We start from the raw sequence: 56,827 nt of genomic DNA on the forward strand, positions 1-56,827 counted from the left end.
GATACTAGTTGCCTAGCAGAAGTAAAACAGGCACTTCCTCAATGTGAAAAGCCAAAGAACATTTTGTCTAAATATGGATATAGACCTGATAAAGCTACAGCTGAAGACTCATTTGTAGATCTTTTTTGCGGGGCTGGTGGGTTCACAATTGGTTTTACAAGAGCAGGCTGGTCACCTGCAATATGTGTAGACTTTAATAAAAATGTAGCTCTAACTCATGAGCAAAATTATGTAGGCACCCCGTTTATTCAAGGTGATTTGTCAGATGCAGCTTTAATGGAAGATATTTGTTCGAGATTTGAACGTTCTTCAGTTGGAATCGTTGTTGGTGGGCCACCTTGCCAAGGTTTTTCGATTTTTGGAAAAAGACGGTTTGTAAACACTAAAGGTTATGACCCTCATATTGATCCTAGAAATAAACTTGTTTATTCATACGTAGATGCAATCAAAAGGTTGAATCCTAGATGGTTCGTTATGGAAAACGTTGCGGGCTTGCTTACTTTAGATAATGGATTCTTTATCGATTCATTGATGGATGAATTTAAAGCACTAGGGTATACCAACGTTGAATATAAAGTCCTAAATGCCGCTGATTACGGAGTTCCACAGTTAAGGAAACGTTTGATAATAATAGGTAATAGAACTGGGCATGTAATACCTTGGCCTAAGAAAAAGTTCTTTAAAGAGCCGAAAGATTGGCAGAAACCTTATCGAACTACTGGTGAGGTTATCAATGATCTAGCTGAAGATGAGTCATATGCAGCCCAGTTTAATCATGTGCCAATGAAACATAAGCCACTTTTGGTGGAACGTTATAGTTATATTGAGGAAGGAGAGAAGCTAAATGTTGATAAGCTGCCTGAGCATCTTAAATCAGGTTATAGAACAGATAAGGTAAAGAATTATAGCCATATATTTAAGAGGATTCACAGACAAAAACCTGCACCAACTATGGTACCTGGTCATAATGCGTTCCCAATTCATCCTCATCTAAATAGAGCGTTAACTGTTAGAGAGGCGGCAAGAATTCAAACTTTCCCTGATGATATTGAATTTAAAGGAAGTCGACAGGAGCAATGTATACAAGTTGGAAACGCATTTCCTCCATTGTTAGCCGAATTGATAGCAGGGAACATTAAAAAGGCGGAGACAAACCAATGGTATCCTGATAACCTACCAAAATCAGCTAGTTATGCTTTGGTAGATGTCACTTCTGCAGAAGAAAAGGACGAGAAGGAGGCTGTACCGGAGCTCTAAACTTTGATTAAGGAAATCAATGAGCCACGACTTATATGCTTCTTGGGTAACTGCGGAATTATCTTCAATATTTAAAAGTGATACTGAGATTTTATTTAGAGATCAAAGTATCACTTATTCTAAAATAACTTCATTTGCAAACAGGGAGTCAGGCAGAGTGTGGCCTATACCTGATGGGAGGGTTTCCTTAAGTGTTGACTCGAATGAAATCGAAGTTGCTCTTGAGTTAAAAAGAACAAATGAAGGGTTGCATGGTGTATTGACTGCTACAGGTCAATCTCAAGCATATCTGAAAAAGGGTTATGATATATCTGTAATAGCCGTACCTGATCAATATGATTCATATGAAAATCCTGGCCTGTATCTGACAGAATTATTGGACTCCGTAGATCCTAATTCTAATATTGTTGTTATAACCTATTCTCCGCCTGATGAAACTAAACCTTCTCCTTTTAAAGGGAAGCTTACGATTCATAGAAATATATCTTTTGATAGTAATAGTGTTGATTCTTCAAGGGTTAGAGAGTTCAACTCTACTAAGGCTAGCACACAGTGGGCCCATCTGCGTGAAGGTAGTAGCGATGCTCATTGTTTTTTTAAATATTTACAAGTTGCAAAGAGCGTAAGCGCGACAGAGAGCTACTCTGAGGCAATGTATGTAGCACCTGAACTAGAAGCTGCCTGTAACACCATAAATTCAAATATTAGTGCAATCAAATTTTTATCAAATGCTACAGGGGAAACTCTACACGATGATATTTGGCGAAAATATTGGTTTGATTATGTAGTTACCCCAGAAATGCAAGTTATATGGGACACCAATCCTTCAGGTCAAAAGGAGCCCGTTAACTTTGAATCTAAATTAAAATCTGATGTACATACTTATAAGAAGTTTTTCGGTGGAAGAATTGATTCAACAAAAAATAAGTTGGTAAACGCACTGAACTCTTGTACTACTAGTATAGATGTATTTAATGCAGGAAATGGTAAAACTAAGGAGAAAGTTAGGCAGCTAGTTAGAGATAATAAAATTGATTTGTCTACTATTGGCTTTGAAGAGTTGGCATGGATAATCTTTGCTATAAATATTCACCACAGAGCCCATAGCTTTAGAGAAGATATTGATTCAGGGCTAAGCCACATTGGAATGTTGGAAGATGATGGAAGACCTTCTGATTCTGGATATCGCTTCGTAGACATATCCGAAAGAACAAATGATTGCTATTCTGGTAAGGCATTTCAACTTTATGGTAAGGCTATATTAACAGAAGGGCAATTAGCGTCCTTTCTTCATTATATTCATCGTATATCTGATGAAATTTTTGCTAATGATCCTCTCTTCTCATCTGAACGAGTCATTGAAAATGACACAATTAAGTTCAATCATGAAGAGTATCTTTTAGCGGTGAAAGGAGTTATGGCTGATGAATTATGTGTTATTAATTTAGCTGCCGAGCGAGGTGGAACGAGTAGAAAACCTTTTCAAGCTGAATTAGCTATCCTTCAAAAGCTTGGAATAACCTCATCAGCTGGCCGAAAAAGGTTTAGGTTGGGAGGTGGGTTAATGATCAATTGGCCGAAACTATCAGAGTTTCTAGAGAGTTAACTTATGTGTCAGGTTTGATTATGAAAGTTTTTTTCAGCCGATTACCTTTATGGACTTATATTTATACCGCCCATAAAGGTAAAGGGAAAGGACTATTTACAGGGTATGATGGAGCATCATTCTTACTTTTCTCTTGTTGTAAACAGATTAGGCTATCAATAGGTTTAGTCTTATTAATTTTTAAATATGGAGGAAGCTTTTTGAACCTCTCGATTATTGATTTTTCTTCTAAAGTTGCCCAGTTCTTCATCATCTGGTTAGCTGATAAACTAGCTTGATCAGGTGTTGTCTCCCTTGTGATAGTCTTTAAGAAGTCATCAGTAGTGACCTTTTGTAGTGAATCTATAAGGCAACGGTGATCATTTTTATAAAACAAAGTGTTGTGGATAAAGAATGTTGATATTTTATAAAAATCTTTAGAGGATAGATTACCTCTAAAGCGACTTTCGATATTGAAAGAACCAATGTCTAGGTCACAAAATCCTAGTCTATACCTAATATCGAATTCGAGTATCGATGCTATTAACTTAGGACATTGCTCGATTTTTTTTATTATCTCTGCCTTAGTTGCAGAGTACCAACTACATAGAGCTTCAAGTGACATACAATTATATTTAACCTCGGAAACTTCAGCTTGTTTCCTTGTTGTTTTCTGCTCAAGTAAAACCTCCTTTAATGAAGACATAATACTATCAAGCTGCCCAAGCCCTATTAGTTTATCCAGTTGTTGCTTATTTAGACTTAGGGTGAGTTTTTCCCCTACTACCGATCGGCTTTCTACTAGGGATAAGTTTTTTTCTTTTTGGGATGAATGCTGTAGCTGAGAATAAGCATTATTTACTTTTTCACTTACTTTTTTAAGTAGCTCGCTATTTAAATAGTGAGAGAATTTGGTTTTATCGAATGATTTTACGCCCTTTTCTATATCAGAAATTATTTCATTTACATTTCTTTTATACTTCCAGTTGTAAGATAGTTCGTCCTTATCCTTAGGTAAAAACCTAAGTTCACGCGGATGTTCATCTCTTAAGTAGTCCATTAACTTTAATTTAATCTTCTCTTCTATATCAAGATTAGGAATCTCTAATAAAGACTGAAATATACTTAAAGGATCATTGAGTATTTTATACAAACCAAAGTATGTATAACGAAATTTTTTTTTCGTGCTTTTAAAGGCAATGTTCTTATTTTCAATTATTTGTAACAACCTTGTGCTGTTGCAGTTTATAGTTTCTGGAACTATAGATTCAAAAAGAATTTTTATTATTTCATTACTGCCACAACCTGCCTCTATTTTGTCTAAAATTTCCGTTGTAAGTAAGTCATCTTTATTAGCTGAATGAATTAATTTTATTCTTTGGTGGAAGCCTTCTTTTTCCCTTTCAGTATCAGATAGGTATAGATATTGTTGGCGAGCATAAATTGCAATAAGCAATACTTGCTCCCAACCTATCTTAATTAAACTAAGGTAGGAGTTACTCAATTCCTTAGTATTTATTCCTAATTTATCACTATATATTTGATTATTTTTCATAAAATTATTTCCGCTTAACTATATAAAGTCTCTCAAATTAAACAGGTAGTATCAACACTTCTATCCCTATAGGTTTTAATTTTTTGCAATAAAAGTATTAAATAACAAAGTATAAATCACTAAGGGGTTGGTATTTATTAAAGTTATGATTATATCATCCCTATTTGTTTTTGTTTTCATTGTTGTTATTGGTATTGTGGTTATTTGACTATCCCCTTTTGTTGGTGGTAGCTTGTAATGGTGGTTGCGGTGAAGAACTCGTAACTCACTTAGATTTAGAAATCATGTATCAATTTAAAAGGTATTAATTATGTCAAAAGATATTAAAAATTCATCTATCGCAGCTTCCGTAGGTACAGCAGCAACTGTTGGCTCCGCAGCAACAACAGCATCTTCTGTAGTTGGAGGGTCTGCTGCGACAATTATGTCTGCTACCGCAGGAACAACAGGGGCAAGTTTAGCAAGTTTAGCTGGAGCTTCTGGTACCGCCGGTGGCGCTGCCATTTCATCAGGTATGGCAACGATTGGAGCTGGATCTATGGCGACTGGAGCCGTGATTTCTGCAGCAGCACCAGTTGCAGTAGTTGCAGCCATTGGTTATGGCCTTTTTAAGTTGTTCGAAGATTAGTTTTGATTGATTAAGTAAGTTTTTATAAAAGGTGATGTATCAAAGATATTAATTTCAACTTAGTTCGTGAATTCCTAGAGAAAATGATTCAAGAACATCCTGAAAACAAAGAATTTTTATTAACCTATCAGCAGCTTATTGAGTCAAAATTTGAATTCGATAAGGAGGAGGTAGAAAGGTCATGATTAGCTGTTTTTTAAACTTACTATATCGACGTTGATTTAATATTGAGGTAGTTGTGTGTATGAGGAGCTCGATTCATTAACAAAGCTCGAGAATTAATCTGTAAAGTAACTGCACTTAAGTCGGATTGTAACGGTATGTAAAAGGTTTACTTGATTCAGACGGGGAGGAGAGTAATAAAATGAATTAAGCACGATGATTGGGAGTATACGGAAGCTTTGACTAACCTGCCACCTATTAAAAGAGGCTTGATGTAGATATGCGTTTATCAGTACTTAGCAAAAACACCTTAGATGATTTGAAAGAGAAACTACAAGAAGGAGGAATTATTCCGTTAAACAAAGCAGAGCTAATAAACACAGCAAATAGTATGGAGTCATTTGCTTATCATCAAGTTAATGGAAACAATATTGCAGAGCTCGTCGAGCAACTAAAGAAGGTTATAACTCAAATTAGCGCAATCTATCGGGATGAGCTTTCGAGTGAAGCGATACTTTATCAGCTTACAGCATCTGAACACTTGTTGTTTGGTGAATATCAACAGGTAAAAGAAGAGTTTTATGCGCTTAGTCAGTTACATCAAATTTGGATGACAGAGGGCTTAGTTTTAGATAATAAAAGAGCTAAAAATGAGATTCTCCTTTCGATTTTCTATTTGCAAGGAGTCATTGATATTACTAATAGCAATGAAAAAGCACAATTGGATTTGGCTGATTTAGACATACCTAGCTTTTTAATTCCAAAGAAAAATTAATTTACCGAATAAAGTCAAAATTTTAGGATAAAAAATGAAAACAAAAGATGTTCCATACATAAAAGATATTGTTACCGAGGTTGCTGATATTCAAGCTCCTCAAAATATCGACCCTTATAATTTAGACTTGAACGGGCCAGAGATTAGCCCACTATTAACTCCCAGTGATAATAATGCTATCGAAAATCTAAAGGACATCATAAATAACACTCGAATGACAGGTACGGGGGACATTCATCAGCAAGACAAAAACACTTGTAGATCTGCGGGGCTAGATCTAAAAGTAACTCTAAATCCTGATAAGTCAGATTTCGTTTCTGTAACTGCGAACATCCAAACAACTGAAGATAAAAGTATGCCAGATAACTATGGTACTCACACAATTACTGTAGAGAGATATATCGAAAGCTACACATAAGGTATTCAATAGTGGGCGAGATTTGGTCTTTCTAAATAACCGCCCGATTAATTAAACTGCTACAACATTGCTTATTACTAACTTATGTGTCGGGTTTTGCAGAGTTTGGTTGTAATTTAAATACAGCCACGTTTCTTGTATTCGGCTTCCCAGCTTTTGAAGCGATTTTCAATTATTTCCAAGGCCTTTTCAGTCATAGGCTTTTCTTTTTTAGGCTGCTTTTTAAACTTAACACCTGACAGCTCTTCCTCAAACATTGAAGGTACAACATGACTGTAATGTTGTTCAATCATGGCAACACTGGTGCCACACTGTTTAGCTAAAATGTCTAAACGTAAATCACGGCGAAGTAATTGCCAAGTGATGTATGAGTGCCTAAGTGAGTAGAGTGTTCGAGGTCCATCAGATGAATCTTTTAAATTGCATTCTTCCAATGCTTTACGGAAGGCCACACCTAATTCATTGGTACTTTCGCCGTCCTCAAGGCGAAATAACTTATCATTTGGTCTACGATCTGGAAAGCGTTGACGTAACTCTTCTAGGCAATCCCATATTTGATCACGAGCTATAACTGTTCTAGTGCCTGTATGTTTAGTTGTTTTACCTTTACGGACTTTAACTTTAAAGCGAACATTATGATCTTGGCGTGTCATTTCAATATCACCCCAAGTTATTCCTTCCATTTCAGTACCGGGACGAATGCCAGTATTAACACAAAATTCCATATAGCTAAGGAGTAACTCACGTATTTGCTTTGTTTTTTCTTTACGGCTGTTTTCAACTAAGTCGAGAATAGTGTCATAAACTTTATCGTAATCTTCTTGACTGAAAGCAGCACGCCTTTTACCGCTTTCACCTTTGGTATGTAATACAGGCACTTGTGCCGCAATCATCCATTTATGTTCAATCGCTTCTTTAAAGACTAAATTCATTGCGGAGTTATGAGTAAGTAACGTTGATTTAGCTGGTATGCGATTAAATTTTTCAATACGCCATTTGTTAAAAGCATTGATACTTTCTTGGTCGATACTAGTTATATAGGTACGGTCAAAGTAGGGGATATGGTATTTATTCAATGCTTGAATATAGTCGCGGTAAGTAACTTTACCACCGCCGTTATCAAGTTCATTTTGAAGATTCTTAATGACTCGGTCAGCAACATCTTTGAAGCGTTTGCTATCAACCAATAGATTGTTTTCAGCTTTGACTTTGTACTCCATCAAAATTAGATGGGCACGAGCAACAGCGTTACCTAGCTCTTTTTCTTTGGTGGCTTTACTGTACCATTTACCATAGAGTACAAAGCGAGAGTACCAACGTTCGCTGTTATTTTGTTTGTAAACGTACAATCCGTCTTGGATGTCGTGGCGTTCTATTTGAGTCGTCATGAATGCTAGTATTCATTAAAACGTGATAATTTGCAAAGAATTTGCAAAGTGTTTAAATTTTATTTTAAGTTGTTGATTTTTAATATTAGTTTTAGGCGTGTTACATTCAAAATCCGTTGCTTTCGAGCGTGACGGTTCAAGTCCGTCCTCCGGTACCATTTAAAGCCTTGTTCATACAAGGTTTTTTTATGCCTGAAATAAACTAGCTCTACTTTTAAATTACTCTACAAAGTCAGTAGTTCCTACGCAAAATACCATTCATAGCTTATTAATTGTTCTTGTTCCTAGCGTGGTTGTTATCCTCTTTATTAATTATTTGTTCAATATTTTGTAAGGAGAATTCTAAATGCCATTAATGCTTTATTGGAAGTACAAAACAACAATAAAATATTTTTTGCAGGGATGAATTACTCATGTATGCTTGACATTGCTTGGAGCAAATTTGTCGTCAATTAACGTTGTAATTAGCTTCAGATTTAATGCATTGCGATTTTAAGGAAATGAAATGAGTTGGATGAAAGATAACTGGTATTTAGTATTTCTCTCTATTGCTATACTTTACATGATGAACGAAAAGTATAAATGGTTTGATATTAATAAAAATACTATTAAAAAGTATGGGCTGGAATATAGTTCTCCGAAAAAACCAACATTACAAAAAGTTCAACTTATGAACAAAACTGTTCGTGTTAAAGATACGGAGTGGCAATCTAAGTGCTTTCATACTCATAAGCTTGAATATACAAATTTGTTGATGGATGTAAAATCTATTAATGGAACACCCGTTGATATTTTCCTCTCTCAACGAGAAGACTTTAATATAGTATTACATAAAAGACCTGGGTATTTTAATAAAGCCCTTTATTCACAAAGAGAAATTATTTCAATATCTGACACAAAGCGTTTAGCTCCAAATCAAACTTTATGTTTTGGTATTCACCATGCAGATGGACCGGTTAATAAGGTTCAAAGTTTATTTGTCGCAGAAAAGCCGGCTGCTGCTATACAGGTTAAGTTAGAAGTTTACTAAAGATATTTAATTTCAAAGATTTAAGTTTGTTGCTTTCTTTTTTACTAAACGCCAATTCACATAGATTTCATGATAGTAGACTGAGCAAATAACAATTTGTTCAGTCCATTAAGCCGTTTATATCAGATGCTAAATATAGGTAACGGAAAGTGTTATTCAAGTAAGTTTATGTGTTTGATTAAACCGTTATTTATTTAAAGTGAATTTAGACGGTAAGTGTTGTTCTTGCCATTTTTGTTCAAACTTAATAGCTTCCTCTTCTTTATGTTGCATGCATTTAGCGAATACTTGGGTGCTTTTAGGTGAATGGCAATATTCAGGTCGTTGATAAAATTTTAACCATTGATTCTGTTTCTCTCCTTCAAAGTAACCTTTAATCGTTATCGCTTTGTTGCCGACCAATTGTCTGTTTATTCTTTTGTTTAAGATATGAGAAGGTCTCTTATTAGGGGATTGCACTGTCGAATTTTTTGTTATTTTTGTTGTTTTTGTTTTACTGTTATTAGCATTTTTATTCTTTCGACAGTTTTGGTAATCGGTATGTTTTTCATGTTCTTGCTTTCTTAAAAATTCAGTGCTTTTATGCCTTAATTGCGTTTGAACTGATTTAAGGGCTTGCCATTGGTTTTCACATTTTGATGCTGAAAATGAATCTGTTGAAAACAAAATAAAGGTAAACAGAGAAATAATCTTGATCATAAATATCCTTATTTATTCTAAAAATGTTTGTATTGAACGTGCCTAAAATGTGTTGCTTTTAAAGCGACTAAAACTTGTGAAGTATAATAATACGGTTACTATTAATTTACCCTTTTATTTGAAAATATTATTTAAAATGAGAGAGAATTGCGCAAGTTGTCAAGAAAGCTATTTAACTGAACATATTCACCATTGTGAATGCGGACGTTATTTGTGCTTTAAATGTATTCAAGTGCACAAACAAGTAGATTGTGTCAAAAACGCCAATGAAATAGTTTATCCAACGAATTCATTACCAGGCACTTTTAGCAAACAATTTCTTCAAAAGTTAGATAGTCATACAGAGTCTACTTATGAAATTGTTTATGTTTGGAGTAAAGCAACCGCCGACTTTATTAAAACGGAAGTGTCTTTTAAGTATGGCTTAGCCATTGGTGAAAATTTTTCAATTAGCCTAGAAAGTGATGAGTTTAAAAAGCTTCATCAGGTTCATAATGGCGATAGTCAAGCAGTTAAAAATGCTTATATAGACAAAGTAAAAACTACGGTTGAAAAAAATCTTAAGAGGCTTGATCAAAATAAATTAGTTAAAAGCCATTCTGCAACTAATGCCAATACATACTCTTTTGGTTATACACCTGAAATTGCAAATGATATGTCGAGATTTTTTGATGGATTATCAAACGACGAGCAAACATTAGTTAAAATCGCTTACCAAAAAAATAATATAAGAACCATTAATGGTTTTATTGAGTATATAAAGCAAAACAAAGTTAAATAATGAAGTGTTTTTTGGTAAATTAATTATTCGTATAAAAAAACGTCAGCATTTTTGAAAATATAAATATTAATTAAAGGTTTATTGTTAACTAAAAGGGAAAAAATATGTGGTTAATTATTATAGGAGTTCTAATTGTTATTGGTATTTTTTCGGTAGCAAGTGAAAAAAATGAAGCAAATGAAGTTGAGATGAAAAAATATGCTTTTAAGGAAATAAAAGAGCATGTTAATAAGCGAGTTTCTGCTTATGCTGATTATTTACGGAGAACCTCATCTGACAGAGTTGGTGCAATGACTGATAATGAATTACATGATTTAATTGAAAGAGCAATGGCAGGCTACGAAAAAGATGTAGCTAAGTCAAAATGGCTTTCTAACATCTCATTTGCTCTTGGTGGACTTTGCTTTATCGCCTTTATTTCGGGAGATAAATCTGCAGAAGCATTTGGCCCAATTTTCATAGCGGGTGGATTTGTATTTAGATCATGGAAAAAAGCACGAGTTGATAAAAAATATATCGCGAATGGTTGGGAGCCTGAACGATTGAAGATAGATTAAATCTATTGGTAATAAAAAGTCGAGCAAAGTTATAATTATGTATATATCAATAGCAAAGTCTTTATTATGTTATTTGTTTATTTTGAGTGTTCTACTTTGCTCAAATGAAGCATTTTCTCGCCCTAATGACAGAACTTGCACTGCTGATATTAATCAGTATGGTTTCCCTTCTAATTGTAGCTGTCCACAGTTTCAACGCTATGATTTTCATACGGGAAAATGTCTATTGATTAGCTCTTCTGACATGTTATTAGACTTACAGTTTTTATTAACTAATGCCGAATCTGAAATAACTACCTTACAGTCGTTAGGTGGAAAAGAGAGTAAAAAAGTGGCAATAGAAAAATTACCGCAATATTTTTCTGGTATTGCTCAATATGTGGAGCATTTAGCAGATGCTTATCAGTTTTCTTATCAACTCATCCGAAAAGCTCGACAGGCAACAGATTTGGTTACATTAGATATAGAGTTTTGCTCAAATGATATGGCTAGTGAATGTACTGAAATACTTGAACAGCTGAAACTTACCATTGTAGAGATTAATAATGTGTTGACTGCTAAAGGTTTAGATAATGTAAATTATATTGATTCAGTAAACGTAAATGAAGACAGTCTGGCACAGTAGAATGGTTAAGTATTTTAGATATATAAGTATGCAAAATTTATCTAATAATAATTAAGTTAACTTTACTTCTAATCGAAAAGGTAAAGCGCTGCAAATATCTTTGCTTGTTATTAAAACGACTTTACCTGTTGGAAAAATTTCCATTTCTACAATACTTATACGGCAATCAAAATACATTGTCGCTTGATAAATAGATGAGTTTTTACCTCTGCTTATAACTTTTGGAGTTTTATACTTCTCTAATAGTTTTAGCGATTGGTTGTTATGGATAAATTGCTCATCCCAAATGACAGGGGGAATAATTGAGTCGTTAACTTTTGGTATTATATAAAAAGATCCACCCTCCGATTGGATGAAAAAACAAAAAAAGCAAAGATAATCTATAACATTATGTGTGGTCAGTTCGATAGGAATAAGAGTATTACAATCATGAATAGGCGCACTTAAACCATTTAAAGTGTAATAGTTATAGCGATTCGGTATATCTGTTTGAACTTCGATAAAATATAGCCATTTTTGCTGATTATTAAAATCCGATTGATGAAAGCTAATCAACTTACTTCGTTTGTAAAAGTTAAGTTCAACACTATAAAATTTTAATGCTAAATGGTTGTCAATTTTATCTACGAAATGATGCAATGAATTAGCCAGTTCAGATGCTTTACCTTGTTCTACAACCTGCCAGTTTGAATTTGGCAGTGTAAATAGCGGTAGCTGGTATGCTTGCTCTTGATGGTTTTTCGTGACAATTAATTGCTGTATTTTGACTATTTCTGTTTGTAATAATTGCTCAATATTATTCTGCTTTTCTTTAGTTGAAACTCGTTTAGCTGAATCTTGTTTAGTGGCGAGTTGTTCAGCGCTAATCATAAACTCATAGCGTCTCCAGTCTGGTTGTAAGAATACATAACCAAGATAATCACCATCCCTTATTTTGCTCGTATAATTAGCGACAAAAGGTAAAGCCGTGATGGCTTTAGTAAATAATGTATCAACTTCTATATTCATTGTGACTCACGGCTATTTTTTTCTTCTGGTGTATTTACTCGTTGTTTGAGTTTACTCGAGTATTTGTCGTATAAATTAGCAAGGCCGCCATTGTTTTTAGTAATAGCAAGTACCTTCTCTGTACCTTCGATATGACTTTTGAGCAGCTCTAACGCTTGTGGAAATGTATACTTGCTTTGTTTTATTTGATTATTAAGCTGATGCACAAGATCATTCAATAATTTTGCATTTTCACGGTCAATTTTGTGCAAAGCACCAAAAAGACTTTCACCGCATAACTGACAAAAGTTAAATTTAGCATCATTAGGTTGATGACAATGACGACATTTAACGCGCTGAAATTTAAACATTTTCATTGATTGTGCTGCCATGTCGATCACTATTGGTACTAGCGTCAATAACACTACCGCTGGAGTGAAAAGTGCTCCTTGTGTCGTACTAAAATCGTCGGCAGTAAACGTTTGGTTATAGGCAGTTATGGCAAAAAAAGTGATCAAGGTTAAACATTGCAATATAATGCGGTTGAACTGTTTCGTTGACCACGCCGCGAGAATATAAACTATTTGTATTAATATCAAAAAGGCATAAAACACGCCTTCAAATTGAGTAAGTAATACCTCATTTGATACCCAAGTATTTAATGCGATATAAAAATTAGGGAAAAATCCATTAGAAAAATAAGCGGACTCTAAATACCACTGGGTTATGGAACAAAAAATAAAAAATGATAGTTGAAAAAATAAAGTCCAAATAATGAGTGCCCAGAATAAATAGTGGAACATAATTTTGAGCATTAAGAAGTATTTAATACCTTCAAGTGAAGACACGTAACGACTAAACCTAAGGCAAATAGGAAAGAATGCTAATAATAGCCAACCTACCGTTAATTCTCTGATATCAATATAATTAGACAAGGCAAAGAGCAATGGTGAGCAAAGTATGGCGATAAAGAGTTGCTGCTCAATGATATAACCAAAGAAGTGCTCAAGGTCGAATAGTGCTAGGCGTGATGAAGGCTCACCATTTGACGTTAGCTTATACTCAGTGGCTAAACGTTGGACTAAGCGCCATATTACCTTATAGAAAAAATGAGCCGATGCGGTAATCGCCATGACAATAAATATTGCAATGACACTGAGAGGGAACGAGAGAAAAAAGTGAAAAAAACTTTGATTTGAAACGCCTAGGCTCAATTCAAACAAATAGGTTAGATATAAAAAAATTACTAATATAAAAATACTTAAAGCAAAAGACACCGCACCAGAAAGTTTTGCAGGTATCAGTCTATTGATATTTCTTACAAGCGCCAAGCTGACAATTATAGCTAAAATAAAATACACGCCTTCTATCAATAGCTCATTATTACTTATATAAATTACATAATAAATGCCTGCGATCGCCAATGATAAAGAAAAACTATCTCTATTGAATTGAAAGTATTGAGATAAGGTTTCATGAGAAAAATCATTGTCGTTGTTATTTATGTCATGCTGGTTGGCCTTGTTTTTGATCCTAAATACAATAAACACCAGATAAGCGATTGCTGGAATCAAGACCATGATATTGACTATTTCTGAATGAGTAAATTGAGTCGTTTCAGCCAATAAAACGCTATATTTTACACCTGAAGCAATTAAACATAGGGTGAAAAAATACCCCACCCATATCATAATGTTTTTACTTTTCATTTTTTTTACTCTGCTTAGCCAACCGAGCATCTTCAATTTGTTTTACTTGTTTAGATAAACCAAGCGATAAAATTGTTTTCAGTATACCGAATCGTTTATATGTTGTTATCGGTATATCATGGTCATTATGAGCGGCTTTATCGCTAATCTTCTGTTCATCAATATATGCGTCTAATAAACGATGCTTCATTGGTTTTGAAATGACTAAATAACTACCACAACAGGGACAGTATTTGGAAAATTTAGGTGCTCTAAATTGGCATGCGTGGCATTTACGGTTAATCCGATATGGGCCAACCACTGAATTAATAATAAAGTGTATTAGTAAAGGAAAGGCAGTAAATATAAATATTTCAGGGGGTAAAATCCAAGGAACAATTTCTGTCACTTTTTCAGGAGTAACTTGGTTATCGTAGTAAACAGTTACGCTAAAAACCAACACAGTAAAAGCGAACCAAAATAATCTATAACGCTCTTTGCGAATAAAAATGGCGTACAACCAAACAATAATGATTAAGCATAATACGCCATAAATAACACCTTCTACATATGACAAAAGGAAGCTTAACGACAGCGTATTATTGACAAAATAAAATAAAAAACCTGGAAATAAACTTAATGATGTTGCCGGATCGCTGGTGTTTATCCAAGAACTCATATGATTTAGTAACAAATAAACCACTAAATAAACAGCATGAGAACAGATTATTGAGGCGGCAATTGTCGACAAAACACTCTTGAACAGGATAAAGAAGTACTCGATAGTTAAGTGCTCTAAAAATTTTGCGATTTTGATCAAAAAAGGCAGGTTTAATGCAACGATAATAAATAGCAATGTTGACTGCGTATTAAAGGTATAAAGACTGTAAAAATAAAGCGGAATGAAAAATAAATTTATCAGATAATTCGAGTTGGCAAACATCATAAGTAAATATTGCAGCCCTTTCACTATATTGGCATTTCGTTGACCTGTGGCATTGATATGCAGTACATCGGCATTGCGATTAAGCAGCCTATCGATAAAGTGCCAAATACTGACAGAACCAATCATGTAGGCAATATAAAAAATAGCTAAGGTCAACAACATGACTAAAGGGTCTAAAGCGACATTAATTGCCTGAGGCTTTAACGAAATTTCTAACCAAAATTCGAGTAACTCTAATGAAGCGAAATAGCCAAAAATGTTGATTAAGAGGATAAAACCAATCAAACGTTTGTAATTTGGTTGTATGCTTTTTATTAACTTGGTACTTAATAAAATAAATGGTGCCAATAATATCAACGACAACAAGAAAAATATTGCCGCGTCTTGTATTGAAATATGAGTGTTAATTAACGCAAAAAGTGAATAAGTAAATAGGAGCGAGAGACACCAAGTAATAACTGATTGTCGCCCTAGATATTGGAAAAGCACCTGGTACGTGTCTTTGTTTAGTATGTTTTCAGTTTGAATAGCTTCTCTAAAAGGAATGACTTTTTCATGAGAATTGAACAAGGATGTCACTAGGTAATAAAGTGAAAAAATAAGAGTGCAGCAGCCAAAATAAGCATCGTGAGAAAGTGGGAAAATTCGTTCAACAAAAAAAGGATAACTAATAATACAAACAATTATGTAAGCAAATAGTGAAAGTGTCGTTATCGCCATTCCCAGCGATTGCTTCAATGTAGTAAATGACATAATAGCGTTCATCCTTTTTACCTCAGTTATCAACACCTATGGAGCAAATAACTCGACGTAATAAACTATTGCCTAAGATGCTAATTTGTACCAAATATTTTACTTTTTTGCAAAACTTCCGGCTTTGTCTTTTTTAAAACTAAACAGCATTATTAGTGAATTTAGTCTAATTGAATGTTACTTAAATCGATATGGAAGGGGGTTCAGGGAGAATGGTTTATGTTTAATGCAGTTAGTTATTTAGTTAGTTGTCCAGAACAAATCTATCAGTATCTTTAGTTGAAGTACTAATAGGTTTATTCTGGACAAAGTCTAAACAGAAAGTGTTTGAGGAGTTAACCGGTATTTCTCATCCCGGTTGCTATTCCAGCCATCGAAATCATTAATAATTGTTCATTATCAGGATGTTCAGGTTGTTGACGCAAACGTTTTAATGCCTCGATTTGGATTAAATGCAATGGCGCTAAATATTCACGACGTAATTCAAAAGAATTAAAATTCCACTGATCATTTTTTAGTAAGCTGTCTTGCGCTAATAAGTTGAGCAAGGTTTTTTTATCTTTTGCTAACTGGTCACGTAACTCTTCACCCATATATTTTAAATCATCATCGACTAATGCTTCATCATATAAAGCAGCAATCTGATCATCTGATTTGGTATACACCATTTCAGTTAATGAAATACGAGATTTGAAATAAGGCCAAGTTGCTAACATATCATGCATCAATGCTTGATTTTCTTGATAGGCTTGCTCTATTGCGCTACCTAAACCTAACCAACTAGGCACTACTAATCTGTTTTGGCTCCAAGCAAATATCCAAGGTATGGCTCGAAGTGATTCAATACCACCATCTGATTTTCGTTTGCTTGGACGAGAGCCTAATGGTAACGATGCTAGCTCTTGTTCTGGCGTTGCTTGGCGAAAATACTTAACAAAATTTTCATTGGTTTGCACATATGAGCGGTACAGTGCACAACTTGATTCTGCCATTTCATCCATCAGCTTGCGCCATTGTGCTTTTGGTGCCGGAGGCGGCGTCACTAAACACTCTAAAATAGCGGAAGCATATAAATGCAAGCTGCGGGTGGCAAGATTTGGTAAGCCAAATTTATAACGAATAGTTTCACCTTGTTCCGTCACTCGAAGGCCGCCGTCTAATGTGCCCGGTGGTTGTGAAGCAATCGCGTTATGTGCTGGACCGCCACCTCGACCAATTGTACCGCCTCGTCCATGAAATAATTTTAAAACAATATCTTGCTCTTTAAACACTTCCACTAATTGTTCTTGGCATTGATATTGTCCCCAAGTTGCTGCTAAAACGCCGGCATCTTTCGACGAATCACTATAACCAATCATTACATGGTGTTGTTTATCGCAATACGTTTTGTAGCTGTCAATTTCTAGCAGTTGTTTCATTACCTCTGGGGCATTGTTTAAGTCGTCTAACGTTTCAAAAAGCGGTGCGATAGGCATTTTCCAGCTGACACCGGCGGCTTTCAGTAATAAGTTTACCGTCAGAATGTCGCTAACTTTACTTGCCATAGAGATAATATAAATGCCAAATAACTCAGCTGGTTGCTTGGCAATTAAAGCATAAGTATCAAGTACTTCTTGTGTGTCCGCGCTCCATGTTCTATTGGGTAATAATGGTCGTGGGTTTTGTAATTCTTTAATAAGAAACTGTTGGCGGGTTGATTCGTCCCAACTTGCAAAATCACCCATGTTAAGTGCTTGAGTAATTTCTGTTAGGGCTCCTTCATGACGTTCACTGTGCTGACGAATATCTAATTTAACTAAAGAGATACCAAAGCAGTTTACTTTGCGGATCATATCTAACACTAATGAATTGGCAATTTTATCTAAACCAACGGCTAGAAGGCTGTCGCGACAGGCAATTAGTGGTGCTCTTAGTTGCTCCGAATGGTTTAACACACCTTTGGTTTCGCCATCTTTTAATTGCTCGATACTATATTTTAATAATTTTATGGTTGCTTGAAGCTGACAACGATATGGCCCAATGTTATCGGTATCTGCTTCTAGTAAAGCATCAGTGGCTTTGTGCATTGATAGCTCTAAAAACAGTTGTTCAAAATCAACTAAGTAGAGTTTTGCTGCCATTAAGCGCGCATTGATTAGCGCTTGCTCGCTGAGCTTTGCGGTAACAAACGGATTACCGTCTCTATCGCCCGCCATCCAGCTTGCCATTGTTATCGGGTTATAATCGACAGGTAAATCGCTATTGGTCATTTTTTGCGACAACTCATTTAGCTCTTTTAAAAACTTTGGAACCGCAAACCAAAAGCTATCAGCAATGGTGTTTAATCCCCAGTATGACTCGTTTAGTGGCGTTGGGCGTTGTTGGCGAATTTCGTCAGTGTGCCATGCTTGTTGCACTAATTCATTGATGCGAGGGTTTGAAGCATCATTGGTTTGGTCGAGGGTCTGTGCTATTTGATTATATTTGTGAATAAAAGTACGACGGTTCACTTCCGTTGGATGAGCCGTTAATACCAATTCAATATGCAGTTTATTCAAAGCCTGTTGAAATTTTTCTGGAGAAACATGGCTTAACTTTTCACTCAAATCTTCTAAAGGATGAGGTAGATCTAATTCATCCAGTCCTTGAGGGCTAGTAGTGTATTGCTGCTCAGCGACATTGGCTAAGTTTAAAAACTGGCTAAATGCGCGGGCATAAATTAATAATTCTGCTTCTGTCGAGTTGGCAATTTTATCTTGTAATTGCTTAATAATTTCAGGGTTATTTGGTGAGATCTCTCTACTTGAAAGACGCATTTCTTCAATGTTATCAATCCATTTAGCACCCTGTTCGTCGGCAATGGTTTGACCCAATAAGGTACCTAATTCACGTACGTTCTGTTGAATATTCTCTAGCATATGAATAACTTTACGCCGTTTCTGGCGCTAATATTGATTAATGGTGACAAGATAGTAATAAACTGCTTTAATAATTAAAAATATATATATTTAATAGTTTGTATAGATAAATTTATATAGGTTGTTGTCTTCATTGTTTCTAGTGATGAAAGTTAAGTGGAATAATAAAATAAACGATGAAAGGTTAATTGATGGCAAAACGCTTACCGACATTGCGGCAAATGCAAATATTACTTGCACTTGCCGAGCATAAAAACATCTCTCGCGTTGCTGAAATCTTACATATTTCACAACCTTCAGTATCTATTCAATTAAAAAATCTTACTGAGGTTTTTGATAGTCCGCTTTACCATGTTAATGGTCGTAGCCTTGAATTTACTGAAGCGGGTATTGCTGCAGTTAATACCGCGCAAGAAATGTTTTTTTCTTTAGATAAGTTACATATAGAATTAGAAGATCTAAAAGGGGCAAAATCTGGTGTGTTAAAATTGGCTGTTGTTTCCACAGCAAAATATTTTTTACCCATTTTACTTGGCCCGTTTTGTAAGCGTTATCCTTTGATTGATGTACAACTAGATATTGGCAATCGTGAGCAAATTATTCAACGCTTTAACCAAAACAAAGATGATTACTATATTTTCAGTCAGTACCCCAAAGCCGATAATTTAGTTGCAGAGCCTTTTTTAGAAAATCCATTAGTAGTAGTTGCCCCCGTCAATCATGAGCTGACTAAAAAAATGCCTATCAGCTTGAATCGCCTCTCTCATTATCCATTCCTTTTACGAGAGCATGGTTCAGGTACTCGACACTCTATTGAAGGTTTTTGTCAGCAGCATAATGTTTCATTTAAAGCAAAAATGACTATCGAAAGCAATCAAGCAATCAAGCATTCGGTCGCAGCGGGATTAGGCTTAGCTATTTTAAGTAGCCATACTTTAGACTACATGCAAGATGATAATTTAGTAAAGTTGGATGTTGAACATTTCCCCATCCAAAGTCAGTGGTATTTAGTGCGTAATAAAAAGCGACATCAAACTATTTTAGCGGAATTGTTTTATCAATATCTGCAAGAAGAAGGCTTAGCCAAACTGAAAAATATCGCGAAAAATCAGCGTAACCTATAAAAGCATTTAGCGGCAACTGAATTCATAGTGAGCATAACGTCATGCAAGGTTAGTGTTTCAATTGTTGTGGTAATTTTTCAGGCTAATGACAGCCTAACGATTTACTTTAAGCGTCCTCGATTACCGCGTTGTTCATTTTTTGCCATTTTAAGTAATAGCGCTTTTTCCATATCAATGCCTTGCCAATGTGCTAGATCAAGTACTCTCAGAACGATATCAGCTAATTCTTCAGAAAAATGTTCACTAGGCGTTTCGTGTCGACATTCGTTAATGGCTTCACCTACTTCTGAAGCCACAAGAGCAAGTGCTTCAAGCGGCGTTTTATTATGCCAGCCCATTTTCTCTACCCATAAATAGTTTTGCTCGGCTATTTCATTAATTGTCATGTTTATTCACTCATCATTAAGTTGAGAATACGGTAACACAAAAAAGTAGATGGCGAGTGCCAATCAAGCTGCTCATATTTAATTATCTATTGAGCGTAAAGCGACAACCTACACAATATTAGCAGTAAATAAAATTGAATTAGTAAGCTTAATTAGCAAGATGTTTAAGGTATTTACTGGGTAATTTAATTTAGTTAAAAAAGTAATAAACTCAGCATTGCAAATGATAATTATTTTTATTAGTATTGCGTTTTTATTTTTCCCCTCTACCTTTATCGGAGTACTAATGTTTAAAACTAAGTTGAGCGTACTTACCCTGTTACTTGCTCAAAGCACACAATTTACCACTTTTGCAAATGATGAAATGTCGTCGATTGACGAAGTAGAACGCATTGTTGTTACTGGGAGTCGTATCGTTGAAAGTATTGATGAAGTTCCAGCTTCAATTACTGTGATCAGTCGTCAACAAATTGAACAACATTTGAAAGTGTCGTCAGAGTTACAAACATTATTGTCAACATTAGTACCAGGCTTAGCGCCAAGTACAGGTACTTCAAGTAATTCAGGGCAAACTTTACGTGGTCGTTCACCGCTAGTGATGATTGACGGCGTACCTCAATCTACCCCATTACGTAATGGCGCATTAGGTATTAGAACCATTGATCCTAATTCACTTGAACGTATTGAAGTGATTAAAGGCGCGACTTCCATTTATGGAAATGGTGCGGCTGGTGGCATTATTAATTACATCACTAAACGTGCTGATGCTAATTCTGCTTTCCAAGGCAAAGTAGGTTTATCGACCCGTTTTAGTACCGTTAAATTAGAGGATAGTGCAGGGCAACGCATTGAAGCAGCTATCAATGGCCAATTAGATAAGTTTAGTTATGTTGTGACCGGCAGTTATGAAGAAAATGGCGTGCAGCGTGATGCCGAAGGTGATGTGTTAGGTTTAAAATATGGTCTTTCAGACGCGACAATGCAAAACTATTTTACCAAATTAGCTTATCAAATAGATGAAGATAAGACGGTGCAGTTTGTTTATAACTATTATGAATCAGAACAAAAAAGTGATCTGATAGATGTGGTAGGCAGCGTTAATACTGGGGTAAAAACTTATGCTATTCAAGCGCCAGAAGGCACCAGTATTTTAGGTAAACCACAAGGCCCTAATAATAGTAATGCAATGTTTAAATATACTGACGAAGCATTATTTTCCAATACTCAATTAGTGATTGATGCTTATGCACAAGAAGTTGAAAACATCTTTTTCTACTCTCCGACTTTAGCAAACCAAAGTGAAGGTTATTCAGGTGGTCAGTCGGTGATCAAATCAGATAAAAAAGGCTTGAGAGTTACCCTAAATAGCCAGTTTGAATGGGATAATGTTGAAGCCACATTTATCTATGGGATAGACGCGTTAAATGATATTACTTCGCAACCGCTTGTTGATGGTCGCCTGTGGGTGCCTGAAATGGACATGGAAAATTTAGCAGGTTTTGTACAAAGTAAATGGGTTATTAATGATGACTTGATTATAAAAGCCGGTATTAGACGTGAAGAAATCGATTTAGGAGTGGCTGACTATAGCACCTTAAAGTTATGTAAAACGCCAACCTTATGTTCCATTCCTGTTGATGTGACGGGTGATACTTTAAATTATCGAGCAACCACGTATAACTTTGCTATTCGATATAACCTTAATGAATATTTTCAACCGTTTGCAAGTTACTCACAAGGCGCTGATATTTCAGATATTGGTCGATTGTTACGTACCGCAACCGTCACCGATATTGCCGATATTCAAACAGAAGCGTCAATTATTGATAACTATGAACTTGGTTTTAATTCGAACTTTGACCAACTAAGGTTGGAGTTTTCTGCTTATCGCAGTACATCTGAGCTTGGCACTACCAATAGTTATGATCCAACAACCGGTGTATATATGCCTGTCAGAGCTCCGCAAGAAATTTATGGTTATGAAGCCTTAGCGGTTTATAACGTCAATGATGCCGTAGATTTTAGTGCCTCTTATTCTTGGGTTGAAGGTAAAGATAAAGCAAATGACGCTTACTTAGGTATTAAGCAAATCAGCCCGCCGAAAGCGGTGATTAATATCAATTGGCGACCGCTTGATAACGCTAACCTAGCGTTAACGTATTTATATGTTGCTGAACGAAATAAGTTTACGCCTGAAAATGGAAGTTATGTCGGCGATTTAGGTAATATTGATGCTTACAATGTGATAAATCTAAGTGGAAAATATACCTTCAATAATGACTGGTCAGCATTTTTTGGCATTGAAAACTTATTAAATAAAGATTATTACCCTGCTAAATCGCAAGGTTATACCTACAGTGGTTACAATGTTAAAGGCTTAGGTACTACAGCGAATATTGGTGTTAATTATCATTTTTAGTAGTCAGTGTTTTTAACAAGTATTCGTTTAACGTTTCATAGTTAGAAAAGATAACGTTAAACGATAAAAAATATATAAAAAGCAGAGCAATCTAATCCATGCTTTGCTTTTTTAGCTTATTGATTTGAGTTATTTGTGCTGAGAAGAAATTCGGTTAAATCCGGTAAAAGGAAAGTGTCTTGAAAATTTGGTTTCGCCGAATTCATTTAGTATTAGCATTGTTAAGCGGGTTATTTCTCGTGAGTTTAAGTATCTCTGGCGGATTGTTATTGTATGCTAAAGATATTCAAGCGTGGATAAATCCACAATATTGGCTAGTGGAAACTGAGCCTAACTTGTCAAATCAAGTTTACTTACCGTTAAGTGAACTCGTTGAGAGAATTGAAAACCAAACTCAACAAAAAGTGCATATTATTGAACGTGCAGAGCAAGTTAACCATAGTTGGCAAGTGCGTTTAGCCAATAAAAGCTATTTAAATATTAACCCTTATACTGCGGAAATATTACTAACTCATCGTTTTTACGATACTTTTTATGGTTTTGTTATGTCTTGGCATCGTTGGCTGTTATACACCGACGAACAAGATAAAACCCCGATGAAAGTGTGGATGTCTATTGCGAGCTTGATCTTAGTAATTGAGGTGGCTTTTGGTGTTTATTTATGGCTAAAACCGAAACATCGACTCAAACGTTTAAAGATTAAATGGCGTGCGAACAATAGAATATTGCTTCATCAATTACACGGTACTTTAGGGATTTTACTGGCGGTACCATTAATGTTAATTGCGTTTACTGGCATGACTTTTCAATGGCCAGACCAAACTAAAGCGATTGTACAATGGGTAACGTTGGGTCAAGTTGAGCAGCATGGGTTTAATGAAAAAGTGGATGTACTAAATATTAACTATCAGTTAGATAAAGCCTATATAAAAGCAAAATCTGCTTTAGCTAACGGCAGTGTTTATCGCATCTATTTACCTAAAACAGATGAGCAACCATTGGCTTTGCGAATGAAAATGCCTAATGAAAGTCATGGCTATAGTTGGAGCTGGTCAAACCCATATTCAGGCAAGGCATTAGCGACTTTTAATGCCGGAGAAGCGTCTTATACCACGCAAGTGTGGAACTTTAGATATAAGTTTCATATTGGCGAGTTTATAGGCTGGCCTGTAAAGGTATTATGGTTATTTATCAGTATATTGCCTGTGTTTTTTGTTTTTTCAGGCACCTATTTGTGGCTGAAACGTATTAAGAAAAAGCCAAACAAGCATGTCATCTAAAAAATAATAAAAGGGATACTCTCTCAGCCTTATTACTATACTCGCTGGTGTCGCTTTTATTGAATTTTTATACGCTATTTTATTAAGGTTTAAGCGGAAAATGTCGTGATTATCTCACTGAACATCGGGTATAAAGATGTTAATAAAATAAGCGCCATAATACGGTTAAACCGTTTAACGTAAACGTCATGAGTTAAAATGTTTTGCAGCCATTTTCCGACCATTAACCATGCAAATGAGCACGGAAGTCCAAAGATAAAGTAAAAAACAGAGATGATAAGCACCTGCTCGACAACGTTATTATTCGTGGATGAAAAAGCGACTATCGCACTGACACACATTACCCAAGCTTTAGGGTTTACCCATTGAAAAGCGGCTGCTTGTAAAAAACTAAAAGGCTTTTTATCAGAATTTATTTCATTATTAACGGGCATAGTGGCAATTTTAAAGGCGAGATAAAGTAAGTAGCATATACCAATTATTTGTATCAATTTATGAAGAAAAGGCCATTGTTGGAAGAGCGACATAATGCCTAAACCCACGCAAATTATCATCACCAAAAAACCAATGTTCACTCCAAAAACATGCGGTAGGCTATTGCGAATTCCATGATTAACCCCTGAGGTTAAAATCATAATATTATTGGGCCCGGGAGTTCCTGAGGTAGAAAAAATGAATAAAATAAGTGCAATAAACTCCATGATACTCTCTTATTAATTGGCTTTTGTGAGCGGTTAGATTGATAGCAGCTAGTTTATTGCGTTTATCCACGTTGAAACATAAACAATCATTAAGAAATAAAACCTATACAGTTTGATGAGTCGTCATTGATGCATTGCGAGTGAAAAGCTAGTCGTTGGAAAGTAAAACGCCCTTAATAAGATAACTAATTATTAAGGGCGTTTATGAGCAGGTTTTTTGCTAATTAAAATTAAATGTTAGATGTTTTTCGCAATGTGTTGGTGAAATCTAACTTTTAATTCTTCTTTATCATTTACGTATTCAAGTTTTTCAGCCATTGAACGTAAGGCGCTTTCTACTTGAGATAAAAACTTACCATGGCCATGGCTGGTAATATTTTTATTTGAAGCGATAAAAATTAATTGAGCTGAATCTACTAATTTATCGGCAGACCATTTACAGGTATAACCACAATTTGTTTTTTCAGGGTTGTAACCTAATTTTTGTAACTCGCCGTTAGTGACAACAATTTCGTCTTCACTGGTTCGTACAAAAGGTACTAGACCATTAGCGATAACGGCGCCATTGTTTAAATTATGTTGTTTAGCGGCATGAATAAAGGCATCGGCAATAAAATTGTATAACGCATTGTATGGCTCAGAAGCTGTTTCATCTATTTCAACCAGTTGCTTAATACGTTTGCTAATGGGTAATTCAACCGTAACATAACTTAAGCTGTCAGACTCTGGTGCCACTTCAACGTTTGACGCTTTATAACGAACCGCTATCGGTCTAAGTTTATGGGTTTGCGTTCCTGAGATGCCTTTTTCTTTCGCGAATAAATCGTAGGTTAAGTGTTGGTGATCACATAATCTTACACTGCCTTTAGCTAAACCTGTTTGCTCGATAAATTGTTTGATAGCTTTATTTACTTTTTCGTAAAGTGCTGGTGCGTCAGCGCGAATATCATCACTGTTCGTTAAAAATACTAGGTTGATTTTGCGTGCTTTTTTACTGCCATCAAAATAAGCATTTTGACTATGGTGATAACGCGGGTTATACAGAAAAACAATTTGTTGATCCGTTTGAGCAGTTAATTTTTCAGGTGAATAACGCACACGAGTGAATTTGTCATTGCCGACAAAGTGACAGCTTTCAATATTTAAGTCGTGGCAAATTTTGAAAAATATATCAGAAAGTTTCTGGTAAAAATCTTGATAAGGTTGCTCTGCTTTCTCATCAATTTTACCTGATACTTTTTTAATTAAGTTATCGGTAAGGGTAAACTTTGCCAATAAATATTGGTTTTCTCGCACTGAAGCGGGAATATATACTTTATGTTGCGAACTTCTAATACGTGATATTGACATTATTCTTCCTGTTTGATTAATTTAAATATTACGAGTTAATTCTATGCTATTTTAAGCTGAGGAAAAGTGATATTAATCAATATAATATTCGTTTAAAGACTATAGACAAGGTGATTTATTATTTAAACGTGATAATTTCATTATTAAAGAATAGTTTAGCGATGTTATTGATTGACTTGTCTTTATTGAACTGTAAGCGGGCGCTCACTTCTTTCACAAGTAATATAAAAAAATCTACAAGGGAAATAATATGAAAAAGTTAACCAAAAGATTACTCATTACATCACTAGCGTTTTTGTGTGTGCAAGCTCAGGCGAGCGATATAAAGGCTGAAATAGCAAAAGACTACCAACAGCATTTGGCTCCGTTATGGGATCACTTTCATCGTAATCCCGAATTATCGTTAATGGAATTTAAAACCGCAAAACGCTTGGCAAAAGAAATAAGAGCGGTAGGTTTTGATGTGACTGAAAATGTTGGCGGAACAGGCATTGTCGCTATCATGAAAAACGGTAGTGGTCCCACTGTGATGATGCGTGCTGATATGGATGGATTACCTGTGACTGAACAATCAGGTTTAAAAAACGCTTCAAAAGTGGTGATGAAAGATTGGGATGGCGAAGAAGTTGGGGTTATGCACGCCTGTGGACATGATGTTCATATCACAAGTTTAGTGGGTACTGCTCGCTATATGGCTTCAATTAAAGATCAATGGTCAGGAACCTTAATGTTGATTGGACAACCTGCTGAAGAACGTGGCCCTGGTGCATCCGCTATGATGGATGATAATTTATGGCAGCGTTTCCCGAAACCTGATTATGCGTTTGCGTTTCATGTAAGCTCTGGCGATGTAGCAGGTAAAGTGACAGTTGATGAAGGCTCACCATATGCAGGTGCTGATACCGTCGATATTATTGTTCATGGAGTAGGCTCACACGGTGCGTATCCACATCAAGGTAAAGATCCTATTATGATCGGTAGCCAAATAGTGACCAACCTACAAACGATTGTTAGTCGTGAATTAGCACCAAGAGATGCAGGTGTGATAACCGTGGGGGCGTTTCATTCTGGTACTAAGCACAACATTATTTCTGATAAAGCTCATTTACAATTAACCGTTCGTAGTCTTAATTCTCGAGTACGTGATCAACTACTGACAGCGATAGAACGTGTTGCTATAGGTACGGCTAAAACTGCGGGTATGCCAGACGATAAGCTGCCTGAAGTGATTGTTAGTGAATTTGCTTTTCCTCCTACTCAAAATGATAAAGCTTTAGCACAACGAGTGAAGCAAACTTTAGTGAATAAAATGGGAGCTGATGCCTTAACACCGCCAAATAATTCAGGCATGGGAGCAGAAGACTTTGGTTTCTTTACCACAGCCCCTTATATCCCAAGTGTTTATTTTTCTGTTGGTGGTACACCTAAAGCTGATTTCGACCGTGCTAAAGCAGGGGGCCCACAAGTGGCAAGTCATCATAGCCCGTTATTTAAAATTAGCCCAGAGCCTGCGGTTAAATCTGGTGTTGAAGCGACAGTACATATACTGTTAGACATCATGAAAAAGTAATCATCGTAAATTAGGTGATGAACAACTTAAGAGAAGAAGTAAAATACGCCTATTTTTTAATAAGTCTTAACTTAATCTGTCAGATATGATTTTTAGGTTTTGATCAAATCTGACAGGCAGTAAAGTGCCTAACTCGGGCACTGACTACTTAATTAAATAGGCAACTTTGATATGTTAGCTGCCGTTTCAATCTTCGCAGCCAACATTAGTTGTTCATACAACTCATTGCCGACCTTAATCACTATGAATAAAGTGCTCGTACAAAAATTTCAACCCTCAGGTTGTATAAATAACAGACTACATCTATAGTTAGCCATTGATTAAAATGGATTTAAAATGTTGTACTAGGATGGCTCCTTTCTATTTCTAATCCTCTTTAACTGACGGTAAGGTCGCACAGAGTTAATTTAACATTGACGTTAATGACTGGAGAAAGAAATGTCTAAACCTGTACTTATATTAATGCATGGGGTCGGTGTCCACACATCAGATTCATTCAAAGCCGAAGTCGTTGAAGCAGCTAAAAAAGCGTTAAAACGATACCCATCATATCAACAATTAGACTTTGAAGCTGAATTTGAGGCAATTCATAGTATTAGCTATGACAGCGAATTTGAAGCCATGCGCGAAGCAATATCAAATAGCGCTAGCACCATAGAAAACTACATTAAACAACATTTAGGCGGTGTGGACATCCCCAACTTAGCCAGCCAGCTCATAAATATCGATGCGAGTTTAGGTCAAGACAGGTTTATCAATACTCATGCTTTGGATGTTTTGTTGTATTTGTCGCTCTTTGGAGAAAAAGTTCGAGGTTATGTTAACACCGAGCTATTAACAATATTCAAAAGGTACCCAATAGGCACACCTATACATCTCGTTTGTCATTCGTTAGGAACTTCAGTGGCACATGATGCTCTTAATGAACTGTTTACGTTCGGTGAACCCGATGATACGCAATTACGTGCTCAAGATTATCGCTTACATTCTTATTGGACGTTTGCAAATGTTAGTAACTTAGTTACATCCGTTTCAGGTTTAACTTCTGGATTAAACTCAAAGATTAAGCCGGGTAGCGAGGGGGTCATCAGTGAGTTTTATAATATATACCACGAACTTGACCCAATTTGCTTTGACATATTTAAACGATTCGATCCGCCAAACAATAATTCATGGATTGATAATAATACGTACAGTAGCTCGTACCGAAAAATCGTGAATAAAGACGTTAGTCGAAAAGACACACACTCGATTCAAGGGTACATTGAAGATCCAAATGTCTCCTATCCTTTTTTCTATACGCTTATCGAAAGTTTCGACCCTTCACAAGAGGAACGTGACGAAGCAGATACTAAATTTGTCCACTTAGCTTCATTAGTTCAGGCAATAAAAAATTATCAATCAACTGGTAATTTTTCTAGCGACCTCAAAGGATTTATAAAAGCTATCAAAGCACTAGGAACGTTTACCGAAGGAGATGGTTAATGAATAAATTACTTTTATGTTTAATGCTACTTTTTGTGATTCCTCATACTATGGTTGCTCAAGAGTTTGAATGCGCTGAAGGTACATTACAAAAGCACAGCGTATTTGAAAATATGTATGTTGGCGTTAACAGTTTTGCAAAAAAGCTCTGTGAATCTATGATCGACGGTAGTGACTATGATGAACCTATGAAGTTATTTATTATAGATTGGAAAGAAAAGCTGACTCTAAACCTACAAGCTTTAGATAAACTAAAATTTGATAAAGACCTTGTAGTGAATTCATCTTATCAAGCACTACTAGCATTTAAGCAACCTCTAAACATCCGTGCTACTAACGTAAACAACGGACCAGAAGCCGATTTACAACTTAATGGTTCATCAATTGCTACATTGAAAACAATTGATTGTAAACCTTATAAAAAGAAAAACTGTAAATTGCTGTTCAATGATATAAACCAAGCTATTTTAGCACCTTATGACGCGATTCAGAAAAACACGCTTGCTCGAAAAATTAGTGCTCATGAATTCAAAAACAAGGCATGGACTAATTATTTCAGTAATTCTCGCTCACAAACCTCTTTAGATTTATTTATTAATACTTGGTATTACAAAAAAGATTTGCAAAAGGAGACTTATGTTGGCCCTCCTAATAAACAATACTTTTTTATTCACCCATCGGTGATAATGCATTACAGTGATGATGCTGATAAAGGTGAGCGCATGAAAGAAGCGCTAGCAATCGAATGGTTCGGTGTAAATTATTGGAACCGTTCAACACCATTGGGTTGGTCTGTGATTTCTGCGTATGCTGACCGTGCATCTGTTAAATCGGTTTCGCATGGCTTAATGCTACATGTCAATAACAGCTACTCGTTTGGATTTACTACTAATAGTGATAATGAGCATGGGGTATTTGTAACTTTTGATTTATTAAAACTATTTGAAGATTCAAAATCCAACTATAAAAACTATATTAATTCGGCAAAAGGTTACTTGAACTAAGGTTATCTCCTCGGTATCTATTACCCCACTTAATCGTGGGGTTCATATTGTATGAATAAATATGTCACTACTTGAACAGTAATTAAAAAAGGCTAACAGCACGCAGTAACTATCATTAGTTATGTGTTACCTAATAGGTATTTTAATAAAAAACATGGATTTCTCGTAATTAATATTAAAAGAAAAAGACTTAACTAGAACTGTCAGATTCTATTATTAGTATTCAATTAAACCTGAAAGTCCCAAGTTTGCTATTCAGAGCCGTTCGGCTAATAAACCATTAATATTATTGGTTCGTGAGAGTGGACACTCAGTAACACCTAAAGCACAGGACAGCTTTGCTGCGTTCTATGACATTACTTGTTAGATTCATTGTTCGCTCGCTCTTCAATATTACTCAGTGCATTGGGCACAAGCGTCTCGCTGAACCCTGCAAGAAAGCCAAAAACTAGAATTCCGTAAATACTATTATCAAGATCACTTATAAATCCAAATAGAAGATTCGATCCAATAAGGAAATATACAAAGACTCCGCCAACAATTGAGAAAATGCTTCTTTCAATTCCATATATAAAATATGGTATCTTACCAAGCCCTTTATCAACACTTATTGAGTTGATATTCTTTGAGATAGATATTATTCCGCCAAGAGTTGACATTGCAGCAGTTAAAACAAGCTCATAAAAAATAGTCCTATCTTGTACAATAAATGGTGGCTGGCATAGATAGAGGTACAAACTGAGACTGCAAACTATAAAGGCCAATAAAAATGTACCCGACATATATATTAGCTTCCCTATTACTCTCTCTTTATATGAGTCTTCTATATTTTTGTATATCTCTTGGAGTATTCTTTTTGCCTCTTCAGGGTCGCCATATATAGCAACTGATATAGCATGTGCAGCTCTGGCGGCATATGATGGATCAGTGCACCTATCTGAAACATGCTTTAGTTTATCAAATTCTCCTTTTATAGACTGAAAATTCATAATAGGCTCATCATCATTAGGATCCTTGGTATCTATACGAACCCTAATTCCTTTTATAGTATTTAGGGAGTCAGTAGAGTAGATAGCAAATTCATCTCCCTTTGTATAAACACCATAAACTGTATTGCCATTAGGATCCTTTTTTCCGATAGCAATCATATCGAAATTTTCTTGTCTTTTTGCTTCGATTTCTTCAGGTGTCATAGTTATACTTCCTTATACCGACCTCAGAATCTAACTTTTATTATGTAAACGATTCAACAATGTCGGCTTACGTAGTTAATTTCAAGTTAGCATAAATAACTGTCAGTTCAAGGTGTTTAATAATCAAGCTGTGAAAGTACATCTTCATAGATAGTTTATGTAGAGTTCTACAATTAGGTTTTTACTGTAGTGTTATCTCTTATCTCTGAGGCGTCTTTATGAAGGTCTGCTTTAAATAATTTAAATCTTGGTTTATAAATAAGGTGACCGTCTCAAATTCGCTCATAGTTGTCTATAAGATGAAATCTAAACCTAATAGACAAAAATGTAAGATCAAATATGAGCTACTACAGCCTATTTACTTCTTCTTTTTATTTCTATTTCTAACTCTATTTTTTTACTTATATCACTTGAAATTACAGCTCTGGACGAAATCACTCGTCGTCTTCTTTTTTCTCTTCTCTGAACGATTCTGCCTGTAAATGATGCTTATTTAATAATTTATAAAATTCTGTTCTATTTCTTTGGGCAATCCGAGCCGCTTGTGAAACATTACCGGCGGTAATATCTAAGAGTTTGGCAAGATAATCGCGTTCAAAATGATCACGGGCTTCTTGAAAAGACGGTAATTGCGACGTTTTATCACGTAAAGCGTTTCGAATTAATGCTTCACTAATTAGCGGCTCAGAAGACAGCGCAACACTTTGTTCAATCACATTTTCTAATTGGCGAATATTTCCCGGCCATGGCGCACTAATTAATAACTCCATGGCTTCTTTAGAAAAGCCATTAATTAAATGACCGCTTTTGTCTTTGCATTTTGACAGAAAGTGCTGAGCTAATAAGGGAATATCTTCTCTTCGGTCGGAAAGCGGAGGTAATTCAAGTTCAACGACATTCAAACGATAATATAAATCTTCTCTAAATGACTTGTTAATGATCGCTTTTTGTAAATTTTGATGTGTCGCGGCAATAATTCTAACATCTACTTTTACGGCAACTGTACTGCCTAGCGGACGTACTTCTTTTTCTTGTAAAGCGCGTAAAAGTTTAACTTGAAAGTTCATCGGCATATCACCTATTTCATCGAGAAATAAGGTGCCACCATTTGCAGCTTCAAATAAACCAACATGATTTTTTTCAGCGCCGGTAAACGCACCTTTACGATGACCAAAAAGCTCTGACTCTAACAACTGTTCGGGAATTGCCGCACAGTTAATCGCGATAAAAGGCTTTTTATGTCGATGACTCGCTAAGTGAATGGCTTTGGCTAATAATTCTTTACCTGTGCCGCTCTCACTTTGTATTAACAAACTAAAATCACTTTTTGCCACTTGTTTTGCTTGTTGTAACAAGGTTGACATCACCGCACTGCGACTAATGATTTTTTCTCGCCATAGGTTTTCGTCGGCTTGTTGCTGACCTATTTCATTTTGTGGTTGTAAACGAATAGCTTGTTCAACTGTATCGAGTAACTCTTGGCTTTGAAACGGCTTGGTTAAAAAGCTAAAAACGCCTTGTTTGGTGGCATTTATTGCATCGGGTATCGTGCCATGTGCGGTCATAATAATCACTGGCAGGTTAGGCTGCTGTTGGCGAATTTTTTCAAATAGCGCCATGCCGTCCATGCCGTCCATTTTTAAATCACTGATCACTAATTGGGGTTGAGAGCTTTTTAATAACCCCAATGCTTCTTTAGCATTTTTAGCGGGTAGTACATCATAGCCAGCGGCTGAAAGACGAATACCTAGTAATCGTAATAAGCTTGGGTCGTCATCAACAATGAGTATGGTTTCATTTATCGAAGAGGATTGTGCCGCGTTAATCATGATGATGGCTCTTGATTGTTGATATCAATTTCAATTTTTTTCAATTGATTGATTTGTTGTTTAAGTTTTTGAATTTGTGACATTAATGAAGCTCGTTCAGATACTTTGCTTTGTAATAAACTTTGGTTTTCTTGCGATAGTTGCTCGGTTAATATTAACTTGTTCAAGGTTAATATTTGTTGGTTGAGTTGATCTTTCATCATACTGATAAAGCCAAAGTCGGCCGCTGACATTTGTACTGCTTGCTCAGGGGCAATCGTCAGTTTATTTAACGTGGTTTTTGCTGTATATGGATTGTAAATAGGCGAGTTTGGTAACGCGTAAAGTAAGGCTAAATTTACTTCTGCTTCATAAAATCCGCCGGTGATATTGTGTTTTTGTTTGTCTGTTTCTTTGAGTAGTTCTTGATTAGATAAACTTTTTAACCATAAGTAATAATGACTATATTGCGAATCATTAGTACTTTTTTCGGTAAGTTGACAGCCAGTCAAATGAGCCAAAACTAGTATTGTCAGCGGCACTATTCTTAAGCGTGAAAAGCTAATCATTTTTATAAAATGAGTCATCATCTTTATTTTCCTTGATTATGATAAGGAAAGCGTAAGGTTACTATTAACCCATGCTTCGGGGCGGCTAAAGAGGTTAACTCGATATCACCACTTAATCGCATTAATAATTCTTTTACAATGGTTAAACCCAGACCACTACTTTTTATATTGCTATCGCTAGGGGGCGTCCCTTGATAAAAAGCGTCGAATACTTGTTGTTGAGCTTTTGGGTCTATTCCCGGTCCTTGATCGGTAATTTTCAGTATGATTTCATGGTTTTCTAAATAAGAGTGAATATGAATCTCTCCGCCTTGAGGTGAGTATTTTATCGCGTTCGAGAGAATATTATCTAAAATGACAGACAGCTGTTTTACATTGGTTTGAACATTCAGCGGACTTAAATCAGACTGTACAGATAGTTGCTTACTTTGAATATCTAACTTTCTGTCGTTGATACTTTGCTCAATAATTGGTGTTAACTGTGATTTTTCAGCATCTTGCAAACTCGTTGAGTCTAAAACGATATTAAAATCTAATAAATCTTCAATTAAGTTTTGTAAACGAGAGACACTGATTTTAAGAATATTAGTGATTTCTTGTTGATCATCGTTAAGTGCTCCAACACTGTTGTCATATAGTAATTCGGTACCTTCACGTATCGCCGCTAACGGCGTTTTCAATTCGTGAGAAATATGGCGAATAAAACTCGATTTTTGTAATTCTAAAGCGTGTAGTCTTGCCCGCATTAATTCTAACGCGTCGGCAATTTCTTTAATTTCTTTTGAACCTGAAAAAGTGATTTTTTGCTGGAAATGGCCTTGCTCAAGCCGATAAATTTTAGCCGATAATTGTCTTAATGGACGAATTATCAAGAGAATAAATACCACCGCAATAACAATAGTCAGTGGAATGCTCACCAAACTATTTAACATGGTAGTTCTTAAACTATCAGCAGAGTTTTTCATGTTTTGAGCATGCGAGCTAATTAACTCGTTACTACGAAAATTAATCATTTGACTAACCGACGCTAATGCTTTGAACTCCTCTTGCAGCATGTCTAAAGAATGCTTATTTAGGTTTTCTGAGTTTGGTTGATATAAGTGTAACTGCTTTATTTCTGTTAATAGTTGTTGGCTCAATTGATTGAGCTGTTCGTCTTGGTAAATCACTATGTCTGTTGTAATGATGTCAGTCAGTTTATTTTTTTGCTGGACAAACTGAGCATACAAGCTTTGATCTTCTAAAACGACGTATTGACTGGCAAAACGTTGTAGCTTGTTTATTTCAATACTGAGTTGTCGATTTATTTTTACTAACTCAGCCACGTTGATAATCGCGGAACTTCCTTGTTGTGAAAGTTTATTCACTTGATTTGCACCATATAGCAAGGCAAATGTTAGCGGCAAAACAACTAAACTAAAACCGATAAGAGTGAGTGATTTTATTGAAAATTGGCGAACACTTGAAAATCTTAACGCGTTCTCTAATTCCCATTTTTTTATCGGCTTTTTCAATCGACAACCTTAATATAAGTAGTTTATTGGTATTAATTATATAGCTGCACTTTTACGGCATTTCAGCGATAAAAACAACACTGTCTCTAATTGGTGACAGTGTTATCATCTTATGTTTTTAAATATTACTTGTTGATTTTTAAGATAAATATTTTCTTCTTTATCAAGGTGTTCAAGAAAAAAATTTATCAATATTTTTAACTGTCTCATATTAACGACAGTGTTGTTGTGTTTTGTATTGTTAATTCCTTTTTAATCAATGAGTTAAACACTTGGTACGCTGTGTGCAATGCCTGTTGTGTATGTCTCATGTTAGAGGCTGACGTTGATAATAAAATTAAGGATAAAATAATGAATACAATTAGTTTAAAAAAAGTAACTGCAGTAGTTTTAACATGTGCAATCGGTTCATATGTGGCAAATGCTAACGAAGGTGATGCTAAATTAGATGTGAAAACTAACGTTGAAGCCGCTGTTAAAACGAGTGAAGTTGCTATGATCTCTGAGTCAAAAACACCAAGTAAATTTGCTATGTTAGTTGAAAAATTTGACTTAGATAAAGATGGCTTATTAAGTAAAGCTGAAATTCTATCAAGCAAAAGTGAAAAGTTGGTCAAACTTTTTGCCAAGATGGATCTCAATACTGATGCCGGTATTAGTGAAGCAGAATTTAACCAATACATAGCGCAAGTAAAGTAATTTTTTGATTTAAAACATCAAGTAAGTTTTGCTTATTCCCCTATTTAAGCCGGCTGTATCTCCCAACCTCAGTCGGCTCTTTTTCCAAGGTAAGACGAATGAACGACATGCAACGTTATATAAAAATAGACGATTGGTTTTTTGAAATAAAAACGGTCAGAGCGCTGAGATCAAAAAACTATGGCGATAAATATAGCGCCATTGCCAATATTAATTGTAACGGTGATGCAATATATGTTGATGGCTTGATGACGGCAGAAGATAACCCGTATACCTTTCAAGATTTTCAAACATTTAAAAAATTCTGCAGCAAAATGGGCGTTAAAACAGCGCATTTTGATCGCTTTAAAAATGATGAATTAAGATCGCAAAGCGTGATTATTCAACCAGAAAAGCGACAATCGATATTACAGTTAGTGAAATAACTTGGTAAACTTTCGCTAATTTTTCAGTGCTATTTTCCAATTATGTCAATTTCACATACTCGCTTAGATCGCTTTATTGGTGAGCATCTGCAGATTAGTCGCCGTGATGTAAGATTAATGCTTGCGCAAAGGCGAATCTCAGTTGATGGTCAAGCAGTTAACGAAATTGGTTTTATTATTAATAAATTTTCACATGTTCAGTTAGACGGTGAAACGCTACAAAACCATCAAGCGTATTATGTAATGTTACATAAACCGGTTGGTGTCGTGAGCGCCACCGTTGATGCGCAGCATCGAACTGTTATTGATTTACTCTCTCATCCCGCCAAAAATGAATTACACATTGTTGGTCGTTTAGATCTGAATACCTCAGGACTCGTATTATTAACCAATGATAGCCGTTGGTCAGAACGATTAATGTCACCCGAGCATAAAGTCGCTAAAAAATATTTAGTTACCGTTGAGCATCCAATTAGCAAAGAGCAGGAGCGAGATTATATCGATGCTTTCGCCAAAGGCATGTATTTTCAATATGAAGATATTACCACCATGCCCGCCAGTTTAATGATGATTGATCCCCACCTATTGGAAGTTCAGTTATTTGAAGGTAAATATCATCAAATTAAACGTATGTTTGGTCGTTTTCAAAACCCTGTTATAGGACTACATCGCAAGTCAGTAGGCGCACTGGAATTAGATGCCGAACTCGCAGTTGGAGAAAGCCGCATGTTAACGAGCGAAGAAGTGAGCAGTATTTTTAATTAGTGCCGCAACGACTTTTTACCGAAAATTACTGCAAAGCAGAGCATATGATGAGTTTGCTATTTATCTGTTATTTGCGACTACTTTGTCTAAAATCAGACGGTAATACGCCAAAAAATAACCGAAATTGTTTACTGAAATAACTGTGATCAGTAAACCCCGTTTCTTCACCGACTTGAGAAATAGGTGTATTGCTTTCAACTAATAAGCGTCGCGCATTTTCTAAACGCACTTCATTAATAAATTGCTTAGGGGTTTTTGCTAAGTACTTTTTAAAGCGGCGTTCTAATGCACTAACGGATAAATGGGCAACTTCTGCTAATTCATCTATAGTGAAATGTTGATGATAGTGGCTGCGAATGTAATCAACAGGTACTTTTACTGCATCAACGCCAGACAGCGCGATGGTTTGTTTTTGTAAATGCCGAGTGATGCCGTAAGAGCCGATTATTTCCCCTTGCTTGTTTGTTATAGGTCTTTTGGAAGTTGCATACCAAGCCGCGTCTCCTGTTTCTGTCATATTCATTTCTAGTCGTTCAGTTACGCTTTGTCCGGCTAAAATCTTATTATCATCTCGAATAAATTGTTTCGCTAAGTGAGGAGGAGAAAAATCGAAATCTGTTTTTCCGACGATTTTTTGTAAACCTTTAACACTTTTGTGGTCGATAAAAGCTTGGTTTGCATGAATAAAGTTGTGATTTTTATCTTTTATCCAAAATAATACTCCAGGCAGAAGATCAAACATTGAGATCAGTTGCTCGCCGCCCATTTGGGCAATAAACCGTGAGACATTTTGCTCAGTCATCAATTTATTATCCTGTAAATTAAATTAACAATAAAAATTTAAACGCCGAATTTGTTGCATTTAAAACCGATTTATTAATAACACATTTTTCCGACAAGCTCCTATAGTAAATAACAAGTATTTGATCATTGAATTGGATTTATCTAGTGAAAAAAGTTCGTATGGGCATGGTTGGTGGTGGTGAAGGAGCCTTTATTGGCGCCGTTCATCGTATTGCTGCTGCAATTGATGGCGAAATAGCATTGGTTTGCGGGGCGTTTAGCTCAACTAAAGAAAAGAGTTTGTCCTCCGGTTTAGGCTTATATCTCGATAAATCAAGATGCTATGAAAGTTATCAAGAAATGTTTAAGCAAGAGGCCATGTTACCTGAAAATGAACGTATGGATTTTGTCGCCATTGTAACGCCTAATCATTTACATTTTCCGGTTGCTAAACTCGCCATGGAGTATGGCTTTCACGTGATGTCGGATAAACCTGCCACGTTAAGCTTAGCGCAGGCTTACGAGTTAAAAAATGTTATTGATAAACATGCCATGCTTTACGGATTAACTCACACCTATACGGGGTATCCACTCATAAAACAAGCTAAGCACCTCATTGAACAAGGCGATTTAGGCAATATTGTTAAAGTAGTTGTTGAGTATAGCCAAGGCTGGTTGGCATCAAAATCAGATGAAAGTAGTAAACAAGCAAGTTGGCGGTTAGATCCTGAAAAATCAGGTATTAGCTGCTGTATTGGGGATATTGGCGTGCATGCGGCAAACCTTGCTGAGTATGTTTCTGGATTAACCATCGATAATATTTGCGCTGATATTTCCTCCACAATTGCCGGTAGAACATTAGATGATGATGGCACGGTGATGTTGAAATTTTCAAATGGTGCGAAAGGGGTTTTACTTGCCAGTCAAATTTCAATCGGTGATGAAAATAATTTAACCCTACGTATTTATGGCGATAAAAAAAGTATTGAATGGTCGCATTTAACGCCTAACACTTTATTGCTTAAATCGAATGATGAGCCTACCCAGCAAATAAGAGCAGGTGTTGGAAAATTGTGTGATGCTGCACAAGGTGCAATGAGAACGCCAGCCGGACACCCCGAAGGTTATTTAGAGGCTTTCGCGAATCTTTATCTTAATTTTGCTCAGCAAATTCGCGCTTTCCAAGCAAATCAAACCTGTGATAACCAAACGTTTGATGTTCCGGGTATCGATGAAGCAATACGCGGTATGGCATTTATTGAAGGTGTCGTCGCTGCTAGTCAATCTGAAACTAAGTGGCACCCGTTACTGTCACCAATAGCTAAATAAGGAAGCGAATAAAATGGAAAACAATACATCAAGTTTGCTTACTTCAAAGCAAGAAAGCTCAACTTATCGTACTCAATCTCATACTACTCAAATTAAAGGGCCAGGTATTTTTCTTGCACAATTTTGTCAAGATAAGGCACCTTTTAATAATTTAGCAGCGATTTGTGCTTGGGTTGCTAGTTTAGGGTACAAAGCGGTACAAATACCTACATGGGATAAACGATTATTTGATTTAAAGCTCGCTTATGAAAGTAAAACCTATTGTGACGAAATACAGTGCATTGTCAGTGATGCAGGGTTAAGCATTAGTGAATTATCAACGCATTTACAAGGGCAGCTGGTTGCGGTTCATCCTGCTTATGATAAGCAATTTGATGGTTTTGCGGTTGAAGAAGTAAAAAATAATCCACAAGCTAGAACCGACTGGGCTATTGACCAAGTCTCGATGGCGGCCAAAGTAAGTGCTAACTTTGGTTTGGCGGCTCATGCCTCATTTTCTGGCTCTTTGTTGTGGCAAACGGTATATCCGTGGCCGCAACGACCTGCCGGCTTGGTCGAAGACGGCTTTAAAGAATTAGCCAAGCGTTGGTTACCTATTCTCAATAAGTTTGACGAAGCCGGTGTCGATATTTGTTATGAATTACACCCTGGTGAAGATTTACATGACGGGGTAACTTTTGAACGTTTTCTGCAAGCAACCGGCAATCATCAGCGGGTGAATATTCTTTACGATCCAAGTCATTTTATTTTACAACAACTGGATTATTTGGCGTTTATTGATATTTATCATCAGCATATTAAAGCCTTTCATGTGAAAGATGCTGAATTTAGACCAAACGGGAGAAGTGGTGTTTATGGGGGCTACCAAGATTGGCAAAACCGTCCAGGCCGTTTTCGTTCTTTAGGCGATGGTCAAATTGACTTTAAACAAATATTTAGCAAATTAACCCAATATGGTTACCAAGGTTGGGCTGTATTGGAATGGGAATGTTGTTTAAAACATCCCGAAGATGGAGCGAAAGAAGGTGCGCCATTTATTGAGCAGCATCTAATCAGAACCCCAGAGCATGCCTTCGATGATTTTGCCTCAAGTGGTGAAGATGCCGCGTTAAATCGTCAAATTTTAGGGCTTTAAATGTTAACTGTTCATGCAGTTGAAATTAAAATAGGAATGAAAAATGTCAGAACAAATAAATAAAAATAAGCTTTTTATTGCGAGTTGTTTAGCGCTCACAGTAACAGCGATGACTTTTGCTATTCGCGCAGGAATTTTAGGCCAACTTAGCCAAGATTTTGCTTTATCAGATACTCAGTTAGGCTGGATTAATGCCATGGCGTTTTTAGGGTTTCCTATCGCCACTATGTTAGGCGGCTTATTGTATAACTTCTTTGGCGCTAAAAAATTGGTCACTATCGCTTTTGTTGGTCATATCCTTGGTTTGATTTTAACCATTAGCGCGGACGGGTTTTGGTCGTTATTAATATCAAGTTTCTGTATTGGTTTTGCTAATGGCGCCGTGGAAGCAGGTTGTAACCCATTAATTGCTGATATGTATCATAAAAACAAAACCACTATGCTTAATAGATTTCACGTTTGGTTTCCTGGCGGCATAGTTGTTGGCGCATTAATCTCAAAAATGATGACAGACATGAGCTTTGGCTGGCAAGCGCAAATTGCCGTAATGTTAGTGCCTACGGTTATCTATGGTTATTTAATTCTGTCGCAAAGCTTTCCTAAAACCGACAACATTGAAACGTCAACGAGTAAAAATATCAAAGCGTTATTTTCGCCTTTATTCCTCTTCATGGCTGTTTGTATGACGCTCACAACGACGAGTGAATTAGGAACGCAACAATGGATTGAACGTATTTTAGGTTCATCTGGTGCTTCGCCAATGTTAATTATGGCGATGATCACCGGCGTTATGGCTGTAGGTCGTTATTTTGCCGGCCCTATTGTTCACAAATTTAACCCTTCGGGGGTGTTACTTTATTCAGCGGTTGTCACCACCATTGGTATTTATTCAATGAGTGTTGCTACCGGTAATATGGTGTATGTATCAGCGCTTTTATTTGCCTTAGGGGTTACGTATTTTTGGCCAACAATGGTGGGATTTGTCGCAGAAAACATTCCTGATTCAGGCGCTTTAGGTATGTCTTTATTGGGTGGGATCGGGATGTTTGCCGTAAGTATGTGGAACCCTGTGATCGGCAAATGGATAGATGAAGCTCGTCAACAAGCACTAACGCTTAATAGTGATCCTGCGCTTGCTGAATTAGCGGCAGGTCAAGCAACTCTCGCTAACCTAAGTATCTTTCCGTTTGTACTGATTTTTGCCTTTACTGGTTTAGTATTGGTCATGCGAAAAGCTGCGGCTACACAAGTATCAACAGACACTGAGGAGGCGAACATTGAAAAATAATCGTAATTATTCAACTTTGCCATTTTCAATGAATAAAGCAGACGTTCAAAACTCTGACGTCAAAAGTACTGAAATGAAACCGCAAGTTGAACAAAGTAAACGACAATTTTTACGTGGCTTAACGGCGTTAATGGGCGCGGCTGCAGTTACACCATTTATCAGCGGTGATGCCTTAGCAGTAGCCTTTAGTTATCAGCCTAACAGCCATAGTGCTTTGCAAGCAGGTAAACTTTTTACATTAAAACAAATGCAAATATTACATGATATTTGTGCGGTGGTGTTACCTAGAACAGATACGCCAAGTGCGGCTGAGTTGGACGTTCATGGCTTTTTAGATCATCAATTATCTGTGTGCTATGACCAAGAAAACCAACAACAAGCTGTTGCACTTGTTGAAAAAATTAACGTTCAGAGCAACGCGAACTTTAACAAAGCGTTTATTGAGTTAAATAACATAAACCAACAGGATTTATTGGTTGCTTTAGAAGCAGAAAAACTTGGATTTACCTCGCAAGATAAACACGCATTTAAAGCATTAAAGTCACTATTAGTGTTTGGATTTTTCACCACTGAAATTGGTGCAACTCAAGCGTTAAATTATCAAGCTGTTCCAGGTGGCTTTGAAGGCTCAGTAGCCTATTCATCGTTTAAAAAATCATGGGGTTCTTTGGCGTATTACTAAGTTAGTAATTGCTAAGTGAGAGATAGTTATGGATCAAGAATTATATATTAATAACAGCACTGAAGAATATGATGCCTTAGTGATTGGCTCTGGCATTTCAGGTGGTTGGGCAGCCAAAGAATTTTGCGAGCGAGGCTTGAAAACCTTAATGGTAGAGCGTGGCCGTGTTGTTGAGCATCGCAAAGATTATATTGGTGAAGGAAAAGGTCCTTGGGAATTTGCCAATCGAATGAAAGTAGATAATTTACTTGTTGAAGAACAGTATAAAGTACAGAAAAAATGTTACGCGTTTCATGATGCAACCAAACACTTTTTTGGTAATGACAAAGATTTACCTTATTCAACGGAAAAGGGCACTGATTTTACTTGGATCAGAGCGAATCAACTCGGTGGAAAGTCATTGTTATGGCATCGTCAATCGTACCGGTTTAGTGATAATGAATTTAATGCCAATAAAGCCGATGGTGTTGGCAACGATTGGCCGATTCGTTATAAAGATCTTGAAGCGTGGTATAGCCATGTTGAAAAGCATGCTGGGATAAGCGGTAACTATGACAACTTGCCACAAATTCCAGATAGTGAATTTTTACCTCCTTTCGAGTGGATGAAACCTGAAAAAGATTTACAAAAAAAGTTTGCCCGTCTTTTTCCTGAACGTCCGATGATTATGGGGCGTACGGCTCATTTAACTCAGCCGACCGCGCTCCATATTTCACAAGGGCGAGTACAATGCCAAGCAAGAAATGAATGTCAAAAAGGTTGTTCATTCGGCGCTTATTTTTCTACGCAAAGCTCTACTTTACCGGCTGCAGCTAAAACAGGTAATTTACATATTGCCCCTAATAGCGTAGTTCATAGCTTAATTTACGATGAAAAAACCAATCGCGTGAAAGGCGTTAAAGTTATTGATAATGACAATTTAACGACCCGTGAATACTTTGCCAAAGTGGTGTTTTTATGTGCTTCAACCCTTGGTTCAACGCAAATTATGCTGAACTCAACATCGAAAAAGTTCCCGAATGGCATTGCCAATAGCTCGGGCGTGTTAGGTCATTATTTAATGGATCATGTATACAATGCGGGCGCGAGTGGTCGATTAGAAGGTTATGAAAATGAATATTATTCAGGCCGTCGTCCTACCGCAGCATATATCCCAAATTTTCAATTTGAGCCTTCCAAATATAAGAAAAACTATAAACGCGGCTATGCTTTAGCGGGCGGTGCCGGTCGAAGTAATTGGCAAGGAAATCGTTTTCAAGACGGTATTGGTGCTGACTTTAAACAGCAGCTAACTCAAGCCGGAGATTGGTATTTTGGCTTGCATGCTCAAGGTGAAATGTTACCCCGATATGAAAATCAGGTGTCATTACATGCGACCAAAAAAGATAAATGGGGGATCCCTCAATTACACATAAATTGTCAGTGGTCAGAGAATGAAAGACTAATGATGGCTGATGCGGCGGAAACGGCGAAAGATATGCTCGTAAAAGCGGGGGTAAAAGACGTTACTAGTTATACATCACTGGATAAAAATGCCCCAGGATTAGCGATTCATGAAGTTGGTACGGCTCGCATGGGACGCGATCCGGCTGATTCAGTGTTAAATGCTTATAATCAAACCCATGATATTCCTAATTTATTTGTTACTGATGGCTCAAGTTTTTGCTCGACAGCTGTTGTTAACCCATCATTAACATTTATGGCGCTTACCGTTAGGGCGGTTGATTACGCGGTAAAAGAGATGAACGCAAAACGAATTTAGTCGTTGTATAAACCTTGGATAAACTAAACCGAAATGTAAGAGAAAATAATGAAAAAATTTAAAGATATCTTAAGTATGCTTGTAGCGAGCAGTAGTTTGCTTTTCGCCACGTTAGCGACAGCTCATGATAATCACGAAAAATCTAATTTTACTACTTCACCACAATTGAGTGTGCAACTTTGGTCTGTTAAAGATGAAGTTAAAGCAGACTTCAAAGGAACCCTTAAAACGTTAGCGGAAATGGGCTTTGAAGGGGTGGAGTTTGCTAATGAATTTGGTGAATTTTCAGGCAATGCAACCGCAATAAAACAAGTGTTAGATTCACTTTCGTTAAAAGGCAGCGGTGCGCATGTCTCTTTTGAGCAACTCAATGATGAAAATTTTGCTGACACCGTTAAGTTTTATCAAACACTCGAAGTTGATATGTTGATTGTCGGTTGGGATGAACGTGCTTGGCACCCAGAAGGCATAAAAGAAGTAGTGGCGTTATTAAACAAGCTTGCAAAAAAATTAGCGCCATTTGGCATGAAAACTGGTTTTCATAATCATGATCATGAATTTAATGACTATGCAGGAACAACTTACTGGGATTATCTAGCGATGAACACGCCTGAAAATGTAGTACTTCAGCAAGATGTTGGTTGGACAACGTATGCAGGAAAAGACCCTATTGCTTACGTTGAAAAATACCCTGGCAGAACGATAACCACTCATTACAAAGTTAAACTCCCTAAAGGTACTCACGGAAAACTGCCTATTATTGGTCAAGATACTATTGATTGGTTGAATTTAACGAAAGCTAATATGACGGTTGGCGGTACAATATGGTTAGTCGTTGAACAAGAAGAGTACCCTAATGGCTTAACCCCACTGCAAGCGGTAGCTGAATCAAAGCGTGGCTTAGATAAGGTTTTAGAAAAGTTATAATAAGTAAACGATAAAGTATTTTAGACGTCTATATAGCTAAAATGTAGTCAACGTTATTTAGCTATGATAAAGTAGCGCAAATTTTATGGTGTCTGTGTGTTTATTCAACAGAATTAAAAACACAGCTTAAAAGGGAATGTGGTGCATACCAACTATTTTCATAGAGGTATAATTCCGCAACTGTTCCCGCAACTGTAAGTAGAGCTGAATTTTATTACCACTGGCATAACTGCTGGGAAGGATAAATTTGGGTTATCTCTATAAGTCAGGAGACCTGCCATAAAATAATACGAATATACTGTGCGGGTAACATGGTAGGTATTTTGTTGCACTATCTCCTTACATTCCTGCACAAAATTTCCTTACCAATACCACGCTGATTTAACCTTGTGGTATTTATGACGATTATTCATTTACAAGCTGAAAATGTTTCTTGGCAGATTAATAACAAACACATTATTAATGATGTTAGTTTTACCGCTATTAAAGGCGAAACCGTCGGGATTGTTGGTCCAAACGGCGCCGGTAAAACGTCGCTATTAAAATGCTTGTATCAAGAAAATAAAATGACCTCAGGTAAGGTTACTCTTTCGGATACATCATTAGATTTATTCGATCGAAAAGACATCGCAAAAAAAGTCGCCGTGGTTGCCCAGCAACATGAAGCCGTTTTCAACTTAACGGTTTTTGACATAGTTCATATGGGCTTGATCCCGCATAAAGCATTCTTTGAAAGTAATACCGACTCAGATATCGAATTAATTGATAAGGCATTATCGCAAGTTAATTTACAAGATAAAAAGTATCAAGTGTTTAATACTTTATCGGGTGGTGAGCAGCAGCGGTGTTTAATTGCTAGAGCAATAGTCCAGCGTCCCGAAATTCTTATTATGGATGAGCCAACGAATCACTTAGATATTTACTATCAACATCAAATATTATCGATTGTTAAACAGCTTGGTTTAACCTTAATTATGACCATTCATGATTTAAATTTAGCCGCACAATATTGCGATCGTTTATTGTTGCTCTCCCAAGGCGAAGTGAAAGCATTTGATGATACAGAAAACGTGCTGACTGCCGCTTTAATTAAAGATACGTTTAGCATTGATTGTTTGGTTGATAAAAACCCGCTTACTGAAAAAATGCGAGTGACTTACGGAGGCGCTTCGCATGACTAAGCAAGGGAAGTCGTTTAGCAAAATTGGCGTACTTATCATCTTGGTAATGCTTTCAATATTGTTATCAATGGGCTTTGGCACCGCAGAATTGGGTTACCAAAAAGTATGGCAGTGTTTGACAGATGAATGCCAACGACCTATTTATCAAACTATTTTATGGGATATTCGATTTCCGCGAGTTCTGATGGGATTTCTAGCCGGTTTTGCTTTAGCAGCAGCGGGTGCTTTAATGCAAAATGTGACTCGTAATCCGTTAGCCGATCCTTATCTATTTGGCATTGTTGCAGGCGCAGGCTTAGGCGCTACCTTATCAGGGCTACTTCCTGAACACTTGCAAGCCATTTCATTACCATTAGCGGCATTTATCGGCGCATTGACCGCTGTTTCAATCGTGGTCGTTGTCTTAATGGGCAATAATTGGCGGCGCGTTGAGCATTTGTTGTTAGCCGGTGTTGCTGTGTCCTTTTTACTCAGTGCCTTTACCAGTTTTATTTTATATTTTGGTGAGGCCTTTGCGAGTAATAGAGTGATTTTTTGGATGATGGGCTCACTTGCACGTGCAGATTACTACGCCTTATCTTGGGTGATCCCCGTTATTAGCGTATGCATTATTTTAGCCTTGGTGTTTGCCAGACAATTAGATGCCTTATTACTAAGTGATGAAAGTGCAAGAACGCTAGGGGTTAATGTTGATAAATTACGACTATTAGCGCTGATTGTTTGTGCCGCTATGACCGCCGTTATTGTTTCTTATTGTGGTGGCATTGGCTTTGTAGGCTTGATGATCCCACATATTGTTCGGCCATTTTTTGGTTTAACTACGGCAAAGTTATTATTAAGTTCAGGCTTAGTCGGCGGCTGTTTTTTAATTTGGGTTGATGTGGTTGCCAGAACGATTGTTCCAGGACAAGAGATCCCTATAGGGGTGATAACTTCGGTTATTGGTAGTTTATTTTTCCTCTTTATCATGCGAAAGGTGTAAGTCGTGTTTTCAATAAAGCCATTAAATAACCATAATTCAGCAGCCATTCAACAGGTTATTGACAGTAAAACTAAGCCGTTAGGCGCGCTAGGTCAACTTGAATATTTGGCGAAACAACTCATGTTAATTCAAAGCCAACAGCGTGATCTTGCTACGACAAAACTGACTATCTCAGCGCCAAGCATGTTAGTGTTTGCTGCTGATCATTGTATGGCTCAACAAGGTATCAGTATTGCGCCAAGTGAAGTGACACGGCAAATGGTGTTGAATTTTTTACAGGGCGGCGCAGCAATTAATTGCTTTTGTCGCAGTAATAATATCGCCATGAAAGTGATTGATGCCGGAATCAATACCTCTTTAACGTCTGAAGAAAAGTCCTTAAGCGGGCAATTTATCGAGCAACGCTTAGGGGCTGGTATCAATGATATTTCTAAAACCAGTGCCATGAGTGATTCTCAAGTACAACAAGGGCTGTTATACGGTAAAAAAGTCACCACAGATACCATTAATCAAGGCTGTAATATATTATTACTGGGTGAAATGGGAATAGGCAATACCAGTTCAGCGTCAGCTATTTTAGCTGCGTATTCTCAACAACCTGTTGAACAATGTGTTGGCAATGGCACAGGGATAAATGCACAACAACTCTCGGTTAAAAAACAACTCATTGCACAAGCGATATCAAGATTAGCGCCAGAGCAAGTATTGTCGGATCCATATTATGTATTAAAAGAATTAGCCGGCTTTGAAATAGTGCAAATGGTTGGTGCTATTTTAACGGCAGCAGAGCAAGGCATAGCGGTGTTAATTGATGGTTTTATTGTCACTAGTGCAGCTTTGGTTGCTACTAAAATCAACCCAATTGTTCGCGATTATTTAATCTTTGCTCATCAATCAAATGAATACGCTCATCAATTAATGTTAACCATACTTGAAGCAAAACCATTATTAAATTTAGGTCTGCGTTTAGGTGAGGGCACAGGTGCTGCCTTAGCTTTACCTTTATTAAAAGCGGCGGCTAGCTTTTATAATGATATGGCGAGTTTTGAAAGTGCTGGAGTCACAGTTTAATGCCAGCGCTTTTGTCAAAAAGGCACTTAGTGAAAATCCGCTACCAATGGCAGCTGTTTTGTCTTGCCTTAATGTTTTTTAGCCAAATACCGGTTGCTAAAAATTTACCTTATTCTGAAAAGCGGATGAACAGTGCCAATCGATATTTTTCATTAGTCGGTATTGTTATTGGTTTACTGGTTGCTTTGAGTTTTTACCTTTTCGACAGCTTATTTTCTATTGATGTCGCAATTTTACTGACCATGATCACCAGTGTGTTTATCACAGGGGCTTTTCATGAAGATGGTTTAGCTGATATGGCCGATGGCATGGGGGGCGGTTATAGTCCTGCGAAACGGTTAACTATTATGAAAGACAGTCGTATCGGCACGTATGGCGCAGTTACATTAATTTTATCTTTATTACTTAAATTTCAGTTGCTTGTTGAACTTGAACAGTTTTCGTTACTGATAGTTGCAGTGATTTTTTCCTACTCGATGTCTAGAGCTTTTGCGGCAAGTTTAATCTTTGATACGCCTTATGTGGTAGATGATGACACCAGTAAAAGTAAGCCGATTGCCTCACAACAATCTCGTCGTGACCTTGTTATTTTAATTGCAGTGGCATTACTACCTTGCGCGTTGTTCCCTTGGTATTTTGATGATTTTTGGACGTTACTTATCTCAATTTTCGTTGTTTTATGTCTCTTGCGTATTGCATATAGACACTGGTTAATGCGCAAAATTTCTGGCTTTACCGGTGATTGTTTAGGTGCAGCACAACAAATAAGTGAGTTGGTGATTTATTTAGTTATGATTCACCATGTCTCAAATACGGGAGCCTTCTAATGTTGCATTTAGTATTAGGTGGCGCGCGTTCTGGTAAATCATCATTTAGCGAGCAATGGCTACAAGCACAAAAAGAAGTAGCTCAACAACCTCCTTTTTATGTAGCTACCGCCCAAGCATTAGATGAAGAAATGCAACAACGTATCGCACACCATCAACAGCTGAGAGCCGCGTCAAAATGGCGGTTAATTGAATGTCCACTGCACTTGAGTAAATTTTTAACAGGGCTAAATGATAAGCGAATTAATCACCCCCCTGAAACTCAATATGTTTTAGTGGATTGCCTGACGTTATGGTTGACGAATCATTTAATGGTGGCGCTTGAACAAAAGCAAGATGATCGTCAAAGCAGTGATTATTTAGCCGAAAAGATAGCTGAGTTAATTAATGCGTTAACTTATGCGTCAACTGAACATTTAGCAACAATCGTGTTAGTGGCAAATGAAGTGGGATTAGGTGTTGTACCACTGGGAAAACCTTCACGTTTATTTGTCGATCACGCAGGTTGGCTGAATCAACAATTAGCAAAAATTGCTGAGCAAGTCACTTTAGTAACGGCAGGAATTCCATTGACCTTAAAGTCGCCAAAAAACGGTGAGGTGAATTATCGTGGCTAATATTTATTTACTGCGTCATGGTAAAGTCAGTGGCGAAGCGGCTTTATATGGTAAAACCGATGTAGAGGTGCTACCTGAAATAAATTTACAAATTGCTAAGCAGTTTGCCGCATTGAACTTACCTATTGATGCCGTGATCACCTCTCCATTAATTCGCTGTGCGAGCCTTGCTCAACTTATCGGCACTACATTACAACGACCAGTTTCAGCCATGGCGCAATTGAAAGAAATGGACTTTGGTCTTTATGACGGCATTGCTTTTGATCAATTGCATCAAGATAAAGGTATTTGGCAACAACTTGAGCGCTTTTGGCAAAATCCCGTGCAACACCCTTTACCTAACGCAGAGTTGCTCACCGGTTTCTCTTATCGGGTAATAAATGCATGGCAAGCCATAATTGCTGATGTGATTAAGCCGACTGTTGCGGGTGAACAATCAACAGATAATATTTTATTGGTTTGTCACGGCGGTGTTATTCGCATGATTTTAGCGCATTTATTAAATATCGATTTTAGAAACCCGCTTTGGTACACCAATTTATCTATTGCCAATGCCAGCTTAACTGCAATTGACATAAACCAACAACAACCAAGAGTAAAGCAAATTGCCAAGCCATTATTAAAGGTAAATAGCGAGCTGAGCCCGGCAACGAACGATAGCGTTTCTCGCCGTGATTTTCCTTATAATTTGTTAGAGCAATCACACACCGATTATTTACGGGAGCTTAACTAATGGCTGCGAAAACCTTGATGGTACAAGGCACAACAAGCGATGCTGGAAAAACCACCTTAGTGGCGGCTTTGTGTCGTATTTATGCCAAACAAGGTTTGAAGGTTGCGCCTTTTAAACCACAAAATATGGCATTAAATAGTGCGGTTACAGCATGTGGTGGCGAAATAGGCCGAGCTCAGGCGGTGCAAGCTCAAGCTGCAAAGGTTGAATTGTCGGTTGATTTTAATCCGATACTTTTAAAACCACAATCAGATAAAAATGCCCAAGTGATCATTCACGGCAAAGTGTTTTCCAGTATGGATGCTCAGGATTATCACGACTATAAAACCATAGCGAAACAAGCGGTCTTTGCATCTCATCAGCGTTTAGAACAAAGCTTTCAACGTATTATTGTTGAAGGAGCAGGCAGCCCTGCAGAAATTAATTTGCGTGCTGGTGATATTGCTAACATGGGATTTGCTGAACAAGCCGATTGTCCGGTGATCATTATTGCCGATATCGATAAAGGGGGCGTTTTTGCTCATCTTGTGGGTACTTTAGCCTTGTTATCAGAAACCGAGCAAGCTCGCGTGGTGGGCTTTGTCATCAATCGTTTTCGTGGTGATATTAAATTACTTGAATCAGGACTCACTTGGCTTGAAGAAAGAACCCAAAAGCCGGTGTTAGGCGTTATTCCTTATATTCACGGGTTACATATTGCGGCAGAAGATGCGGTATCTGAGCAGCAACAAGTGACCCAAGCAAAACTAAAAGTTATTGTGCCGGTAACGCCTCGCATGAGTAATCATAACGATTTTGATGCTTTGCGGGTTCATCACGAAATAGATTTTCAATTTATATATGCGTCAGAATTAAAGGCAACGACGTTGCCACCCGCCGATTTGATCATATTAGCAGGCAGTAAAAACACTCGTGCTGATGTCGCATTTTTAAAGCAACAAGGTTGGGATCAACAAATTCAAAAACATTTGCGTTACGGTGGTAAGGTTTTTGGTATTTGTGGTGGCTATCAAATGTTAGGCCAAACCATTGCTGACCCTTTTGGTATTGAAGGGGATAAAGGTGAAACATCAGGACTGAATATTTTACCGATGAGCACTGTTTTATCAGCAGATAAAACCCTTAAAAATCAACAAGGAACATTAACCTTAGCAGGAAAAAATATTACTGTGCAAGGGTATGAAATTCACCTAGGGATCACAGAACATTTTTCCGCAATGACGCCTTTATTATCGATAAACAATCAAACGCAAGGTGCTATCAGTGAGGATGGACAAGTAGCAGGTTGTTATTTGCATGGCGTATTTGATCAAGCCGATGCCATTGATACGTTAGCGCTTTGGTGTGGTGCCAGTTTACAGAACAGTCAAAATTTAGAAGAAATACAAGAACAAGCGATAGAAAAATTAGCTTACGTTTGCCAAGCACATATGGATATCGACAAGCTAGAACACATTTTACAACAGTGGAGAAATTCATGAACGAACAAGATAAAAAAGCAAAACATCAACAACGCCAACAAAAACTCAAAGAAAAAGTTGATGAGCGAATAGCCGCCGCTACAGACGATAAAGGCTTGTTATTGGTTATCACCGGCAATGGTAAAGGAAAATCTACCGCAGGTTTTGGCGTAGTCACCCGTTCGGTTGGCCACGGATTAAAAGCCGCGGTTTGTCAGTTTATTAAAGGCACTTGGGATTGCGGAGAGCGAAACTTACTGGAAAGTCATGGCGTGCCTTTTTATGTAATGAATACAGGATTTACTTGGGAAACGCAGAATAAAGAACAAGATATCGCCGCGGCGGAAAAAATTTGGCAAGAAGCCAAAAAACTCCTTCAAGATCCAAGTATTAATACGATTTTACTTGATGAGCTGACTTATATGCTCAGTTATAAATACCTAGATCTAGATGAAGTGCTTGATGCCATTAAAAACCGCCCTGAAGGACAACATGTTGTTGTGACCGGTAGAGCAGCGCACCGCCAATTAGTGGAAATGGCCGACACAGTGTCTGAAGTGCAATCGTTAAAACATGCTTTTGAAAACGGCATTAAAGTGCAAAAAGGTATCGACTGGTAAGTGAGTCGCTTAAAAAATACCAAGATCTAAACGAATGTAGTTATAGAGAGTTCAAGATGAAAATCAAGACGATCATTATCCTGTTTATTACCTTATTGAGTGTGAATAGTTTCGGGAATGAAAACGAAAAACCGCTGGGTAAAGCGGCAAAACGAATCATAGCATTAGCGCCACATATTGTTGAAAATCTTTATGCGATTGGCGCGGGAGACCTTATTGTTGGTACCACAGAACACGCTGATTTTCCTGAGCAGGCTAATAGTATTCCTCGTATTGGCAATTACGCCAAGTTGAATATAGAGCAAGTACTAGCGATGGATCCTGACTTAATTATTGCTTGGAAAAGTGGTAATCCCAGCGATGACTTAGCACGCCTAAAAAAACTAGGCTTGAATATTGTTTATTCTCAACCGGAAACTTTGGAGTCTGTCGCTCAAGAGTTGCGTTATTTTGGCGAGTTAACCGGTAATACTGTGTTAGGCGAACAAAAAGCCACTGAGTTTTTACAGCAACTTGCCGATATTCGAGATCGATATAAGAATAAAACGGCAATCAGTGTGTTTTATGAGTTATGGCCTAGGCCGTTAACCACAGTGGCAAATGACGCCTGGCCACAGCAGCAACTTAATGTTTGCCAAGCGAGTAATCCGTTTATTAATAGTGAAACCGATTATCCGCAAATTAATGTAGAAAATGTGATTTTAAAAGCACCACAAATCATTATTCAACCGAGTTCTCATGGGATGAGCTCGCCTGATAAAGTGAATTGGCCACAATGGCCGGCAATACCAGCCGTGAAAAACAAGGCTTTTTTACACCCAGATGCTGATCAATTACATCGTATGACATCACGTTCATTAGATGAATTATCACTGCTTTGTCAGCAAATAGATCGATTTAGACAGTAAGTTTAAAAAGAAAACCAACGTGCTATTTTCTTGAAAAAGTGAATAGTAAATTACGAATTTAAGTGTTTGGCGCCAAACCGAACATTTGGGAAACAAGTGAAAATCTTGTACTGCCCCCGCAACGGTAATTCAACCTTGGGTTGATCAGTCCGGAGACCGACTTAAATTCATTATTTTGTTTAACTGATGCGGGTGGCATTGGTGGCGAGGAGATTATGAAAAAAACACTTTTAGCGTCGTCGATTATCGCGACATGTACTTTGAATGCCCACTTAGTTTTAGCAGATGAACTCATTGCAGATGACGTTCAAGCCGACGAACAAATGTTAGTGACGGCAAATCGTTCTCAACAAGACAGTTTTTTAGCCTTATCGGCTAATGAAATTATTACGCGAGAAGCGATTGAACAACTGCAAGTAACTAGCGTGAGTGACATTTTGAAAACAGTTGCGGGTATTCATGTAGCGAATCAAGGCGGCGCAGGGCAAGCAAGCTCAGTTTATACTCGAGGAACGAATAGTAACCATACGTTAATACTCATTGATGGAGTAAGAGTTGGCTCGGCTACGTTAGGTACAGTAAATTTATCGGCTATTTCAGCTCAGCAAATTGAGCGAATCGAAATAGTTAAAGGTCCACGCGCGGCATTATGGGGATCAGATGCCATTGGTGGGGTAATACAACTGTTTACCAAGCAGCATAACCAAGGTGAAGGGAGCGTAAGTTTTGGTTTAGGCAGTAATGGCTTAATGCAAGGTTCGGCTTCAATGGGGTTTGGCAATGAAAATCACCGATACACCTTAAATGTTTCTTCAGAGAAGTCAGACGGTTTTAATGCTTATGTTTCTGATCCGGATAACCCATACGATATCAATGAACCTGATGATGACGGTTATAAGCGTCAATCTGTATCACTTATCGGTAATAGTCAATTTACTGATTCGGTGTCGATGAAATTAGTTGGCCGTTTTGAAGAAAGTAATAGTGATTATGATGCTTCATACCCTGATTCACCTTGTTGGGACGATTACACGAAAGTGTGCCCTAGTTTTTATGCGAATAAACAAACCGCTGAAAATTATCATGTGAAAGTTGCCGGTGTTTATCAAACTGAAAAATTGTCACTTGAAGCGTCTATCGCGAAAAACCAAGATCAAGGGGCTACATACGGGAACGGTATACTCAAAGGCGATGCTGACGAAATTAAAACAGAGCGTGAGCAATTTTCATTAGTGGGTAATTATCAATTATCAGAGCAAACAGGTTTTGCATTTGGTACCGATTGGTATGAAGAGTCGGTTTCAACCAATACAGATAAAGTTTCTTGGCAACCGGGTTTTCAAGCTTGGGAACTTGATAAACGCGCGGTTAGTGCGGTTTTCGTGCAAGCGAGACATCAAGCCAATCAATTTATTTTTGAATTAGCAGGTCGCTATGACGATATTGAAAAGATTGGCAATGAATCAAACTATAACGCTTCAATTGGTTATCAGTTACCTAAAAATTGGCTGATTAGTCTTAATAGCGGCACGGCTTTTAAAGCGCCAACCTTTAATGACTTATATTGGCCAGGTTCGGGTAACCCTGATTTACGCCCAGAAAGTTCAACCACTAACGAAGTATTATTAAGAAAGAGTGCTGAAAATTCGTTAATTGAAATTAGTATTTACGATACTGAAGTAGAAGATTTGATTGCATGGAGTCCAAATGAATTTGGACAATGGCAACCAGCTAATATCAACAAAGCGAATATGAAAGGGGTTGATATTAATTATTCGGGTGATTATCTTGATTTTGATTACCAAATAGCGCTGACCTATGTAGAAACTGAAGATAAATCTACCGGCGAAGACTTACTAAGACGTCCTAAATTTAATGTGAATATGGTATTGAATTATCATTGGCAAGATTGGTTATTCGGCACTGTCGTGAGTTATCGAGATGAAGCAAAAGATAGTGGAAATGTTGATTTAGACGATTACTGGATAGTTGATTTAACCACTAGCTACCAAGTGAATGACGCGTTAACAATTGCTGGTAAAATATCAAATGCATTCGATAAAAATTATCAGTCAGCGTTAAATTATCAAGCTGACGATACAAACTATAGTGTTAACGTTTCTTATAGTTTTTAAACGACTTTTTTATAAAAGATCTCATACTTTTACCAAAAAGTAGACAGCTATTAAAGCCACTTATAAATAATAAATAAGTGGCTTTTTTTATTAAATGGCGAGCCAAAATAATATCTTAGATATCTCAACTCTCGTTTTCAACAAAGTTAATATCAATTGTTTTTAAAGAAAAACATTGTTAGCTTACTGATATTAATTAAATAAATTCGTGTATTTTGATATAAGTTTGTATGAGATTTATAGGGACTTATCGGGAATTCACGTTAATAAACTGTTAGGTGTTACATGAAAATATCGAACATTTTACTTATTTTGGCTATTGTAACTGCTCTAGCGGCCGGAGTTTTCTACCAATTTCAAATAGGTTATTCATTTTTTAGTGAAATTGGCATATTTATATTGGTTGGTTTCTCTTCATTAGTTATTTCAGCTGTTTTGACTTGCAGAGTCGGCTACACGCTAGATGTATTTGACTTAAAGGGACGCTTAGCTTGTTTAACCTTATTTATATGGCTAACGTTCGAGTTCGATTTCATTTTTAACTTACCTTACATGTACAATGGCATTGGTATCCAGAAGGTCAATTATATAATGTTGTTTGGTTTGTCGCCGATACTTATTCTGTACTATAAAAAAGGTAAACAAATTTTAGCTGAAGGTGAAACCTAACAAGCGCATTAACCAACGGATTGCTAACAGTTTTCTCGGTTCCGATCCGCTTCACATTTTAGCAAACTATTATCACCCCTTAAATGGGCGTTAGGCAAAAGGGATAAATTTCAGACATGATGAACTTTTTAAAATGGACTTTTATTAAAGCATGGCCAGTTTTTATGTTTATTCCTATTTTAGTCATTCACTTAATATTAATGTTCTCGCCATGCTTTAATAGTAACTTTCTTTGTTATGATAACTCTCAAATTAACAAATTGATCTCATTTTTAATGCAGTTGTCAGGCGGTTTATTAATATTAATATCTATAGATTCAAACATTGAACTATTTAAAAAAAATTCTTTAGCTGGGATGATAAAATCATGGTATGAAATACGTCCTTAGAAGAAGCAAGAAAAGCCAAAAGGAGCGGAAGGGAATTTATCATTTACAATACCAAAACCTCTATTTAAGTTCAGAGGCAGCCAGCAACCAAGTACTATTGAAGATAAACTTGAGCTACTTAAAACAAAGTTAGATTGGTTAAATGAAGATTTCAAAAATTATCAAGATGTAACAGTTGAAAAGCTACAAAGCTTAGAGTCAGCATTAAGTCAAAAAAATAATATTCAGATGTACTAGCTCAGACTTGATCTGACAGTTACCCGTTTTTTAATCGGTGACTGTCAGTTTAAATTTGAGCTAAATTCT

At 36.9% G+C, this 56,827-nt stretch carries 50 protein-coding genes and 2 riboswitches (1 of these 52 running past the window's edge); of the genes, 35 read left to right on the forward strand and 15 right to left on the reverse strand.

Translation table 11 applies throughout. The features are described from left to right. On the forward strand, window positions 1-1,257 hold the 3' portion of the coding sequence (dcm, locus tag Q4493_RS15410; protein ID WP_303454494.1) for a DNA (cytosine-5-)-methyltransferase. The gene continues 1,212 nt to the left of window position 1, outside the view; the window shows 1,257 of its 2,469 coding nt (coding positions 1,213-2,469); its start codon lies beyond the left edge, outside the window; the stop codon is at window positions 1,255-1,257. 19 nt (window positions 1,258-1,276) lie between these two features. Further along, on the forward strand, window positions 1,277-2,863 hold the full coding sequence (locus Q4493_RS15415) for a hypothetical protein (protein WP_303454496.1): 1,587 nt from the start codon (window positions 1,277-1,279) through the stop codon (window positions 2,861-2,863). Window positions 2,864-2,924: 61 nt separating this feature from the next. On the opposite strand, the gene Q4493_RS15420 is transcribed toward Q4493_RS15415, so the two are convergent. Then, on the reverse strand, window positions 2,925-4,397 hold the full coding sequence (locus tag Q4493_RS15420; protein ID WP_303454498.1) for a hypothetical protein: 1,473 nt from the start codon (window positions 4,395-4,397) through the stop codon (window positions 2,925-2,927). Window positions 4,398-4,707: 310 nt separating this feature from the next. On the opposite strand from Q4493_RS15420, the gene Q4493_RS15425 reads away from it, so the two are divergent. The 3 genes from Q4493_RS15425 to Q4493_RS15435 all read left to right on the forward strand — a co-directional run bounded on the left by Q4493_RS15425 (window position 4,708) and on the right by Q4493_RS15435 (window position 6,380). Beyond that, window positions 4,708-5,025, forward strand: coding sequence for a hypothetical protein (locus Q4493_RS15425; RefSeq protein ID WP_303454500.1), 318 nt, complete (start codon window positions 4,708-4,710; stop codon window positions 5,023-5,025). A gap of 442 nt (window positions 5,026-5,467) precedes the next feature. Next, a complete protein-coding gene (locus Q4493_RS15430; protein WP_303454501.1) occupies window positions 5,468-5,962 on the forward strand; it encodes a hypothetical protein in 495 nt (164 codons plus the stop codon). Between the two features lie 34 nt (window positions 5,963-5,996). Then, complete coding sequence (locus tag Q4493_RS15435; protein ID WP_303454503.1) at window positions 5,997-6,380, forward strand: hypothetical protein; 384 nt, start codon at window positions 5,997-5,999, stop codon at window positions 6,378-6,380. Between the two features lie 116 nt (window positions 6,381-6,496). Here Q4493_RS15435 and Q4493_RS15440 read toward each other — a convergent pair whose 3' ends face one another. Further along, a complete protein-coding gene (locus Q4493_RS15440; RefSeq protein ID WP_303454505.1) occupies window positions 6,497-7,768 on the reverse strand; it encodes a tyrosine-type recombinase/integrase in 1,272 nt (423 codons plus the stop codon). 505 nt (window positions 7,769-8,273) lie between these two features. On the opposite strand from Q4493_RS15440, the gene Q4493_RS15445 reads away from it, so the two are divergent. Continuing rightward, window positions 8,274-8,798 carry a hypothetical protein gene (locus tag Q4493_RS15445; RefSeq protein WP_303454507.1) on the forward strand — a complete coding sequence of 175 codons (525 nt, stop codon included), beginning with the start codon at window positions 8,274-8,276 and terminating at the stop codon, window positions 8,796-8,798. A gap of 186 nt (window positions 8,799-8,984) precedes the next feature. Here Q4493_RS15445 and Q4493_RS15450 read toward each other — a convergent pair whose 3' ends face one another. Continuing rightward, window positions 8,985-9,497 carry a hypothetical protein gene (locus tag Q4493_RS15450; RefSeq protein WP_303454510.1) on the reverse strand — a complete coding sequence of 171 codons (513 nt, stop codon included), beginning with the start codon at window positions 9,495-9,497 and terminating at the stop codon, window positions 8,985-8,987. 232 nt (window positions 9,498-9,729) lie between these two features. Between Q4493_RS15450 and Q4493_RS15455 the strand changes: the two genes are divergently transcribed. The 3 genes from Q4493_RS15455 to Q4493_RS15465 all read left to right on the forward strand — a co-directional run bounded on the left by Q4493_RS15455 (window position 9,730) and on the right by Q4493_RS15465 (window position 11,460). Further along, complete coding sequence (locus tag Q4493_RS15455; protein ID WP_303454512.1) at window positions 9,730-10,278, forward strand: putative RNA uridine N3 methyltransferase; 549 nt, start codon at window positions 9,730-9,732, stop codon at window positions 10,276-10,278. A gap of 104 nt (window positions 10,279-10,382) precedes the next feature. Next, window positions 10,383-10,835, forward strand: a complete 453-nt coding sequence (locus tag Q4493_RS15460; RefSeq protein WP_303454514.1) for a hypothetical protein — start codon at window positions 10,383-10,385, stop codon at window positions 10,833-10,835. Window positions 10,836-10,872: 37 nt separating this feature from the next. Further along, window positions 10,873-11,460 (forward strand): hypothetical protein, encoded by a 588-nt coding sequence (locus Q4493_RS15465; protein ID WP_303454516.1) that lies wholly within the window; start codon window positions 10,873-10,875, stop codon window positions 11,458-11,460. Between the two features lie 51 nt (window positions 11,461-11,511). Here the strand turns inward: Q4493_RS15465 and Q4493_RS15470 are convergent, their stop codons facing one another. The 4 genes from Q4493_RS15470 to ppc all read right to left on the reverse strand — a co-directional run bounded on the left by Q4493_RS15470 (window position 11,512) and on the right by ppc (window position 18,731). Next, window positions 11,512-12,468: a hypothetical protein gene (locus Q4493_RS15470; protein WP_303454518.1), complete on the reverse strand. Its 957-nt coding sequence runs from the start codon at window positions 12,466-12,468 to the stop codon at window positions 11,512-11,514. Beyond that, a complete protein-coding gene (locus tag Q4493_RS15475) occupies window positions 12,465-14,156 on the reverse strand; it encodes a zinc ribbon domain-containing protein (RefSeq protein WP_303454519.1) in 1,692 nt (563 codons plus the stop codon). Before Q4493_RS15475 ends, Q4493_RS15470 begins: the two co-directional genes overlap by 4 nt. Next, complete coding sequence (locus Q4493_RS15480) at window positions 14,146-15,834, reverse strand: hypothetical protein (RefSeq protein WP_303454521.1); 1,689 nt, start codon at window positions 15,832-15,834, stop codon at window positions 14,146-14,148. The genes Q4493_RS15475 and Q4493_RS15480 overlap by 11 nt, the downstream gene beginning before the upstream one ends. Before the next feature lie 335 nt (window positions 15,835-16,169). Beyond that, window positions 16,170-18,731 carry a phosphoenolpyruvate carboxylase gene (gene ppc, locus Q4493_RS15485; RefSeq protein ID WP_303454523.1) on the reverse strand — a complete coding sequence of 854 codons (2,562 nt, stop codon included), beginning with the start codon at window positions 18,729-18,731 and terminating at the stop codon, window positions 16,170-16,172. A gap of 191 nt (window positions 18,732-18,922) precedes the next feature. Here ppc and Q4493_RS15490 point away from each other — a divergent pair, with 191 nt between their 5' ends. Continuing rightward, window positions 18,923-19,855: a LysR family transcriptional regulator gene (locus Q4493_RS15490; protein ID WP_303454526.1), complete on the forward strand. Its 933-nt coding sequence runs from the start codon at window positions 18,923-18,925 to the stop codon at window positions 19,853-19,855. A gap of 101 nt (window positions 19,856-19,956) precedes the next feature. Here Q4493_RS15490 and Q4493_RS15495 read toward each other — a convergent pair whose 3' ends face one another. Then, entirely contained in the window at window positions 19,957-20,241 is a 285-nt protein-coding gene (locus tag Q4493_RS15495) for a MazG nucleotide pyrophosphohydrolase domain-containing protein (protein ID WP_303454528.1), read from the reverse strand. A gap of 286 nt (window positions 20,242-20,527) precedes the next feature. Between Q4493_RS15495 and Q4493_RS15500 the strand changes: the two genes are divergently transcribed. Further along, complete coding sequence (locus Q4493_RS15500) at window positions 20,528-22,660, forward strand: TonB-dependent receptor (RefSeq protein WP_303454531.1); 2,133 nt, start codon at window positions 20,528-20,530, stop codon at window positions 22,658-22,660. Between the two features lie 179 nt (window positions 22,661-22,839). Next, window positions 22,840-23,940, forward strand: a complete 1,101-nt coding sequence (locus Q4493_RS15505) for a PepSY domain-containing protein (protein WP_303454534.1) — start codon at window positions 22,840-22,842, stop codon at window positions 23,938-23,940. Window positions 23,941-24,029: 89 nt separating this feature from the next. On the opposite strand, the gene Q4493_RS15510 is transcribed toward Q4493_RS15505, so the two are convergent. Next, a complete protein-coding gene (locus Q4493_RS15510; RefSeq protein ID WP_303454536.1) occupies window positions 24,030-24,641 on the reverse strand; it encodes a LysE family translocator in 612 nt (203 codons plus the stop codon). Window positions 24,642-24,878: 237 nt separating this feature from the next. Further along, window positions 24,879-25,991: a DUF3083 family protein gene (locus tag Q4493_RS15515; RefSeq protein ID WP_303454538.1), complete on the reverse strand. Its 1,113-nt coding sequence runs from the start codon at window positions 25,989-25,991 to the stop codon at window positions 24,879-24,881. A gap of 250 nt (window positions 25,992-26,241) precedes the next feature. Here Q4493_RS15515 and Q4493_RS15520 point away from each other — a divergent pair, with 250 nt between their 5' ends. From Q4493_RS15520 to Q4493_RS15530, 3 genes are all read left to right on the forward strand, one after another. Beyond that, on the forward strand, window positions 26,242-27,561 hold the full coding sequence (locus tag Q4493_RS15520; RefSeq protein WP_303454540.1) for an amidohydrolase: 1,320 nt from the start codon (window positions 26,242-26,244) through the stop codon (window positions 27,559-27,561). Window positions 27,562-27,999: 438 nt separating this feature from the next. Next, window positions 28,000-29,046 (forward strand): hypothetical protein, encoded by a 1,047-nt coding sequence (locus Q4493_RS15525; protein ID WP_303454542.1) that lies wholly within the window; start codon window positions 28,000-28,002, stop codon window positions 29,044-29,046. Beyond that, the gene (locus Q4493_RS15530; protein WP_303454546.1) at window positions 29,046-30,050 is read left to right on the forward strand and encodes a hypothetical protein; all 1,005 of its coding nucleotides are present in this window, start codon (window positions 29,046-29,048) and stop codon (window positions 30,048-30,050) included. The genes Q4493_RS15525 and Q4493_RS15530 overlap by 1 nt, the downstream gene beginning before the upstream one ends. Before the next feature lie 356 nt (window positions 30,051-30,406). Here Q4493_RS15530 and Q4493_RS15535 read toward each other — a convergent pair whose 3' ends face one another. From Q4493_RS15535 to Q4493_RS15550, 4 genes are all read right to left on the reverse strand, one after another. Further along, on the reverse strand, window positions 30,407-31,243 hold the full coding sequence (locus Q4493_RS15535) for a hypothetical protein (RefSeq protein WP_303454548.1): 837 nt from the start codon (window positions 31,241-31,243) through the stop codon (window positions 30,407-30,409). A 434-nt stretch (window positions 31,244-31,677) separates the two neighbouring features. After that, window positions 31,678-33,072 carry a sigma 54-interacting transcriptional regulator gene (locus Q4493_RS15540; RefSeq protein ID WP_303454551.1) on the reverse strand — a complete coding sequence of 465 codons (1,395 nt, stop codon included), beginning with the start codon at window positions 33,070-33,072 and terminating at the stop codon, window positions 31,678-31,680. Then, window positions 33,069-33,641, reverse strand: a complete 573-nt coding sequence (locus Q4493_RS15545; protein ID WP_303454553.1) for a hypothetical protein — start codon at window positions 33,639-33,641, stop codon at window positions 33,069-33,071. The genes Q4493_RS15540 and Q4493_RS15545 overlap by 4 nt, the downstream gene beginning before the upstream one ends. Before the next feature lie 2 nt (window positions 33,642-33,643). After that, window positions 33,644-35,134 (reverse strand): ATP-binding protein, encoded by a 1,491-nt coding sequence (locus Q4493_RS15550; protein ID WP_303454556.1) that lies wholly within the window; start codon window positions 35,132-35,134, stop codon window positions 33,644-33,646. A 351-nt stretch (window positions 35,135-35,485) separates the two neighbouring features. On the opposite strand from Q4493_RS15550, the gene Q4493_RS15555 reads away from it, so the two are divergent. The 3 genes from Q4493_RS15555 to Q4493_RS15565 all read left to right on the forward strand — a co-directional run bounded on the left by Q4493_RS15555 (window position 35,486) and on the right by Q4493_RS15565 (window position 37,023). After that, window positions 35,486-35,833 (forward strand): hypothetical protein, encoded by a 348-nt coding sequence (locus tag Q4493_RS15555; protein WP_303454557.1) that lies wholly within the window; start codon window positions 35,486-35,488, stop codon window positions 35,831-35,833. Between the two features lie 98 nt (window positions 35,834-35,931). Beyond that, window positions 35,932-36,258, forward strand: coding sequence for a hypothetical protein (locus Q4493_RS15560; protein ID WP_303454559.1), 327 nt, complete (start codon window positions 35,932-35,934; stop codon window positions 36,256-36,258). Window positions 36,259-36,300: 42 nt separating this feature from the next. Beyond that, window positions 36,301-37,023 carry a pseudouridine synthase gene (locus tag Q4493_RS15565; RefSeq protein WP_303454562.1) on the forward strand — a complete coding sequence of 241 codons (723 nt, stop codon included), beginning with the start codon at window positions 36,301-36,303 and terminating at the stop codon, window positions 37,021-37,023. A 67-nt stretch (window positions 37,024-37,090) separates the two neighbouring features. On the opposite strand, the gene Q4493_RS15570 is transcribed toward Q4493_RS15565, so the two are convergent. After that, window positions 37,091-37,825 carry an AraC family transcriptional regulator gene (locus tag Q4493_RS15570; RefSeq protein WP_303454565.1) on the reverse strand — a complete coding sequence of 245 codons (735 nt, stop codon included), beginning with the start codon at window positions 37,823-37,825 and terminating at the stop codon, window positions 37,091-37,093. 161 nt (window positions 37,826-37,986) lie between these two features. Between Q4493_RS15570 and Q4493_RS15575 the strand changes: the two genes are divergently transcribed. The 17 genes from Q4493_RS15575 to Q4493_RS15655 all read left to right on the forward strand — a co-directional run bounded on the left by Q4493_RS15575 (window position 37,987) and on the right by Q4493_RS15655 (window position 56,132). After that, the gene (locus Q4493_RS15575; RefSeq protein WP_303454608.1) at window positions 37,987-39,135 is read left to right on the forward strand and encodes a Gfo/Idh/MocA family protein; all 1,149 of its coding nucleotides are present in this window, start codon (window positions 37,987-37,989) and stop codon (window positions 39,133-39,135) included. Between the two features lie 13 nt (window positions 39,136-39,148). After that, on the forward strand, window positions 39,149-40,270 hold the full coding sequence (locus Q4493_RS15580) for a sugar phosphate isomerase/epimerase (protein ID WP_303454568.1): 1,122 nt from the start codon (window positions 39,149-39,151) through the stop codon (window positions 40,268-40,270). 43 nt (window positions 40,271-40,313) lie between these two features. Then, window positions 40,314-41,558 carry a sugar MFS transporter gene (locus Q4493_RS15585; RefSeq protein WP_303454570.1) on the forward strand — a complete coding sequence of 415 codons (1,245 nt, stop codon included), beginning with the start codon at window positions 40,314-40,316 and terminating at the stop codon, window positions 41,556-41,558. Next, window positions 41,548-42,240 carry a gluconate 2-dehydrogenase subunit 3 family protein gene (locus Q4493_RS15590; protein WP_303454572.1) on the forward strand — a complete coding sequence of 231 codons (693 nt, stop codon included), beginning with the start codon at window positions 41,548-41,550 and terminating at the stop codon, window positions 42,238-42,240. Before Q4493_RS15585 ends, Q4493_RS15590 begins: the two co-directional genes overlap by 11 nt. A 28-nt stretch (window positions 42,241-42,268) precedes the next feature. Further along, entirely contained in the window at window positions 42,269-44,002 is a 1,734-nt protein-coding gene (locus Q4493_RS15595; protein WP_303454575.1) for a GMC oxidoreductase, read from the forward strand. Between the two features lie 48 nt (window positions 44,003-44,050). Continuing rightward, entirely contained in the window at window positions 44,051-44,929 is an 879-nt protein-coding gene (locus Q4493_RS15600; RefSeq protein ID WP_303454578.1) for a sugar phosphate isomerase/epimerase, read from the forward strand. Between the two features lie 69 nt (window positions 44,930-44,998). Further along, window positions 44,999-45,226: riboswitch (cobalamin riboswitch) on the forward strand. Window positions 45,227-45,327: 101 nt separating this feature from the next. After that, window positions 45,328-46,110 carry an ABC transporter ATP-binding protein gene (locus Q4493_RS15605; RefSeq protein ID WP_303454580.1) on the forward strand — a complete coding sequence of 261 codons (783 nt, stop codon included), beginning with the start codon at window positions 45,328-45,330 and terminating at the stop codon, window positions 46,108-46,110. After that, on the forward strand, window positions 46,103-47,092 hold the full coding sequence (locus Q4493_RS15610; RefSeq protein WP_303454582.1) for an iron ABC transporter permease: 990 nt from the start codon (window positions 46,103-46,105) through the stop codon (window positions 47,090-47,092). Before Q4493_RS15605 ends, Q4493_RS15610 begins: the two co-directional genes overlap by 8 nt. Before the next feature lie 3 nt (window positions 47,093-47,095). Further along, window positions 47,096-48,163 carry a nicotinate-nucleotide--dimethylbenzimidazole phosphoribosyltransferase gene (cobT, locus tag Q4493_RS15615; RefSeq protein ID WP_303454584.1) on the forward strand — a complete coding sequence of 356 codons (1,068 nt, stop codon included), beginning with the start codon at window positions 47,096-47,098 and terminating at the stop codon, window positions 48,161-48,163. Window positions 48,164-48,192: 29 nt separating this feature from the next. Next, window positions 48,193-48,990 (forward strand): adenosylcobinamide-GDP ribazoletransferase, encoded by a 798-nt coding sequence (locus tag Q4493_RS15620; RefSeq protein ID WP_303454586.1) that lies wholly within the window; start codon window positions 48,193-48,195, stop codon window positions 48,988-48,990. Continuing rightward, window positions 48,990-49,607 (forward strand): bifunctional adenosylcobinamide kinase/adenosylcobinamide-phosphate guanylyltransferase, encoded by a 618-nt coding sequence (cobU, locus tag Q4493_RS15625; RefSeq protein WP_303454588.1) that lies wholly within the window; start codon window positions 48,990-48,992, stop codon window positions 49,605-49,607. Before Q4493_RS15620 ends, cobU begins: the two co-directional genes overlap by 1 nt. Further along, complete coding sequence (locus tag Q4493_RS15630; protein ID WP_303454591.1) at window positions 49,600-50,340, forward strand: histidine phosphatase family protein; 741 nt, start codon at window positions 49,600-49,602, stop codon at window positions 50,338-50,340. Before cobU ends, Q4493_RS15630 begins: the two co-directional genes overlap by 8 nt. Further along, on the forward strand, window positions 50,340-51,821 hold the full coding sequence (locus Q4493_RS15635) for a cobyric acid synthase (protein WP_303454593.1): 1,482 nt from the start codon (window positions 50,340-50,342) through the stop codon (window positions 51,819-51,821). Before Q4493_RS15630 ends, Q4493_RS15635 begins: the two co-directional genes overlap by 1 nt. Further along, window positions 51,818-52,420: a cob(I)yrinic acid a,c-diamide adenosyltransferase gene (gene cobO, locus Q4493_RS15640; RefSeq protein ID WP_303454595.1), complete on the forward strand. Its 603-nt coding sequence runs from the start codon at window positions 51,818-51,820 to the stop codon at window positions 52,418-52,420. The genes Q4493_RS15635 and cobO overlap by 4 nt, the downstream gene beginning before the upstream one ends. A 56-nt stretch (window positions 52,421-52,476) precedes the next feature. Beyond that, on the forward strand, window positions 52,477-53,328 hold the full coding sequence (locus tag Q4493_RS15645) for a cobalamin-binding protein (RefSeq protein ID WP_303454597.1): 852 nt from the start codon (window positions 52,477-52,479) through the stop codon (window positions 53,326-53,328). A 43-nt stretch (window positions 53,329-53,371) separates the two neighbouring features. Next, a riboswitch (cobalamin riboswitch) is annotated at window positions 53,372-53,508 on the forward strand. Window positions 53,509-53,543: 35 nt separating this feature from the next. After that, a complete protein-coding gene (locus tag Q4493_RS15650) occupies window positions 53,544-55,463 on the forward strand; it encodes a TonB-dependent receptor (protein WP_303454599.1) in 1,920 nt (639 codons plus the stop codon). A gap of 285 nt (window positions 55,464-55,748) precedes the next feature. Beyond that, the gene (locus tag Q4493_RS15655; protein WP_303454601.1) at window positions 55,749-56,132 is read left to right on the forward strand and encodes a hypothetical protein; all 384 of its coding nucleotides are present in this window, start codon (window positions 55,749-55,751) and stop codon (window positions 56,130-56,132) included. The last annotated feature ends 695 nt before the right edge of the window (window positions 56,133-56,827 follow it).

It is taken from the genome of Colwellia sp. 1_MG-2023 (assembly GCF_030546755.1).
GTDB lineage: Bacteria > Pseudomonadota > Gammaproteobacteria > Enterobacterales > Alteromonadaceae > Thalassotalea_H.

Coding starts and splice junctions, on each gene's coding strand:
- Q4493_RS15415 (WP_303454496.1), top strand. CDS start 1,277: ATGAGCCACGACTTATATGCTTCTTGGGTAACTGCGGAATTATCTTCA.
- Q4493_RS15420 (WP_303454498.1), bottom strand. CDS start 4,397: ATGAAAAATAATCAAATATATAGTGATAAATTAGGAATAAATACTAAG.
- Q4493_RS15425 (WP_303454500.1), top strand. CDS start 4,708: ATGTCAAAAGATATTAAAAATTCATCTATCGCAGCTTCCGTAGGTACA.
- Q4493_RS15430 (WP_303454501.1), top strand. CDS start 5,468: ATGCGTTTATCAGTACTTAGCAAAAACACCTTAGATGATTTGAAAGAG.
- Q4493_RS15435 (WP_303454503.1), top strand. CDS start 5,997: ATGAAAACAAAAGATGTTCCATACATAAAAGATATTGTTACCGAGGTT.
- Q4493_RS15440 (WP_303454505.1), bottom strand. CDS start 7,768: ATGACGACTCAAATAGAACGCCACGACATCCAAGACGGATTGTACGTT.
- Q4493_RS15445 (WP_303454507.1), top strand. CDS start 8,274: ATGAGTTGGATGAAAGATAACTGGTATTTAGTATTTCTCTCTATTGCT.
- Q4493_RS15450 (WP_303454510.1), bottom strand. CDS start 9,497: ATGATCAAGATTATTTCTCTGTTTACCTTTATTTTGTTTTCAACAGAT.
- Q4493_RS15460 (WP_303454514.1), top strand. CDS start 10,383: ATGTGGTTAATTATTATAGGAGTTCTAATTGTTATTGGTATTTTTTCG.
- Q4493_RS15465 (WP_303454516.1), top strand. CDS start 10,873: ATGTATATATCAATAGCAAAGTCTTTATTATGTTATTTGTTTATTTTG.
- Q4493_RS15470 (WP_303454518.1), bottom strand. CDS start 12,468: ATGAATATAGAAGTTGATACATTATTTACTAAAGCCATCACGGCTTTA.
- Q4493_RS15475 (WP_303454519.1), bottom strand. CDS start 14,156: ATGAAAAGTAAAAACATTATGATATGGGTGGGGTATTTTTTCACCCTA.
- Q4493_RS15480 (WP_303454521.1), bottom strand. CDS start 15,834: ATGTCATTTACTACATTGAAGCAATCGCTGGGAATGGCGATAACGACA.
- ppc (WP_303454523.1), bottom strand. CDS start 18,731: ATGCTAGAGAATATTCAACAGAACGTACGTGAATTAGGTACCTTATTG.
- Q4493_RS15490 (WP_303454526.1), top strand. CDS start 18,923: ATGGCAAAACGCTTACCGACATTGCGGCAAATGCAAATATTACTTGCA.
- Q4493_RS15495 (WP_303454528.1), bottom strand. CDS start 20,241: ATGACAATTAATGAAATAGCCGAGCAAAACTATTTATGGGTAGAGAAA.
- Q4493_RS15500 (WP_303454531.1), top strand. CDS start 20,528: ATGTTTAAAACTAAGTTGAGCGTACTTACCCTGTTACTTGCTCAAAGC.
- Q4493_RS15510 (WP_303454536.1), bottom strand. CDS start 24,641: ATGGAGTTTATTGCACTTATTTTATTCATTTTTTCTACCTCAGGAACT.
- Q4493_RS15515 (WP_303454538.1), bottom strand. CDS start 25,991: ATGTCAATATCACGTATTAGAAGTTCGCAACATAAAGTATATATTCCC.
- Q4493_RS15520 (WP_303454540.1), top strand. CDS start 26,242: ATGAAAAAGTTAACCAAAAGATTACTCATTACATCACTAGCGTTTTTG.
- Q4493_RS15525 (WP_303454542.1), top strand. CDS start 28,000: ATGTCTAAACCTGTACTTATATTAATGCATGGGGTCGGTGTCCACACA.
- Q4493_RS15530 (WP_303454546.1), top strand. CDS start 29,046: ATGAATAAATTACTTTTATGTTTAATGCTACTTTTTGTGATTCCTCAT.
- Q4493_RS15535 (WP_303454548.1), bottom strand. CDS start 31,243: ATGACACCTGAAGAAATCGAAGCAAAAAGACAAGAAAATTTCGATATG.
- Q4493_RS15540 (WP_303454551.1), bottom strand. CDS start 33,072: ATGATTAACGCGGCACAATCCTCTTCGATAAATGAAACCATACTCATT.
- Q4493_RS15545 (WP_303454553.1), bottom strand. CDS start 33,641: ATGATGACTCATTTTATAAAAATGATTAGCTTTTCACGCTTAAGAATA.
- Q4493_RS15555 (WP_303454557.1), top strand. CDS start 35,486: ATGAATACAATTAGTTTAAAAAAAGTAACTGCAGTAGTTTTAACATGT.
- Q4493_RS15560 (WP_303454559.1), top strand. CDS start 35,932: ATGAACGACATGCAACGTTATATAAAAATAGACGATTGGTTTTTTGAA.
- Q4493_RS15565 (WP_303454562.1), top strand. CDS start 36,301: ATGTCAATTTCACATACTCGCTTAGATCGCTTTATTGGTGAGCATCTG.
- Q4493_RS15570 (WP_303454565.1), bottom strand. CDS start 37,825: ATGACTGAGCAAAATGTCTCACGGTTTATTGCCCAAATGGGCGGCGAG.
- Q4493_RS15575 (WP_303454608.1), top strand. CDS start 37,987: ATGGGCATGGTTGGTGGTGGTGAAGGAGCCTTTATTGGCGCCGTTCAT.
- Q4493_RS15580 (WP_303454568.1), top strand. CDS start 39,149: ATGGAAAACAATACATCAAGTTTGCTTACTTCAAAGCAAGAAAGCTCA.
- Q4493_RS15585 (WP_303454570.1), top strand. CDS start 40,314: ATGTCAGAACAAATAAATAAAAATAAGCTTTTTATTGCGAGTTGTTTA.
- Q4493_RS15595 (WP_303454575.1), top strand. CDS start 42,269: ATGGATCAAGAATTATATATTAATAACAGCACTGAAGAATATGATGCC.
- Q4493_RS15600 (WP_303454578.1), top strand. CDS start 44,051: ATGAAAAAATTTAAAGATATCTTAAGTATGCTTGTAGCGAGCAGTAGT.
- Q4493_RS15605 (WP_303454580.1), top strand. CDS start 45,328: ATGACGATTATTCATTTACAAGCTGAAAATGTTTCTTGGCAGATTAAT.
- Q4493_RS15610 (WP_303454582.1), top strand. CDS start 46,103: ATGACTAAGCAAGGGAAGTCGTTTAGCAAAATTGGCGTACTTATCATC.
- cobU (WP_303454588.1), top strand. CDS start 48,990: ATGTTGCATTTAGTATTAGGTGGCGCGCGTTCTGGTAAATCATCATTT.
- Q4493_RS15635 (WP_303454593.1), top strand. CDS start 50,340: ATGGCTGCGAAAACCTTGATGGTACAAGGCACAACAAGCGATGCTGGA.
- cobO (WP_303454595.1), top strand. CDS start 51,818: ATGAACGAACAAGATAAAAAAGCAAAACATCAACAACGCCAACAAAAA.
- Q4493_RS15645 (WP_303454597.1), top strand. CDS start 52,477: ATGAAAATCAAGACGATCATTATCCTGTTTATTACCTTATTGAGTGTG.
- Q4493_RS15650 (WP_303454599.1), top strand. CDS start 53,544: ATGAAAAAAACACTTTTAGCGTCGTCGATTATCGCGACATGTACTTTG.
- Q4493_RS15655 (WP_303454601.1), top strand. CDS start 55,749: ATGAAAATATCGAACATTTTACTTATTTTGGCTATTGTAACTGCTCTA.